Consider the following 54802-nt stretch of genomic DNA (forward strand, 5'->3'; position numbering starts at 1 on the left):
GGCAAGCGCAAGGGCTTCCCCACCACGCCGATGGCGCCGCATAACCTGGGTTACACCCTGATGGGTGCCGCCATGCTGTGGGTCGGCTGGTTCGGCTTCAACGCCGGTTCCGCCGTCGCCGCCAACGGCACCGCCGGCATGGCCATGCTGGTGACTCAGATCGCTACCGCCGCCGCGGCGCTGGGCTGGATGTTCGCCGAGTGGATCACCCACGGCAAGCCAAGCGCACTGGGCATTGCCTCGGGCGTGGTGGCGGGTCTGGTCGCGATCACTCCGGCAGCCGGTACCGTGGGCCCGATGGGCGCCCTGGTCATCGGCCTGGCGGCAGGCGTGGTGTGCTTCTTCTGTGCAACCACCCTCAAGCGCAAGCTCGGCTACGACGACTCCCTGGATGCCTTCGGCGTGCATGGTATCGGCGGTATTCTCGGTGCGATCCTCACTGGCGTGTTCGCTGCGCCGGCCCTGGGCGGCTTCGGCACCGTCACCGATATCGGTGCGCAAGTGTGGATCCAGATCAAGGGCGTGGGTTTCACCGTGATCTACACCGCGATCGTCACCTTCATCATCCTCAAGGTTCTGGATGCGGTCATGGGGCTGCGTGTCTCCGAGGAAGAAGAGGCTGTCGGCCTGGATCTGGCCCAGCACAACGAGCGTGGCTACAACCTGTAAGCGCACGCAAAAAAATATGCCCGGCTTGCCGGGCATTTTTTTGTCTGGAATTTGTCATTGCTCAAGGAAGGGGCCGTTTTCCAGGCGCTTTTTGCCATGCAGGCGACAGGACTTTTCTACCGTCAAAGGCTTACATCGAAGGAGGAATATTAGGCTCTTTGTTTTTTCCCAGAGCGCGCTAGAATGCGCGCCGAACGTGCGGAGAACTGTATGTGGCAACAGACGCTGATTACCCTGCGGGCAAGGCCCCGGGGCTTTCACCTGGTGACGGACGAGTTGCTCGCCGGCCTGCCTGAACTCAGGGCGTGTCGTGTCGGTCTGTTGCATCTGTGGCTGCAGCACACCTCGGCCTCGTTGACCATCAACGAGAACGCCGATCCGGCGGTACGTCGAGACTTCGAACGATTTTTCAATCGGCTGATCCCACAAGGAAATGCCGACTATGAGCACAACGACGAAGGCCTGGACGACCTCCCGGCGCACTTCAAGGCCAGTGTGCTGGGATGTCAGCTCAGCCTGCCGGTAACGGACGGGCGACTGGCACTGGGCACCTGGCAAGGTGTTTATCTGGGCGAGCACCGTGATCATGGCGGTGCCCGTAAAGTCCTCGCCACCTTGTACGGTGAAGGGGCATGACCGCCGATTGCCGGTGGATGTTGAATTTTTTCTGGCAGCCTTCGACAGATGGCGAAGCTGGGCTATAACTAATCTGCTTTTCGCAAGTCATGAGGTAGAACATGAGCGACGATGATCTGGAAAACGACGACCTCGAAGTAGGTGACGAAGACGAGGCCGAAGACGGTCTGGAAGCGGCGGCTGAAGATGTGGCCGACGATGATGTTGCCGATGTCCCGGCGCCTGCCAAGGGCAAGGCCAAGGCAGCAGTATCGATCGACGAGTTGCCGAGCGTAGAGGCCAAGAACAAGGAACGTGATGCGCTCGCCAAGGCCATGGAAGAATTCCTGGCCAGGGGCGGAAAGGTGCAGGAAGTGGAGGCCAATGTGGTCGCCGATCCGCCCAAGAAGCCCGACAACAAGTACGGCAGCCGTCCTATCTGAGCTTCTGCTTCTTGCTTGCCGAAAAAGCCCGCCGTCGTCGCGGGCTTTTTCATGGGCGCTATTGTATTTCCCGAATCAGGCGCAGTTCCTGTGTAGCGAGCTGCTCACGATAGCGGTGGCTCTGCTGGCATTGATGTTGGCTATGCCACCGCCTTCGCGAGCCAGCTCGCTCCCACGGAGGGGGAGGGTTCTGGCGACTGTGAAGCAGCGTTCAGCGCTGGCTATGCCAGCCCGCCAGCAGGCTTGGCAGTTCGGTCAGGCTGCGGATTTCGGCGTCCGGCGCATGCTCTGCATCCCAGGTCTTGCCCGCCGGGTTGAACCACACTGCGCGCAGGCCAGCCTGTTGCGCGCCGGCGATATCGTCGCCCGGGTGGTCGCCGATGTGCACGGCGGTCTGCGCAGTGGCGCCACCGCGTTGCAGGGCCTCGTAAAAGAGCCGGGCGTCAGGCTTGGCGATGCCGATGTCTTCGGCGCACAGGGCGAACTTGAAGTAATCGGCCAGCCCAAGGCGGCGTACATCGGCGTTGCCGTTGGTGACCACGCCCAGGGCGAAGTGGTTGGCCAGGATCTCCAGGGTGGGTTGCACCTCGGGGAACACCTCCAGTTGATGGCGGGCGTGCAGGAAGGTCTCGAAGGCCTGGTCTGCCAGCTCGGAGGCTTGCCACTGGTCATAGCCGGCTTCTTGCAGCGCACGGAACAGCACGCGCCTGCGCAATGCACTGATGCGGTGTTTCAGGCCCGGTTCTTCGCGCAACACCTGTTCGCGGATCGTCCAGAGATGCTCCACCGGTACACCGCCCAGATTCGGTGCGTTATCGGCCAGCCATTGGCGTAAGACGGCTTCGGCGCTGGCGATCACCGGGGCGGTGTCCCACAGGGTGTCGTCCAGGTCGAAAGTGATCAGCTCGATGGTCATGATTCGTCGCCCTTGATGCGTTTGGCCCTGGGGTGGGCACTGTCATAGACCGTCGCCAGGTGCTGGAAGTCCAGGTGGGTGTAGATCTGGGTGGTCTTGATGTCCGAATGGCCTAGCAGCTCCTGGACAGCGCGAAGGTCCTGGGATGACTCCAGGACATGGCTGGCGAAGGAGTGCCTGAGCATGTGCGGATGCAGATTCTGCCCCAGTTCACGTTCGCCGGCGGCCTTGACCCGCAGCTGGATCGCCCTGGGGCCGAGGCGGCGGCCCTGCTGGCTGACGAAAACGGCATCATCGGCGGGGTTGGCCAGTGCCCGTAGCGGCAGCCACAGCTCCAGGGCTTCCCGGGCCTTGCGGCCGATGGGCAGCAGGCGAGTCTTGCTGCCCTTGCCCAGCACCTGGACCATGCCGTCGGCCAGGTCCAGTTGATCGAGGTTCAGCCCCGTCAGCTCCGATAGCCGCAGGCCGGAAGAATAGAACAGCTCGAGGATCGCCTGGTCCCGTCGTGCCAGGAAGTCATCCTCGACCGCCCCTTCGAGCAGTTGCAGGGCCCTGTCGGTGTCGAGGGTCTTGGGCAACCGGCGCTCGCCCTTGGGGGGCGCCAGGCCGGTGGCCGGGTCGTGATCGCACAGGCCTTCGCGATTGAGGTAGTGATACAGGCCGCGCACCGCCGACAGCAGGCGGGCCAGGCTGCGAGAGGATTGGCCCTGTTGGTGCAGGCGGGCGACCAGGCTGCGCAGGCGCTGGATGTCCAGTGCCGACCAACTGCCGACGTTGTGTTTCTGACACCAGCCCAGCACTTTTGCAAGGTCGCGACGGTAGGCTGCCAGCGTATGGGGCGACACCTGGCGCTCACTGCGCAGGTGCTCGCAGTAGGCGTCCAGCTGCCGCTCCATCATCAGCGTACCGAGCGCAGCGAGCCGGTGAACCGTGGCAGCAGCCGGCCGGTGACCTCGGCGATGTAGCTGAGGAACAGCGTGCCCACCGAGCTCTTGTAGTGCTGGGGATCGCGACTGGCGATGGCCAGAACGCCATGCACGCCCTGATGGGCAATGGCGACGACGGCGGTGGAGCCGATCTGCTTGCGCTGTTCTTCGCCGAACAGGAAGTCCAGCTCGTGTTCGCGCAGGCTGCCGCTGACGCTCTTGTTTTCAGTCAGCAAGCCACCGATGGCCGTCTGTGCGTCGGCGTGGGTCACCCAGCGACCCACCGGCATGGCGTTGTCGCTGAACAGGATGAGGCTGACAAAAGGCACCTGGAAGTCCTGGCGCAGGCTGTCTTCGACACTCATCACCAGGTCTTCGAGGGTGTTGGCGTCCATCAATGCCAGGATCAGGCGACGGGTCTTGTCGAAGAGCCGGTCGTTGTCCCGGGCGACGTCCATCAGGTGCGAGAGACGATGGCGCATCTCGATGTTGCGTTCGCGCAGGATCTTCATCTGGTGCTCCACCAGCGACACCGTATCGCCGCGTCGGTGGGGGATGCGCATCACTGAAAGCAAGTCTTCACGCTCGACGAAGTAGTCCGGGTGAGCCTCCAGATAAGCGGCCACTGCCGCGGCATCCGGAAGCTGGCCAGGGGATTCGTCGGGCTGCGAGGCTGGAACCTGTGGCTTGTCGGTCATGGGTTTGGCTCATTCAAAGACGAACTTGTCCTTCGTATACGCGAACTGCCGGGCCGGTCATCATCACCGGTTGGCCGGGGCCTGCCCATTCGATGGACAGGCGCCCGCCCGGCAGGTCGATCAGCAGGGGCGAATCCATCCATCCCTGGCTGATCGCGGCGACCGCGGCGGCGCAGGCGCCGGTTCCGCAGGCCTGGGTTTCCCCGGCACCCCGTTCCCAGACGCGCAGTTGGGCGCGGTGACGGTCGATGACTTGCAGGAAACCGACGTTCACGCGCGCTGGGAAGCGCGGGTGATGCTCGATCTTCGGCCCCAGCTCATGCACCGGCGCACTGTTGATGTCGGTGACCCGGAGTACGGCATGGGGGTTGCCCATGGACACCGCGGCCAGTTCCACCGTGGCGCCATCGACTTCCAGCGGGTAGCTCAGGGCCTGGGCCGGCGCTTCGAACGGAATCTCTGACGGCTTCAGGCGCGGGGCGCCCATGTTGACGCCGATCTGGCCATCGTTGCGCACGTCCAGCTCGATGATGCCGCTCTTGGTCTCGACGCGGATCCTGCGTTTGGCGGTCAGGCGCTTGTCCAGCACGAAGCGGGCGAAGCAGCGCGCACCGTTACCGCATTGCTCCACTTCCGAGCCGTCGGCGTTGAAGATCCGATAGCGGAAGTCCACATCCGGGTTGGTGGGCGCTTCGACGATCAGCAACTGGTCGAAACCGATGCCAGTGTGCCGGTCGCCCCATTGCTTGGCGTGCTTGGGCAGGATGTGCGCGTGCTGGCTGACCAGGTCGAGGACCATGAAATCGTTGCCCAGGCCGTGCATCTTGGTGAAACGCAGCAGCATGGTCTTACTCCGGCAGCAGGCTTTCGCCGGCGAACAGCTCGGCTATCGTCTCGCGGCGACGTACTTCGAATGCCTGATCACCGTCCACCAGCACCTCGGCGCAACGGCCCCGGGTGTTGTAGTTGGAACTCATGACAAACCCGTAGGCTCCGGCCGAATGCACGGCCAGCAGATCCCCTTCCTGCAATGCCAGTTCCCGGCCCTTGGCCAGGAAGTCGCCGGTTTCGCAGATCGGCCCGACGATATCGTAGCTGCGTGGGGCGGTATCGCGTGGGCGAACCGCGGACACGTCCATCCAGGCCTGGTACAGCGCCGGGCGGATCAGGTCGTTCATGGCCGCGTCGACGATGGCGAAGTCCTTGTGCTCGGTGTGCTTGAGGTATTCGACCTGGGTCAGCAGCACGCCGGCGTTGGCCACGATGTACCGGCCAGGCTCGAACATCAGTGCCAGGTCGCGGCCTTCGAGGCGCTCGCGCACGGCCTTGATGTAGTCGGCCACCAAGGGCGGCTCTTCGTCGCGGTAGCGCACGCCGACACCGCCGCCCAGGTCGATATGGCGCAGGTAGATGCCGCAGTCGCCGAGGCGGTCGACCAATGCCAGCAGGCGGTCGAGGGCATCGATGAAGGGCTCCAGGGTGGTCAGCTGCGAGCCGATGTGGCAGTCGACGCCCAGCACTTCCAGGTTCGGCAGTTGGGCGGCGCGCACGTACACGTCTTCGGCGTCGGCAATGGCGATGCCGAACTTGTTTTCCTTCAGGCCGGTGGAGATGTACGGGTGGGTGCCGGCGTCGACGTCCGGGTTCACGCGCAGGGAAATCGGCGCGCGCACACCCAGTTCGGCGGCGACAAGCTGCAAGCGTTCGAGCTCGTCGGTGGATTCGATGTTGAAGCAGTGCACGCCGACTTCCAGGGCGCGGCGCATGTCTTCGCGGGTCTTGCCGACGCCGGAGAACACGATCTTGTCGGCACTGCCGCCTGCGGCCAGGACGCGTTCGAGCTCGCCACCGGAGACGATGTCGAAGCCGGCGCCCAGGCGTGCCAGGACGTTGAGCACGCCCAGGTTGGAGTTGGCCTTGACGGCGAAGCACACCAGGTGCGGCATGCCGACGAGGGCGTCGGCGAAGGTCCGGTATTGCGCTTCTATGTGGGCACGGGAATAGACATAGGTCGGCGTGCCGAAACGTTCGGCGATCGCAGACAGGGCAACCCCTTCCGCGAACAGCTCCCCGCCACGGTAGTTAAAAGCGTCCATGGCAATCCCTTAGTAAGTGGTCTGGGTGTCGTGGGAGTGGGACCTGGATTGTGACGACTTGGCCTGCTCTTCGGGAGACTTGCTGTCGTCGGGCAGGTACAGCGGACCTTTTTGACCACAGGCTGTCACTAGGCAGGCAACCGCGACGAGCGCAGCAAGGGAAGAGATCAGGCGCTTCATGGCGAAATCCTTGAAAATGCGTTAATTGCGCCGGAGTATACCGGCCACCCGGCGGCTTGCCTATGCAACGGGCCTCCCGTCCGGCGGGGCTGGCGCCGTTATCGATTGCGGTGGCTGCGGTTGTCGTTGGTCGGTATATCCTTTGCAATCGTCGGGAAGCGCCCGTATCTTGCGGCGCTTGAGCATAAGCAGACATTTTCGAGGTTGCCGCAATGAGTTTGACTGAAGCCCGTTTCCACGATCTGGTCGATGCGACCCAGCAAACCCTGGAGGATGTATTCGAAGACAGCGAGCTGGATATCGACCTGGAAAGCTCCGCCGGCGTGCTGACTGTCAAGTTCGAAAACGGTACCCAATTGATTTTCAGTCGCCAGGAGCCACTGCGCCAGCTTTGGCTGGCGGCGGTCTCGGGTGGCTTCCACTTCGACTACGACGAGGAGAGCGGGCGCTGGCTGTGCGACAAGAGCGAAGAGCAACTGGGCGAGATGCTCGAACGCATCGTCAAGCAGCAGGCTGGTGTGGAATTCGACTTCGAAGGCCTGTGATCGCGTGAACCAGACTGCCCCGGTTCGGCCACCCAAGCCGCTCTACAGCAACGTCAGCCCCGCCGTGCCGTCGCCGTGCATCAGCCTTTGTCGACTTGACGAGCAAAAGGTCTGCCTCGGATGCTTTCGTCATGTGGAGGATATCCGCGAGTGGCGCTCGGCCGATGATGAGCGGCGGCGGGTCATCTGTGCCGAGGCGGCCAGGCGCAAACCTCAGGTGTAACCATCCGTGGCGAGGGTTTTTATCCCCGCTGGCTGCCAAGCAGCCCGAAAGACTAACGCAACCAGGCAGGTCGATCGGGCAGGCAAGCTCAGGGCTGCAACAGCCCAGCTGGGATAAATCCTCACGCGACAGTTGGGTGTGCCAGCTCCCCGACTTGTATATTTATTGAGCTGTGTTAGTGTCCGGCTATGCCTCACCTTGCCGAGGCCCGTAAAAACCCCGTCTTCCTGTGGCGGGGTTTTGCTTTTTTCGTGCAGAAGAAAGGAGTCTGCCTGGATCATGACCGCACCTTCCATCACCCTTACCCGCCTGGACGTTCAGCGTCTGGAGCGTCTGATCGACAGCCTGGACGAAACGCTCCCGGGCGTGATCGCGTTGCAGACCGAACTGGATCGCGCCGAGACCCTGGTGGGCCATGAAGACGTGCCCGCCGACGTCGTGACGATGAATTCGCGTGTGCATTGCCGCGAGGAAGGCAGCGGCAAGGACTATCGCCTGACGCTGGTCTATCCACAGGACGCGAATGCCGATGAAGGCAAGGTCTCGATCCTGGCGCCGGTAGGCAGCGCGCTGCTGGGCCTGAAGGTGGGCCAGCACATCGACTGGCCGGCGCCGGGCGGCAAGACCCTGAAGCTGACATTGCTGGCCGTGGAATACCAGCCCGAAGCGGGCGGCGATTTCCACCTCTGATTCAGACCAGGGTCAGCGCCTCGTTCAGGGCGCGTTCCAGGTCGGCCTTGTAGCGCAGGTACAGATTGCTCGAGCAGGCACCGTCACCCACCAGGCCCGAGAGGTCCAGGTCGGTGATGTAGCAGCGATAGCGTTCGGCCTCGCGGCGCTGGCCGACGATTTCCCCGGCAACTACGCGGAACAGCTGGTCGCCGTGTTCCAGTTCAGAGAACTCCTGCTGGTTGCAGTACAGGGTGACGTGCACCTGGCCATGGGCCGCTTTGCCGATGATGGCCTGTACGTCATAGAACGGTTTGTTCACCGGTGTCTGCGGAGCCTGGCGTGCCTCGATCCGCCGCGCCCGTCCGTTGCCCGAGGGCAGCAACTGGTAATACAGGGTTTCCAGGTTCAACGGCTGGGCGGCATCCATTGGCAGCAGGGCGTCGCGGCGGTACAGCACCGATTGCAGGAAGCGTTGCAGCGGCACCAGCAGGCTTTGCTCGTCGTGATAGGGCAGGCGCTGCTGCCACAGGGCGTTGAGTTCGTCGAGCACGTACAGGTCGGCGTCGTCCTCGTTGACCCGGTAGAACACCTGGATGCACTCGGGTTGGCCCATGGGCAGGACCAGTGCCAGGTCATGATCTTCCAGGGCCATCGAGTCCAGGTGCAGCGGACTGTAGGCGGCCAGCTCTTCACCCAGGTAATCCATCAGCGCCGAGAGGCTGGCCAGGGGAATGTGGTTGACCTGGCCGGGCACCAGTTCCAGCACATGGTAGTGCTGCTGGACCTGAAGCAGATAGCGATGGTTGAGGTTGCTGAGCAGCAGCGTCTGGGCCGTTTCGATGACTTCTTCGACCCTTCGCGCAATGAACTGCGCGCGGTTGTGGCAGAAGCAGCGGACCTGCAAGCGCGGCTGGCGCGGCCCGGAGGGCAGGTCGTTGAGGTAGTCACGCAGGCAGTCGAGCAGCGCGTGCTCGCCGTCGAAGCGGTTGACCAGCACTTCGTTCCAACTGTTGAGCGTGACCTGGTCGAGGGTCAGCACCAGGTTTTCCCGGACACCGGCATAGCTCAGCGAGTCGGTGCGTTCGGTGGTCATCAGGATGTTCAGGTCGCGGTGATGCTTGAGCGGGTCGATGCCGACGTTTACCAGGATCAGCACCTCGCTGGGCACGCTGGCATGCAGCAGCCGTTCTTCGTCGACCGTGGCCAGGGGCAGCGCGATGGCCTGTTGCAGGCTGCCCAGCAGGTTGAACAGCTCGAACTCGCTCAGGTCGCTCTCGCCGGGGTGCAGCGCCAGCCGCGTACTGCTGTCGATCACGCCGTTGCGATGGCACCAGGTCAGCAGCTCCAGCAATTCCCGGCTGCGCTTGATCGGCGCGAAATTCTCCCACTCCAGGGCATTGAGGCTGCCGTTATAAAGGCCCCACTGGTTTTGCCCGGGTTCTTTCTTGTTGGGTGACTGAACCAGCGTCAGGGTGTCTTCGGCCAGGTCCGGCGCGATGCCGGGATTGATGAACTCCACCTTGTCGGCCTTGCGTTCGAACGCCGCGTACAACCGTCGGCCAAGGACGTTGAGGTCACGCTTGTTGATCAGGCTGGCGGTTTTCTCGGTGCGGGCGAACTGGGTCAGGAAGCGGTAGCTGTAGGTCAGTTCATTGACCAGGGCCCGTCTTTCGTTGCTGACCTGGCGCACCTTCCACTGGCTGCGGCTGTCCAGCAGCGCCAGTTGGCGCTGATCCCAGCCCCATTCGCTGGCCAGGCGCTCGAGCAGCGTGCGTTGCCAGCCGCTGCTGCGCGCCGGGCCGGTGAGCTTGCGGTTGACCTTCAGGTAGAGCGCGCGCCGGATCAGTTCCAGACGCTCGGGCTCGCCGCGGGCCTTGAGGTATTCCTCGATGCGGCGATAGATCAGCATGTACGGGTCCAGTTCTTCCAGGTCCAGGCGATTGGCGAATACCGCCTGCTTGAAGCGCAGGCTCAGGCACCGGACGTCGGGGTGCTCGCTGGCATAGACCTCGGTCAGCAGCAGCTTGAGCACGGACTTGTAAGGGGACTCGATACCCTTGAACAACTGCCAGAGGCCGGCGCCAATGAACTCTCCCGGCGGGATGTAGGCCAGGTGTCCGAGGTCCAGTGTCTCGTCCGCTCGGATAAAGCGCTTGGAAATCAGCGTGTGGGTGTACTGCTCATAGTTGTCTTCTTCGTAGACCGGCACCAGCCACCAGATCGGCGTACGCCCCGCCAGCCAGATCGCGGTGCGGTAGAACTCGTCCAGCAGCAGGTAGTGCTGGGTCGTTCCGCAATCGTCGGAGCTGAGCTGGTTGTCCCTTTCGCCCCGTACGAACCGGGCCGGGTCGATGAGGAAGAAGTGGGCTTCGGCGCCCTGGGTCGCCGCCCAGGCCTCGAGCAACTGGCATTTCTTGCGCAGCTCGGCCAGTTCATCGTCGCTCAGGTCCGGTCCGTGACAGACCCATACGTCCATGTCGCTCTGATCCGCCTGGGCGAGCGTGCCCAGGCTGCCCATCAGGAACAGGCCGAGAATCGGCCTTGGTGGGTTGCTGCCGTGGCGCGGCTTGTAGGAGAAGGAGCGGGTCAGCCGCTGGGCCTCGGTGAGGACGCTGGCGTCGGGTTCGTAGTTCGACAGCCCTGCCGGAGTCGTGCTCGAGACGTAGCCGGGCAACAAGGGGTGATTGACGTGGAAAAACAGGGGCAGCAAGGTCAATACGCTTTGCTGGCGAGGCGAGAGGCCTTCCAGGGCACGTTCCATCCGGATGGTGTTGAGCTTGAGAAAACGTGCGCGCAACTGGCTCAAGACCTTGCGGTCGATTCCCTCATCCAGATCGGGGCGTATTTCGTGATTGCGGGTCATGTCGGCTCAAACCGCTCGCGGCGTCGAACGTGGGAGATCGAAGGTGATGGCAGTTTAGCGTCCGGGGCGTGGAATTCTTAAGCTGAAATATGATTTTTGACGCCGGAATTTCTACAGGGGGCGCAGTGCGCCTGCGGAAACCCCGGCGCAGGGATTTCCGTGGGCGACAGGAAGGTCAGGCGGCTTGCGATACGACGTTGAGAATGGTCAACAGGCCTTGCACGTGCTCGGCGGCATCCCGGCCCAGGCTGGTCAGGTAACCGCCGTCGGACTGGGTGATCAGGTCTTTTTCGTAAAGGCGTTTGGCGGCGGCGATGGCAGAAGGGGCAGCGGTCTGATGGATTTTCAGGCCTTCCTGGGAACTGTCCAGGTTGAAGAGTGCAAGGATTTCCAGTTCGGCAACCAGCTCAGGGGTAAGCGACATAAGGACTCCAGACTTTCTAGGAATTTGGACGACAGCGCCCTTAAGTTGAGCGCACTCTGGCGAACTGTCCAGTACCAGTGTCGTGCTTTTTGGTTTCGAGTGACGCAACACCGCTGTTCTGCCAGGCACAAGAGCCGTGCGCCTGGGGCTCATTGCTTTTCCGGTGGCAGCTCGGGCAGGGCACGCAACGCGGTTTCGTACCACTGGGCATCGAACGGGCGATCCTGTTCGAGCATGGCGTCGATCTCATGGGCCAGCACATGGGCCATGAGGTTCAGGATTTCCTCCCGTTCGTACCCGACCAGGGTCAGTTTGTTGAAGGTTGCCTTGGCGGCGGGCGGGTTGTCGCTTTCGATCTGGTTTTCGATGGCTTCGATCAGGGTCGTTTCGACGAACTCTTCTTCGTCGTTGTCGATGTCGGTTGGCTCGCTCATGGCAGGCTCCTTTGAGAAAGGCCGCCAGTCTACCCCTATTCGCCAGGCTGATGGGCCTGGCGGGAAGTGCCCCGACCGTCTATAACGCAAGGCTGCCAACCCCGCACGGCCTGGAGGCTTGCAATGCTTGAGCTTTATGGTTTCTCTGTCAGTAACTACTACAACATGGTGAAGCTGGCGCTGCTGGAGAAGGGCCTGCCCTTCGCAGAGGTGCCGTTCTATGGCAACCAGGCTCCCGAAACCCTGGCCATCAGCCCCCGGGGCAAAGTTCCTGTACTGAAGACCGACCAGGGCTTCATCAATGAAACCAGCGTGATCCTCGAGTACATCGAGCAAACCCAGCCAGGCAAGCCCCTGCTGCCCGAAGACCCGTACGCCCGTGCCCAGGTGCTGGCCCTGTGCAGGGAAATCGAGTTGTACATCGAGCTGCCGGGGCGGGCGTGTTACGCCGAGGCATTTTTCGGCATGACGTTGCCCGACGCCATCAAGGAAAAGACCAGGACCGAACTGCTGCTGGGGTTCGCCACGCTCGGCCGCCACGGCAAGTTCGCACCCTATGTGGCGGGTGACAGCATGAGCCTTGCCGATCTGTACTTTCTCTACAGTGTCTCGCTGGCGTTACAGGTGGGCAGGAAGCTGTTCGATATCGATCTGTTGGCCGACGTGCCGGCAGCCAAGGCGCTGATGGAGCATCTGGAGCAGAACCCGAACGTACAAAGGATTGCGGCAGACAAGGAAGCAGCGATGCCGACGTTTTTAGCGATGATCGCCGCCAAGAAGTGAGCTTTTCGGTGAGTTGAAGCCGGCTATCACGAGCAGGCTCGCTCCCGCGTTTGAATCTCTGGATGTTCACTAGGGGTGTTCACCAAAGATCCGTCGTGGGAGCGAGCTCGCGATGCTTCTGGCTTTCAGCGGCTGGCGAGCAACGCCTGGCCCCGCACAACCGCTGCCTTGACCTGGGCCGGCGCGGTGCCGCCGATGTGGTCACGGGCATTGACCGAGCCTTCGAGGGTCAGCACGGCAAACACGTCCTGCTCGATCTGGTCGCTGAACTGGCGCAGTTCATCCAGGCTCATTTCCGCCAGGTCCTTGCCGGTGTCCACGCCGTATTTCACGGCATGGCCGACAATCTCATGGCAATCACGGAACGGCAGGCCACGGCGCACCAGGTAGTCGGCCAGGTCGGTGGCGGTGGAGAAGCCGCGCAAGGCTGCTTCGCGCATCACTGCGTGCTTGGGCTTGATGGCCGGGATCATGTCGGCGAAGGCTCGCAGCGAGTCGCGCAAGGTGTCGGCGGCGTCGAACAGCGGCTCCTTGTCTTCCTGGTTGTCCTTGTTGTAGGCCAGCGGCTGACCCTTCATCAGGGTCAACAGGCCCATCAGTGCGCCGAATACCCGGCCGCTCTTGCCCCGTACCAGTTCCGGCACGTCGGGGTTTTTCTTTTGCGGCATGATCGAGCTGCCGGTGCAGAAGCGATCGGGCAGGTCGATGAACTGGAATTGCGCGCTGGTCCACAGCACCAGCTCTTCGGAGAACCGGGACAGGTGCATCATCGCGATGCTGGCTGCGGAACAGAATTCGATGGCGAAATCGCGGTCCGAGACGTTATCCAGCGAGTTGCCGCCCACGGCGTCGAAGCCCAGCAACTGCGCGGTGTATTCACGATCGATCGGGTAGGTGGTGCCGGCCAGCGCGGCGCTGCCCAGGGGCATGCGGTTGGTGCGCTTGCGGCAGTCCACCAGGCGCTCGTAGTCGCGGCTGAGCATTTCGAACCAGGCCAGCATGTGATGCCCAAACGTTACAGGTTGAGCGGTTTGCAGGTGCGTGAAGCCCGGCATGATGCTCTCGGCCTCGCGCTCGGCCTGTTCCAGCAGGCCTTTTTGCAGGCGCGTGATTTCGCCCAGGATCAGGTCGATTTCATCGCGCAGCCACAGGCGAATGTCGGTGGCAACCTGGTCGTTGCGGCTGCGGCCGGTGTGCAGCTTCTTGCCGGTCACGCCGATGCGGTCGGTCAGGCGTGCCTCGATGTTCATGTGCACGTCTTCGAGATCGACGCGCCAGTCGAACTGGCCGGCCTCGATCTCGCCCTGGATGGTCTTCAGGCCATCGATGATGCTGTCGCGCTCGGCATCGGTCAGTACGCCGACCTTGGCCAGCATGGTGGCGTGGGCGATCGAGCCCATGATGTCGTGGCGATACAGGCGCTGGTCGAAGTTGACGGAGGCGGTGAAGCGGGCGACGAAGGCGTCGACGGGTTCACTGAAGCGGCCGCCCCAGGACTGATTGGTCTTGTCAGTGCTCATGAATTCGCTCGTGATCGGCTGTGGAAAAAGTAGCGGTAAAGGCTGCGGCGGATGATAGCAGGGTTACCGGGGCTGGCGCTGGCACTGCCCGGCAGGTTTTTTCGGTGGCGGCCCCGGCTTTCGACGGAGGGTTTGCACAACGATATTTTCCGATTGAGCAATATCATCCCGGCAACCGTCTACAGTGGACGATAGGACGTCGGATTTTTAATCCATGGTGCATCGGACGAACCCAGACGCGGAGGTGCTCATATTGATCGGATCGAGTCTTGATAACCCTTACGGCGACGCCGTGCGACAACGGGCCCCGAGCATCGGTCGGCAAGCGCTGGTAAAGATAGGCAACCGCCTCGCGGCACTTTTTGGCCCTCGAACGAGTCTTAGCGTGGATCGCGGTGACGGATGTCACTTCCCCTGTCTACGCTATCCTTGTGCGAGACTCACGCAGGAATCCAGCGCAATATGAATGTCCTGATCGTTGATGACGAACCCCTGGCCCGCGAGCGCCTGAGCCGAATGGTTGGCGAGCTCGAGGGTTACAGTGTCCTGGAGCCGAGCGCCACCAATGGCGAAGAGGCGTTGGCCCTTATCGACAGCCACAAGCCGGATATCGTGCTGCTCGACATCCGCATGCCTGGCCTGGATGGCTTGCAGGTCGCGGCGAAGCTGTGCGAGCGAGAGTCGCCGCCCGCGGTGGTGTTCTGCACCACACGGGACGACTTTCCCCCCGATGTGTTGCAGGCCGGTGCCGTGGGCTACCTGGTCAAGCCAGTGGCCTCCGAGGCGTTGCTCGACGCCTTGCGCAAGGCCGAGCGGCCCAACCGGGCGCAACTGGCGGCATTGACCCGCCCGGCAGCCGAAAGCGGCAGCGGTCCGCGCAGTCACATCAGCGCGCGTACCCGCAAGGGTATCGAACTGATTCCGCTCAATCAGGTGGTCTATTTCATTGCCGACCATAAATACGTGACCTTGCGCCATGAGAGCGGCGAAGTCCTGCTGGACGAGCCACTCAAGGCCCTCGAAGACGAGTTCGGCGAGCGGTTCGTACGCATCCACCGCAACGCCCTCGTGGCACGCGAGCGTATCGAGCGTCTGCAACGGACCCCACTGGGGCATTTCCAACTGTTCCTCAAGGGCCTCAATGGCGATGCCCTGATCGTCAGCCGGCGGCACGTGGCTGGCGTGCGCAAGATGATGCAACAGCTTTAACCGTCACTGCGGAGCGTCCATGCGCTCCCTTTCCAGGATATTGACGGGCAGGGAGGCCCCGGGGTCGTGATTCAAGTCAAAGCGTATTTGGCTGAGCTGTTATTATTCGCCGTATCTTTTAAGTACGGATTGATCCATGTCCCCTCGCGAGATCCGCATCGCCACCCGTAAAAGCGCCCTGGCCCTCTGGCAGGCCGAATACGTCAAAGCCCGCCTGGAAGCGGCCCATCCCGGCCTGATCGTGACCCTGGTGCCCATGGTCAGCCGCGGTGACAAGCTGCTGGATTCGCCGCTATCGAAAATCGGCGGCAAAGGCCTGTTCGTCAAGGAACTGGAAACCGCGCTTTTGGACAACGAAGCCGACATCGCCGTGCATTCGATGAAAGACGTGCCCATGGATTTCCCGCAAGGCCTGGGTCTGTTCTGCATCTGCGAGCGCGAAGATCCGCGGGATGCGTTTGTCTCCAACACCTTCGCCAGCCTTGATGCCTTGCCTGCCGGGAGCGTGGTCGGCACCTCCAGCCTGCGTCGCCAGGCGCAGTTGCTGAGCCGTCGTCCGGACCTGCAGATCCGCTTCCTGCGCGGCAATGTCAATACGCGCTTGGCCAAGCTCGATGCCGGTGAGTATGACGCGATCATCCTGGCCGCCGCCGGCCTGATCCGCCTTGGCTTCGAAGACCGCATCACCTCGGCCATCAGCGTCGACGACAGTCTGCCCGCCGGCGGACAAGGCGCGGTGGGCATCGAGTGTCGCAGCGCCGACAGCGAAATCCATGCCTTGCTCGCGCCTCTGCACCACGACGACACCGCCACCCGGGTATTCGCCGAGCGTGCCCTCAACAAACACCTCAATGGTGGCTGCCAGGTTCCCATCGCCTGTTATGCCGTGCTCGAAGGCGAGCAGGTCTGGCTGCGCGGCCTGGTGGGCGATCCGAATGGCGGCCAACTGCTGGGCGCCGAAGGCCGCGCGCCGCGCGCCGACGCCGAAGCCCTGGGCGTGCGTGTGGCCGAAGACCTGCTGAGCCAGGGCGCCGACGACATCCTCAGGAAAGTCTACGGCGAGGCCGGCCACGCGTGACGGGCTGGCGGCTGCTGTTGACCCGGCCGGCGGATGAGTCGTCGGCCCTGGCGGCCGTACTGGCCGATGCCGGTATATTCACCAGCAGCCTGCCGCTGCTGGATATCGAGCCGCTTCCCATCGTCGATTCCGCACGGGCGATTCTCCAGCGCCTGGACCAGTACTGTGCCGTGATCGTGGTCAGCAAGCCCGCAGCCCGCTTGTGCGTGGAGCAATTGCGTCAGCACTGGCCCGAACCACCGGCGCTGCCGTGGTTCAGCGTGGGCGCCGCCACCGGGCAGATCCTCGCCGATGCCGGCCTGTGCGTGTTCTACCCGGACAATGGCGACGACAGCGAAGCCTTGCTTGAACTTCCCGCCTTGCGTCAGGCTCTCACCGGGCCCGAGCCACGAGTGTTGATCGTGCGTGGCGAGGGTGGACGCGGTTTGCTGGCTGAGCGTTTGCGTGAGCAAGGTGCTAGTGTCGACTATCTGGAGTTGTACCGGCGCACCCTGCCACGGTACCGCGAAGGTGAATTGCCGGCGAAGGTGCAAGCGGAACGCCTGAACGCGCTGATGGTCAGCAGTGGGCAGAGTTTCGAGCATCTGCACCGACTGGCCGGCTCAGCGTGGCCCGCCCTGGCGCGGCTGCCATTGTTTGTTCCAAGCCCAAGGGTTGCCGAGATGGCGCGTGCCGCCGGGGCCCGAACAGTTGTGGATTGCCGTGGCGCCAATGCCGCGGCTTTGCTGGCGGCGTTACGGGAACAAGCCGTGCCGTTTTCTAATGCAAAGGATGGACACGTGAGCGAAACAGCCTTGCCAAAAGAAGATCAAGACCGGCCTGCGATCGATGCGCCGGTTGAAACCCCGGCCCCAGCGGCGCCGCGTCGCGGCAACGGGTTGGCCATTGTTGCGTTGCTGCTGGGGGCCGCTGGCGTGGCCGTGGGTGGCTGGGGCGTCTGGCAGGTGCGGCACCTGCAGGCCAACAACCAACAGCAGGCCGCCCAGGTCCAGGCGCTGAATGACCAGGCGCAGAATCTCAAGCTCAACGAGCAGCGCCTCACTGATCGCCTCGCCCAGTTGCCCGCCGCCGAGGAGCTGGAGGAGCGGCGGCGCCTGGTCGCCCAGTTGCAAAGTGACCAGCAGCATCTGAACCAGCGCCTGGAGACGGTACTGGGCGCCAGCCGCAAGGATTGGCGTCTGGCCGAGGCCGAGCACCTGCTGCGCCTGGCCAGCCTGCGTCTTTCCGCCTTGCAGGACATCACCAGTGCCCAGGCGCTGGTCCAGGGCGCCGACGACATCCTGCGCGAGCAGAATGACCCGGGCTCGTTCGCTGCCCGGGAACAATTGGCCAAGACCCTCGCGGCGTTGCGCAGCACCGAACAGCCGGACCGGACCGGGCTGTTCCTGCAACTGGGCGCCCTGCGTGACCAGGTGCTGCAACTCTCGGAACTGGCACCTGAATACAAGGATCGCGGCGAGTCGCTGCTGGGCCTGACCGCCGATGGCGATGGCGCCAGCCGCTGGGCCCAGTGGTGGGATCAGATCTCGCGCTATATCCGCATCGATTTCAATGCCGACGAGAACGTCCGTCCGCTCCTGGCGGGGCAGAGCCTGATGCAGGTGCGCCTGGCCTTGAGCCTCGCCCTGGAACAGGCGCAGTGGGCCGCCCTCAATGGCCAGGCACCGGTCTACACCCAGGCGCTGACCGAGGCCCGCGATGTACTCAAGAACAACTTCAACCAGGACAACCCGCAAAGCAGGATCATGCTCGAGCGCGTGGTTGAGCTGGCCCGGCAACCGGTCACGGTGGTCACACCGGACCTGACGAGTGCCCTGAGCAGCGTCCAGGCTTACCTGGAGCGTCGCAACCTGAGCGCCGAAGAGTCGGTCAAGCCGCTGGCCAAGCCTGGCGAGCAGGGGGCCACGCCATGAAACGTCTCTACGTGATTCTGTTCGTGGTCATCGCTGTCGCCGCCTTGCTGGGCGTCGCGATCAGCGAGCATTCGGGTTACGTGCTGGTGGCGTACAAGAACTTCCGGTACGAGGCTGGCCTGTGGGTCACCCTGGCATTGGTGGTGTTGCTCTGGCTGCTCTGGTGGGGCCTGAGGGCCTTGCTCGGATTGGTGACCACGTCCGGCGGGGTGGTCAATCCCTGGTCGCGGCGCAATCGCAGTCGTCGCGTGCAAGTGGCGATCGAGCATGGCCAACTGGATCTGGCCGAAGGTCGCTGGGCCAGCGCCCAGCGGCATCTGCATCGTGCCGCCGAAGCCGAACGTCAACCCTTGCTCTACTACCTCGGCGCGGCTCGCGCGGCCAATGAACAAGGTCTTTACGAGCAGAGCGACAGCCTGCTGGAGCGGGCCCTGGAGCGACAGCCCCAGGCGGAGCTGGCCATTGCATTGACTCACGCCCAGTTGCAGATGGACCGGGGCGATACCGACGGAGCCTTGGTCACCCTGCAAGCCATGCACGATCGCCATCCTCATAACGCCCAGACCCTGCGCCAGTTGCAGCGCCTGCATCAACAGCGCGGGGATTGGTCGGCGGTGGTTCGCCTGTTGCCGGAACTGCGCAAGGACAAGGTCCTGCCGCCGGCGGAATTGGCGGAGCTGGAGCGTCGGGCCTGGGGGGAAAACCTGTCCCTGGCGGCCCACCGTGACGAAGACGGTAGCGTCGGCCTGCAATCGCTCAACCGTGCCTGGCAGCAACTGACCGCCGCACAGCGCCAGGAGTCGGCGCTGGTATTGGCCTACGCCGAACAACTGCGCCAACTGGGTGCCCAGGGCGAGGCCGAGGAGGTGTTGCGCACGGCGCTCAAGCGTCACTACGACAGCCACCTGGCACGCCTGTACGGGCTGGTCCGTGGGAACGATCCGATCCGGCAATTGCAGGCGGCCGAAGGCTGGCTCAAGGATCATCCGGCTGACTCCAGCCTGCTGCTGACATTGGGACGCCTGTGTCTGCAGAACAGCTTGTGGGGCAAGGCAAGGGATTACCTCGAAAGCAGCCTGCGGATCCAGCGCAACCCGGAAGCCTGTGCCGAACTGGCGCGCCTGCTGGCGCAACTGGGGGATGCCGAGCGCAGCAACCAGCTGTTCCAGGAAGGCCTGGGCTTGCTGGACGAGCGTCTGCTCGCCGCGCCGCTTCCGGCGTCCCAGGCCTTGCCTGGCTGATGCCGCGATCAACAGTGTCGGCGGTTCGTCTTGGCATCGCCAATGATTCGACCGCCGATAATGGTCCGGTTCAAGGCTCGGATGATGTCCTGGGGAAAGTCCTACAGGGGATCGCGCTGAATCCTCGAGTGTCTGTCGGGAATTCCCTACACCCCTGGTGAAGTGTCTGCGCGGGCCCGCCTTGAAAGGCCCGAGGGCTTTCCTCTACCGTAACTACCTGTCTCTTCTGTTACGGAACCGCCATGTCTTTGGCCTGCTCACGCTTCTTGTTTTTCATGGCTTCCATCGCTGCGGCCCTGGCCCTGGGCATCGCCAGCTACCTGGAATATGCGGTCGGCCTGACACCGTGCAGCCTGTGTGTCCTGCAGCGGTTGTGCCTGCTGCTGTTCCTGGGGAACTGCCTGGCGGCCTGTGTGCACGGCCCGGGCCACAAGGGCAGCATCGTCTACGGGGGCGTGGGGCTGATCCTGGTGTCGGGAGCGATGACATTGGCCTGGCGCCAGGTCCTGGTACAAAGTCATTCGGTCGAGCCGTTGCCCGATTGCTTCACCCGCATGGAGGGAGCGGGCTCATGGTGGAGCGCTGTGCATCGCGTCATCGACGGCGCGGTCGATTGCGCGAGCGTCACCTGGACGTTGTTCGATTTGAGCGTTCCCGAATGGAGCCTGCTGTTTTTTCTCGCCGTGTCCATCGCCATGACCTACCTGCTGCTTCGCCTTGTCTGGAACGCGCTGATCCGACCACTGGGCGGCAAGACGTCGCAGTTGGTCCGTGCTGTGGATTAAACACTTGTATGAACTTTATCTCCTGCGTACCTTGAAGCAGCTGTCGTGCGGGCATAATCTGGCCCGCACGTATCATTGGAATTATGCCGCTCGATCAAGTTGTGTCCGGCTTGCCATGAATCATCAGGCGTATGCAGGCTGCGAGGGGCATGACTCACAAGGGAAGAAATCGCCATGCTCGAAAGTTGTCAGAATGCTCAGGAACGCTGGGGTGGAGTGCATCTGCTGATCGACCGCTGGTTGCAGGAGCGTCACGAACTGGTTCGGGCCTATGATGCTCTCGGCGACAAGCCTGAAGCGCTGGGAGAGAGCCGCAAGCCGTTGCAGGAATTCTGCGGTGTGCTGGTCGACTACGTCTCTGCCGGTCATTTCGAGATCTACGAGCAATTGACGAGCGAAGCCAAGGCCTTCAACGACAAGCGTGGCCTGGAACTCGCCGAACAGATCTATCCACGTATCGATGTCATCACCGAAAAGCTGCTGGCCTTCAACGACCTCTGTGATGAAGGCAAGTGCGTGGCGGAAAAATTCAAGGAACTGGGTGGCTTGTTGCATGAGCGTTTCGAGCTGGAGGACTGCCTGATCGAAGTGCTGCACAACGCCCACAAGGAAGAGGCCGCGGTCCAGGCTTGAAGGATTTGAGGCAATAAAAAACGGTGCGCATTGCGCACCGTTTTTTATTGCCGGGCTTCAGGTCGTTGCGCCCAGCAGTTCGATCTCGAACACCAGCGGCGTGAAGGGGGGGATCACATCCCCGGCACCTTCGGCGCCGTAGGCCTGTGTCGAAGGAATCACCAATCGCCACTTCGCGCCCACCGGCATCTGCGGCAACGCGCTGCGCCAGCCATCGATCACGCTGTCGAGGCTGAACCATTGCGCCTGGCGGTTGGAGTCGAAGACGGTGCCGTCAGGCAGTCGACCCGTATACAACACCTGGACCTTGCCGTGGGGGCCGGCTTTCGTGCCATGGCCTGGCTTGAGTTCGGTCAGCAGGATGCCGTCCGCCAACTGCTGCACGCCAGGGCGGCTCCTTTCTTCAGCGAGAAATTTCTGTTCCGTCTTCAGCGCCACTTCGACCTGCGGTGTCGTCGACTGCGCGGTCAGTCGCGCCTGGTGTTCGGCCAGGAGCTGTTCGATACGCTCGTCACTGAGGGCCAGGGGCTTGCCCTGGTAGGCCTGTTTCAAACCTTCCACCAGCGCCTGGATCTGCAGATCCGGTACGTCCTGGCGCAATCGTTCTCCCAGGCTCGCGCCCAGGCTGTAGGCCAGGTCGCGGTCATCGTTCGTGCCGGCTTTCTCGGTGGCCTGGACCATGGAGCAAACCATGCACAGACATAAAAACAGGTGACGCCACATGTGTACTTTCTCCGGCCTCGAATCGAGGAATTATGCCAGCGCTGGTATCGATGGACATGGGTGGCTCTGGCAATGACACAGAAGATTTTTCGTCCCTTGCAACGCAACGTCCCGTGTACTGTCAACATGCCCTAGCGGCGGTTGCAGCAGAGGTCTAGTATGAGCCGCACTCACGTCAGTCAGGAGGTAAACCATGTCGGCCCCCAAGAAGCCAGTAAACACTCCGTTGCACTTGCTCCAACAACTGTCGGGCAGCCTGCTCGAGCATTTGGAAAATGCCTGCTCCCAAGCCCTGGCTGATGCTGAAAAACTGCTCGCCAAACTGGAAAAACAACGCGGCAAGGCTCAGGAAAAACTGCACAAGTCACGCACCAAGTTGCAAGAGGCGGCAACCGCCGGCAAGGCCAAGGCTCAAGCCAAGGCGAAAGACGCAGTGAAAGAACTCGAGAGCCTGCTCGATGCCTTGAAGGATCGTCAGTCCGAAACCCGCGCCTACATCCTGCAACTCAAACGCGATGCCCAGGAAAGCCTGAAGCTGGCTCAAGGCGTTGGTCGTGTACAGGAAGCCGCCGGCAAAGCGCTGACGCTTCGCGCCGCCAAGCCTGTCGCTGTATCGGCCAAGAAGCCTGCCGCTAAACCTGCCGCAGCAAAAACACCGGCCAAAGTGGCAGCCAAACCTGCCGTGAAGGCGCCTGCCAAAGCGGCGAGCAAACCGGCTGCCAAGCCTGCGGCGACCAAGCCGGTCGCTGCCAGCGCAGCCAAGCCCGCAGCGAAGAAACCAGCCGTCAAGGCTGCCGCCAAGCCGGTCGCGAAAGCGCCTGCTGCCAAACCTGCAGCAGCCAAACCGTCCGCTGCCAAGCCTGTCGCCAAACCCGCTGCCGCCAAACCTGCAACATCGAAGACCGCCGCGGCCAAGCCTGCTGCAAAAGTCGCTGCGAAACCAGTCGCCGCGAAAACGGCAGCCAAGCCAGCGGCAACCAAAACAGCAGCTGCAAAACCTGCTTCGGCCAAGCCGGCCGCTGCCAAGGCGCCTGCCAAGACCGCAGCCAAACCTGCTGCTGCCAAGCCCGCCGCGACCAAGACCGTCGCCAAGCCTGCTGCTGCCAAGCCGGCCGCAGCCAAGCCTGCTGCCAAGCCCGCAGCCAAGCCTGCGGCGAAATCGGCTGTGAAAAAGCCAGCCGCCGCCAAACCGGCGACGCCTACCGCAGCCAAGCCAGCGACAGCCGCTCCAGCTCCATCCTCGACACCCGCACCAACCGCCAGCACGCCGGCTCCGGCGCTGAACCCGAGCGTCACCACGACGTCGGGCACCAGCACCCCAACCAGCGCCTCCTAACGGCCGGATGCCGCGACGCGCAGCTGATGCAGCGCGTCGCGGTTCGGTTGGGCGATACTCGCCACTATTTCTTGCAGCCACAGCGCTGAATCTAAGGGGGGCCCTCCAGGCCATTCCCCGGTCGCGACTTGCAATCGCTCCAGCAACTTTCGCTCGGCCTCGAGTTCCAGCTGCTTGACCTGCTCGCGCAATTCATCGAGCGCAGTGTCATCAAGCGCGCGGACTTTCCATTGGGTGCGAAGGGTGCGTAACGGCTGGACGACCTCCATGTCCCAGGTTTCGGTCAATTGCCGAAGCTGCTCCAGCCTTCGTTCATCGCAGGTCACGCCGCGTTCTGCCAGCCACAGGCCGCAAAGCAGCAGGCAGACATTGGCGCCGCTGTCTTGCAGCGTCAGGCAAGCCTGCTCTACGCCGGGCCTGGCGTACAGGTCGAGGGAAAAACTCCACAGGTCAGGGGACATCGTGCTACTCGCGCCAGTTGCGAGCGAAGCTGGTAGACTCCGCCGCCATTATGATCCGACTTCAGAACCTGACTTTACAGCGTGGCCCGCAACGTCTGCTAGAAGACGCCGAGCTGACCCTGCACGCCGGCCACAAAGCCGGCCTTATCGGCGCCAACGGTGCCGGCAAATCCAGCCTGTTCGCCCTGCTGCGCGGTGAGTTGCATCCGGACTCCGGTGATTGCTCGCTGCCCGCCGACTGGCGTATCGCCCATATGCGCCAGGAGGTCGACACCCTCGAACGCCTGGCGGTGGACTATGTGCTCGACGGCGACGTGCGCCTTCGTCAGGTCCAGCGGGATCTGGCAGCCGCCGAAGCGGCTCACGATGGTGCCGCGCTGGCTCGCCTGCATTCGGAGCTCGACACCGCCGACGGCTATACCGCCGACGCCCGTGCGCGTAAATTGCTGGCAGGCCTGGGCTTCACCAACGAACAGATGGACCGCCAGGTCGGCGATTTCTCCGGTGGCTGGCGGATGCGCCTGAACCTGGCCCAGGCCTTGATGTGCCCCTCGGATCTTTTGCTGCTCGATGAACCGACCAACCACCTGGACCTCGACGCCATCATCTGGCTCGAAGACTGGCTCAAGAGTTATCCGGGCACGCTGCTGCTGATTTCCCACGACCGTGATTTCCTCGATGCCGTGGTGGATCACGTGGCCCATGTCGACCAGCGCAAGCTTGTGCTGTATCGCGGCGGCTACACCGCTTTCGAGCGCGCCCGTGCCGAGCGCCTGGCCCAGCAACAGCAGGCCTACGAGAAACAACAGGCGCAACGTGCGCACATGGAAAGCTACATCGCACGCTTCAAGGCACAGGCCACCAAGGCCCGGCAGGCCCAGAGCCGGATCAAGGCACTGGAGCGGATGGAAGAGCTGTCCGCGGCCCACGTCGATTCGCCGTTCGACTTCGTCTTTCGCGAGTCGACCAAGATTTCCAGCCCACTGATCGACCTGTCGGATGCTCGACTGGGTTACGGCGACAAGACCGTGCTGGAGAAGGTCAAGCTGCAGTTGACCCCCGGTGCGCGCATCGGCCTGCTGGGCCCCAACGGTGCCGGTAAATCGACCCTGATCAAGAACCTCTCCGGTGAGCTCGAGCCCCTGGCCGGACGCCTGACCCGTGGCGAGAACACCGTGGTGGGCTACTTCGCCCAGCATCAGTTGGATTCCCTCGACGCCAAGGCCAGCCCGTTGCTGCATTTGCAGCGTCTGGCGCCGACCGAGCGCGAGCAGACGTTGCGCGACTTCCTCGGCGGCTTCGACTTCCGCGGTGCTCGCATCGACGAACCGGTACTCAATTTCTCCGGTGGCGAAAAGGCCCGCCTGGCATTGGCCTTGATCGCCTGGGGACGGCCGAACCTGCTGTTGCTCGACGAACCGACCAACCACCTGGACCTGGAGATGCGCCTGGCCCTGACCATGGCGTTGCAGGAATTCAGCGGGGCTGTGTTGGTGGTGTCCCACGATCGGCATCTGCTCAAGAGCACCACGGACAATTTCTTCCTGGTGGCCGACGGCAAGGTCGAGGAATTCGACGGCGACCTGGAAGACTACGCGCGCTGGCTGGTGGAATACCGCCAGCGCAACGCGCCGGTCAGCACCACGCCGGTGAACCCGGACAAGACAGACAAGAAAGCCCAGCGCCAGGCCGCGGCGGCGCTGCGTCAACAGTTGGCGCCCCATAAGCGCGAGGCCGATAAGCTGGAGGCCGAGCTGGGCAAGGTGCACGAAAAACTGCAGAAGATCGAAACCAGCCTGGGCGACAGTGGTCTCTACGAAGCGGCGCGCAAGGATGAGTTGCGCGATCTGTTGGCCGAACAGGCCCGGTTGAAGATTCGTGAAGCGGAACTTGAGGAGGCGTGGATGCAAGCCCTGGAGTTGCTGGAAACCCTGCAGGCGGAGCTGGAGGCACTGTCCTGATGGAAGCGTTGACCGTGCCCATCCCCGTGATGTGGATCGAGCCGATCTGGCTCGGTGTACAGGTGCTGCTGATCCTGCTGGCCGGCTACATCGCACAGCGTTTCGTGGCGCGAGCCCTCACCGGCCTTGGCGAGCGCTACCCCATTCCACCGCAACTGGTGATCATCCTGCGCGGCGTGCTGCGCTGGTTGATCATGGGCAGCGCGATGCTCGTGGTGCTCGAACGCCTGGGTGTCTCCGCCACGGTGCTGTGGACAGCGTTGTCGGGGTTTGTCGCCGTGGCGGCGGTGGCGTTCTTCGCCATCTGGAGCGTGCTGTCCAACCTGCTGTGCGCCGTCTTGATCTACACCGTCGGTCCGTTTCGCCTGGGGGATGTGGTCGAGCTGGTGGAAGCCACCGACAAGCCCGGTATCAAGGGCCGGGTGGTGGCGATCAACCTGCTTTACACCACTCTGATCGAGCCCGAGGAGCTCGGCACCGGCAGTTCCATGATCCAGGTGCCGAACAGCCTGTTCTTCCAGCGCTCGGTCCGTCGCTGGCGCGGTAGCGAGGCGTTTCCGGTGGGTGGCCTGATCGAGTGACCCACCCCTGGCGGGGCGCCGGTCTTGAAAAATAACGGTGGTCAAGCGCGCGGCGGAGCATTAGCTTATTCGTTTCGACGAATCTTGGCCGAGGTGTGCAATGCTGCTGGAAACATGGCTGGCGTTTTTCGCCGCTTGCTGGGTGATCAGCCTGTCGCCGGGCGCCGGTGCCATCGCATCGATGTCCAGCGGCCTGCAATATGGTTTCTGGCGCGGTTACTGGAATGCCCTGGGCCTGCAACTGGGCCTGGCGCTGCAGATCGTGATCGTCGCCGCGGGTGTCGGCGCGATCCTCACCGCGTCGGCCACGGCGTTCTATGCCATCAAATGGTTTGGCGTCGCCTACCTGGTTTACCTGGGCGTCAAGCAGTGGCGCGCCATTCCTGGCGATATCAGTGACGATGCGGCCGTACGGCCTATCGGCAAGCCCATGGCGCTGGTGTTCCGCGGTTTGCTGGTCAACATCAGCAACCCCAAGGCCCTGGTGTTCATGCTGGCGGTACTGCCGCAGTTCATCGACCCCCACGCACCCCTGGTCAAGCAGTACCTGATCCTGGGCGTGACCATGATCTGTGTCGACCTTGTCGTCATGGCCGGCTACACCGGGCTGGCGTCGAAGGTCTTGCGCCTGTTGCGTACGCCCAAGCAGCAACGGCGGATGAACCGGACCTTTGCCGGGTTGTTCATCGGCGCGGCGGGCTTGCTGGCGACGATTCGCAAGGCTGCGGTGTAAAGCGAACGAAACCTGTGGCGAGGGGATAAATACCCTCGCCACAGGGGATCGCTGAACCTTCAGCGCAGGATCACCGGCGCGCTATCCCGGGGCAGGTTATTGCGCTGCACCGGCTCGCCGGGTTGCTGGTAGCTCGGGCCACCGAGCTGTTCGCTCATCTGCCGCGCCACATCTTCGCCCAGCGCCTTGGACACCTCGCGCACGACCCGTGGGCGATTCAGGCTGATGCGCACGTCCCGGTGGTTCAACAGCTTGGTGTCCTGGCCTTCACCCATGGCGGTGAACGCCGAGGTGATCTCGAAGGTCCTGGTGTTGATCAGGCTGAAGTCGGCCACCAGGGTCAGGGCGAGCACCGCCGAGTAGCTGTCGGTGTTGGCCAGTTCGTTGACGTCGCGGGTGAAGTCGATGTCCGACACGGTGCCGAAGAGCACGTAGTCGGCGCCCTTGAAATGGCCGGCCTTGATGCGCTTGATCACGTCATAGACATCGCCTTTGGACGACGCGGTGTAGGGCGTGCCCTGCACCAGCTGGAACATCCCGCTGCGCAGGATCTCGCCCTTGATGTCACCGGTGAATTTGCGCAGTTCGCCCTGCTCGATGTAGCTGCTGGTGGCTTCCATCTCGTCGTAGCTCGACGATGCGCTGGCGCTGTAGGCGCCCGCCTGGAAGTTGCTCTGGGCCGACACCGTATGGATGTATTCCTCCACCCGCTCCTGGTACGCCAGGTCGGTGACGGCGACTTTCGGGGCCGCCTGCGCGCCGAACGCACAGGCCAGGGCCATGATGCCTATCCATGTGCGCATGGCTTAGCGCTCCGTGGTCTTGCGGATTTCTTTTTCGTCCATCCACTCGGCCAGACCGCTTTCGACGTCGATCAGTTGCAGGCTGAATTTGTAGAAGACGTCCTTGTAGTCGCTGCTGCGCTTGACGATGGAGCTGATGGAACCTTCGAGACGGTACTTGGCGGCGATCATGTTGCCGGTCTTGGCCACGGTGCTCTTCTTGTACAGGCCGCTCTGGTTCTGCAGCTTGAGCTGGTCGACCTGGCTGTCCATGGCGTTGTTGTCGCTGGCGAAACGCGCCGCGCCGGTCTTCATCAGCTGGGTCTTGATGCTGGTGGTGATTTCGCGGGTGTCGATGTACTCGCTGGTCTTGTTCTTCACGTCATAGACCTGGACCACAGGGCGACCCTGCAGGACTCCGGACTGGGCCAGGGAGCGGGTCATGGACTCGGCGATCATCTGCAGGTCGGTGGAGCCGAACTCGTTGGTCACGGTTTCCACGGCCTTGGTGTCACCGTAGGTGATGTTCTTGTTGCCCAGCACCGGGGAGTTATTGGCGCAGCCGCTGACCAGCAGGGCGGCGAGGGCGAGGGATGAAATGCGTACGAACATGTAGGGCTCTCGAAAGCTGAAAAAGGGATAACGCGTCACTCGGGCGTTTTTTGTGGGAGCGTCTTTAAGGGGTATTGATTTCCAACCGGAAATCCACGGCCTTTGGTGTCGGAGCGATGGCCGGCAGGAAGCTGGTCTGTTCGCCATAGAGCGTCAGGCTTTTCCAGGTTTCTTCCTCGGCGATAGGGAAACCCTCAGGTCCCAGCCAGGCGAAGCGGTAGTACATCGTCTTGTTGTTGTAGCTGGTATTGCTCAGTTGCACATTGACGGTCATGTAGCCGTTTTCCCGTGCCACGCGCATGGCACCCACCACGATGTTCTTGGTTTTGCCCATGGCCACGACCTTGCTGGCAGCGCTGCCCGGCTCCGGTGGCGGCGGGGTGGCGCAACCGGCCAGCAAGGCCAGGGCGCCGACGGCGATCAGTTTTAAACGCATGTGAGCAAGACTCCGTTCTTAAGGTTGCTTGAGGCTGGCGATGGCGGTCGGGTTGGCGCTCGGGATCACCCGGGCGGCCAGGCCACCGGCGAAGACCTGATTGCCCACGGCCCGCAGGCTGACCACTTGGTAACGCTGGTCGACCATCACCTTGACCACCGAGCCGCCTGTGGCGTTGGGCAGGGTGACTTCGTGCTCGCCTTTCTTGAGGCGCAGGCGTACCACTTGGGTGTAGTCCGGCAGGGTGCGCCAGGTCCGGGTGTCTGCGCCTTCGAGCACGGCCGAGGTGAGGCCTACGGCCAGGCCGGCCAGTGGGTTGGTTTCGTTGATCTGTTTCTGCGCTACGCCACGGGTGATGGCGCGCACGGTGGTGCGCAGGATGATGCCCGGCATGTCATCGCGCAGGGCGCGGCGGGACATGGCGGTGGTGCTGTTGAGTTGGGTCAGGTCCAACTGGCGGCCATCGACGCCGATCTGGGCGAAGGTGGCGGTGGAGGTGTCGGGCTTGATCACCGGGAACGACAATGGCGTGATGACGACATTGCCGCTGATGGGCAGGGGCAGGGGGATGCGGATCGAATCACGGGCCGGCGCCAGGCCGCTCTGCACCACGATCAGGACGTCGCTGTCATCGTTCTTTGCGGCAGGCTTGTCGAGGTTGAGCAGTGCCTGTTCCAGCAGCGGGGTATTGGGACGCAGCTCGGCGGCCTTGCGATAACCCGGTGCGGCCAGGTTTTTCTCGCCCAGGGCCTCATAGACGAAACCGGCCAGATAATGGCTGAATGCGCTCTGATAACTGTTCTTGAGGCCGACCACTTCCGGCGCGTCGAGGCTGGCCACCGGATAGCCCTGCAGGTCCTTGTACTCGGTCCTGACCCCTTGCTGCTCGGCCTCTTCTTCGCGCTTGAGGTACTGCTTGTCCCGCAGGTCGGCGATCACCGCTTCGCGTTCGTGGGTTTTCTTGATCTGGGTCCGGGCGCCATCGAAGTCGTTCACGGCGAGCAGGTTCAGGGCCATCTGCGTGGTCAGCATGACCTTTTCGTAGTCATAACCCTCATAGCGCCGGACCTTGTCGTTGACCAGGAAGCTGGCGAACTGGGCGGCATACCTGGCGGTGTCCAGCTTGACCGCGTCTTCCCACTGGCCGACCTGCTGGTCCGCGCTGGTCCAGGCCGTCTGGCTGCCGGACAGATCGCCCTTGGCCCGCAGCAGCTCCCCTTTTTCGAAGTAGTACAGCAGGTCCTTGTCCTTGCTGTTGTTCTTTTCCAGCAGGGTCAGGGCCGCATCGACGTTGCCGGAGGCGAGCTGTTGGTTGGTCTGGGCCAGTTCGCTGTCGTAATTACGGAAAACCGAACAGCCGGACAGCAAGGTGATCGCACCGAGAGCGACCGAGAAAACGGCACGGGAGGCCATGAACATTCTTCCCTGAGGTATCAGCCAGGTGTGCGGGTCGGGCTGGGGCGATCCACGGACATGCGTCGGAACGCTGTCGGTTCCTCGCATTCGGAGGAGCTTTTTTTGCCTCGGACATCGAGAAGGCGGCGGGATTATAAACATGGCCGTTGGCTATGTAATGGCTTTTCAATTCCTAAATGCCGTTTTTGTGACATCACTTCCAAAGCATGAAGATCCGATGAAAAAGCACCTGCGGAGCATATCGGCGCTTGAGTCGAAGGCTGTGGACGTGAACAATGTGTTACTTCTTATTTCCAACTGAGAATTGTTGATGATTGCCCCGCTTCGTTTTCTGGGCTGGCTTGCGCTACCGTTGCTGGCCCTGTGTAGCCCCCATTTGCTGGCCGATACCCTTGAAGGCGCCCCACAGGCGCTGCATCTGCTGGATTACATCGGTGCGGATTACCCGGCGACAGTGGAGGCGGGGAAGGTCATCGACGAGTCCGAATACCGCGAACAACTGGAATTCATCCAGGTGCTGGAGGGGCTGGTCGTTGCGCTGCCGGCCAAGCCGGAAAAGGCCGAGCTGACACAGGGCATCGGCGCCCTGCGTAACGCGATCAGCCAACGCCAGGATGGCGCCGAGGTGGCCCGAATGGCCCGCCAGATGGGGGCCCGGCTGGCGGTGGCCTATGAGGTCAGCCAGGCACCGGTCATCACCCCGGACCCTGCTCGCGGGGCATCGCTGTACGCTCAGAACTGCTCGGTTTGCCATGGCGACAGCGGCGCTGGCGATGGCCCTGCCGGTGTCGGCCTGGAGCCGCCGCCCGCCAACCTGCGCGACAGCAAACGACTGGACAACCTTAGCCTCTATGCCATCTACAGCACCCTCGGCCTGGGCGTCGAAGGCACCGACATGCCGGCATTCGCCGACCAGCTCGACGACCGTCAGCGCTGGGACCTGGCGACCTACATCGCCAGCTTCAGTGCCGATCCTGCCGCCGCGAAGGGCGAGCAGACCTTCAATCTCGCCGACCTGGCTCGCCAGACGCCGGCCGAAGTCCTGGCGACGCAAGGCCCGGCCGCTGCGGCCACCTTCCGCGCCCAGCGTGCCCAGCCGCCTCAGGTCCAGCGCGGCCCGGCGCAATTGCTCGATTACACTGCCGCCACCCTGGATAAAAGCATCGCGGCGTACCGTGCCGGTGAGCATGACCAGGCTTACGATCTGTCGGTAGCCGCCTATCTGGAAGGTTTCGAGCTGGTGGAGAGCTCGCTGGATAACGTGGATGCAAACGTGCGCAAGGATACGGAAAAAGCCTTGATGGCCTACCGTCAGTCCTTGCAGGACGGCCTGCCGGTGGAGCAGGCCGAGCAGCGCCTGGCGGCGGCGAAGGCCAAGCTGGAGGAATCCGCGGGCTTGCTGGGCGGCGATGGCCTGAGCTGGTCGCTGAGCTACATTTCCGGCCTGCTGATCCTGTTGCGCGAGGGGTTGGAAGCGATCCTGGTGCTGGCGGCGATCCTGGCGTTCCTGCGCAATACCGGCCAGCAATCGGCGGTTCGCAGCGTCAACGTCGGTTGGGGGCTGGCGCTGCTGGCCGGCCTGGCGACCTGGGGCCTGGCTGCCTATGTGATCGACGTCAGCGGCGCCCAGCGTGAGCTGCTCGAGGGCGCAACGGCCCTGTTCGCCAGCGTGATGGTGCTGTGGCTGGGTGTGTGGATGCACGACCGGCGTCACGCCGCGGCCTGGCAGGACTACATCAAGAGCAGCCTGGTCGGCGGTGGTGGCCGTTTCGGCTTTGCCATCCTGGCGTTTTTCTCGGTTTATCGCGAGCTGTTCGAAGTGATCCTGTTCTACGAGACCCTGTGGCTGCAGGCTGGCCCTGCCGGGCATGACGCCGTGCTGGCGGGTGGCGCGACGGCTCTGGTACTACTGGTGGGGCTGGCCTGGGTGATCCTGCGCGGTTCGGCGCGCTTGCCGCTGGCGCTGTTCTTCAGCATCAACGCGGCGTTGCTGTGCGCCTTGTCGGTGGTGTTCGCCGGCCATGGCGTGAAGGCCCTGCAGGAGGCCGGCATCTTCGGAACTCGTCCGGTGGCGTTCTTTGACTTCGACTGGCTGGGCATTCACGCCGATGCCTATTCGTTGGCGGCCCAGGTGATCGCGATCGTGGCGATTGTCGTGTTGTATGGACGCAGTTGGGTGGCGGAGAAGCGGCGGGTTCAGGCGTCCTGACGGACTGCCCGTTCGGTTCGCTGCGGGAGCGAGTCGGCTCGCCCCCGCGGCGGTTTCAGATGTCGTTCTCGTGGGTCAGTTCCAGCACGCGGTCCACCAGTTTATTGATGCCTGAGGCCGCTTCGCTGATGTTCTGCGCCAGCATGTAGGCCGGGGTACTCACCAGTTTGCGCGCAGTGTCTTCGACGATGTCGGTGACGGCGCAGTCTTCGTGGGAGCCCCCCATCTTGGTCACCGCCGCCGCTGTGTCGACATCCGTGCCGATGGTGCAGGTTACGCCGGGGCCGTAGATCTTCGCGGCCAGCGCCGGGGAAATGCAGATCAGTCCTACCGGCTTGCCGGCCTCGGCGAAGGCTTCGGTCAGCTCCAGGACTTGCGGTTGCACCGTGCAACCGGCCCCTTCGACGGCAAAGTTGGACAGGTTTTTCGCCGAGCCGAAGCCCCCGGGAATAATCAGGGCATCGAAGTCCTCGACCCTGGCTTCGCGCAGGTCCTTCACGTTGCCCCGGGCGATCCGGGCCGACTCCACCAGCACGTTGCGGCTTTCGGGCATTTCCTCGCCGGTCAGGTGATTGATCACATGCAACTGGGCGATATTGGGGGCGAAGCACTGCACTTGCGCGCCGCGCTGATCAAGGCGCAGCAAGGTGATCACGCTTTCGTGGATCTCGGCGCCGTCGTACACGCCACAGCCGGAAAGGATCACTGCAACTTTTTTGCTCATGGGCTTTTCTCCAGATTCATGGCGTTAAATGTCCACTAATTTGTCACTCGTTGCCATAGGGTTCTCGGGCGGCTACACCTAATCTGCCGACTATCTCCTTGCCTCGCGTGCCCGGGTCGCGTCATGAATTTCATTCTGTATGCCGTGCCGTTCTTCTTCGTCCTGATAGCCGTCGAGCTGCTGGCCGACCGTTGGCGTGGCGTGAGCCACTACCGGGTCGCCGACGCGATCAACAGCCTGAGCACCGGCGTGCTGTCCACCACTACCGGCCTGCTGACCAAGGGCGTGGGATTGGTGACCTATGCCTTCGCCCTGGAGCACCTGGCCATTGTGCGGTTGCCTGCCGACCAGACCTGGGTCTGGGTGCTGGCCTTCGTGTTCTACGATTTCTGCTACTACTGGCTGCACCGCATGGGGCATGAACGCAATATCCTCTGGGCCGCTCATTCTGTGCATCACCAGAGCGAGGACTACAACCTCTCCACCGCCTTGCGCCAGACCAGCACGGGCTTTGTGTTGAGTTGGATTTTCTACTTGCCGCTGGCGGTGCTGGGCGTGCCGCTGGTGGTGTTCGTCAGCGTCGCGGCGTTGAATCTGTTGTATCAGTTCTGGGTTCATACCCAGCACATTCCCAAGCTCGGTTGGCTGGAGTGGTGCTTCGTTACGCCGTCCAATCATCGTGCCCACCATGCGCAGAACCTTCTCTATATGGATCGCAACTACGGAGGGGTGTTCATTATTTGGGACCGTCTGTTCGGCACCTTCCAGGAAGAAGACGATAACGAGCCGGTGATCTTTGGCGTGACCACGCCGCTGGCGAGCTGGAATCCGCTGTGGGCCAACCTGCAGTTCTACGCACAATTGTGGACGGATGCCCGGCGGGCAGAGCATGGGTGGGACAAGCTGCGCATCTGGTTCATGCCCACAGGCTGGAGGCCGGCGGACGTCGCGGCCAGGTACCCGCTGAACAAGCCGGACCTGAGCCGTTTCCGCAAGTTCGACGTACCGCTGGACAGGCGCCAGCAGTGGTATGTGGCGCTGCAGTTCTGTGTCTACATAGCGCTGGGCAGTTATCTGATGAACCTGGAGAACAGCCTGCCGGTCGCCGCCCTGGTGCTGGGCTGGGGGACGGTTGCGTTCGGGATCTTCGTGTTGGGCGTGGCCCTGGAGGATCGGCCGTGGGCGCGGCGGCTGGAACTGTTGCGCCTGGCTTCGAACCTGCCCCTGGTGTGGCTGGCGCCCTTGGTCGGATTATGGCCAGCCAGCCCGGTGGCTTGGGTCGGCTTGCTCTGCTACAGCCTGCTCAGCTGCATCGGCCTTTACTGCTGCCGCCATCGCCTCACTCGTTGGGCGTCGTAGGTTCGCCTGGCCTGGCTTGCTCCAGCCGCTCGGCTTCGAGGGTCTTGCGAGCCAGGCGTGCATTCTTGATACGGCGTCGCAACCACAGGCACAGGCCCAGCACCAGCAGTGCGCCAAGTACCCACAGTTCATATTTCTTGATGCTGCCCAGCATGCCTTCGAGGACCGCGCCGAAGTGATAAGCGGCGGCGGCCAGCGCCGTGGCCCAGATGGCTGCGCCAATGCCATTGAGCAAGAGGTAGCGGCCCGGCGGATAGCCCGAGAGGCCGATGGCCACCGGCATGACCGTACGCAGCCCGTAGACGAAGCGGAAGCTCAGGACCCAGATGTCCGGATGCCGACGAATGTGCTCCAGGGCACGATCACCCATCAATTGCCAGCGGGGCTTGCGCGCCAATAGCTTGCGACCATGCTTGCGACCCAGGAAGTACCATAGCTGGTCGCCCGCGTAGCTGCCGCAGAACGCCACGACGACCACCAGGTTGATGTCCATGTAGCCACGGAACGCCAGGAAGCCTGCGAGCACCAGGATGGTTTCACCTTCGAAGAACGTGCCGATGAACAGGGCCAGGTAGCCGAAGTCATTGAGAAATTGTTGGAGCATTGTCTGGGTGCTGGCGAAATGAACGCGCAGCCTAACCCTTCAGACACATTCAGGAAAGTATCGAAATGTGTCTCGACGTGAACAATTCCTACAACGACAATAACTGCGACGACAGGTCACAGTTGCGCAAGTGCTGCTCCTGGGTCGCAATGTTCCTGCTGAGGCGATTGGATCCGGTTGCCAGGCAAGGTGCTGCGCCCGGTCATGGTCCGCCATGACGGGAGACGGCGACCGGCCTGCCCGCAAAGCCGCCGCAGCAGCCCTGTGGTTCAAATGCAACACTTCTGTAATGTGTTCGTCATAATGACCGCTTATAACTGTCACGCTCGCCCGTCTGCGCGGGCTCAGGAGTCTGCCGTGAGCTTTACCCCCGCCAACCGTCTGTTCCCTGCCACCCGCCTGCGTCGCAATCGCCGTGATGAATTCTCTCGTCGGTTGGTGCGTGAAAACGTTCTGACCACCAACGACCTGATCCTGCCGGTGTTCGTACTGGATGGGGAGAACCGCCGTGAGGAAGTGGCATCAATGCCCGGCGTGGAACGCCTGACCATCGACCTGCTGCTGGAAGAGGCCGCCAACTGGGTGGAGCTGGGCATTCCAGCGCTGGCGTTGTTTCCGGTGACGCCACCGGGGCTCAAGTCCCTGGATGCCGCCGAAGCCTGGAACCCGGAGGGTATCGCCCAGCGCGCGACCCGTGCCTTGCGCGAGCGTTTCCCTGAACTGGGGGTGATCACCGACGTGGCGCTGGACCCGTTCACCACCCACGGGCAGGACGGCATCCTCGATGAAGACGGTTACGTGCAGAACGATATCACCGTCGATGCGCTGGTCAGGCAGGCGCTGTCCCACGCCGAGGCGGGTGCCCAGGTGGTGGCGCCGTCTGACATGATGGACGGTCGCATCCAGGCGATCCGCGAAGCCCTCGAGGTGGCCGGTCACGTCAACGTGCGCATCATGGCCTATTCGGCCAAGTACGCCAGCGCCTATTACGGCCCGTTCCGCGATGCGGTCGGCTCGGCCCTGAACCTGGGCAAGGCGAACAAGGCCTCCTACCAGATGGACCCGGCCAACAGCCAGGAAGCCCTGCACGAAGTGGCCGCCGACCTGTCGGAAGGGGCCGACATGGTCATGGTCAAGCCAGGCATGCCTTACCTCGACATTCTTTGCCGGGTGAAAGACGAATTCAAAGTCCCGACCTTTGTCTACCAGGTCAGCGGCGAATACGCCATGCACATGGCCGCCATCCAGAACGGCTGGCTGAGTGAAGGGGTGATCCTCGAATCATTGACCGCTTTCAAGCGCGCAGGGGCTGATGGCATCCTGACTTACTTCGCCGTGCGCGCCGCCCAATTGCTACGAGAGCAGAAATAGCCTCCCAGGAACTTGCGATGAATACCGAAGGACTCACTGAAGTTGCCGTAAAAGACGCTCAACCCGTGGTCGAGCAGGTCGCCGAAACGCCGCCGGAGCTGGACCCCGTTCCTGCGGTCGCCGCCGAGCCGGCTCCGACCCCGGCCCCGGCGATTGCGATCCCCAACCTGGATGACAGCAGCCTGTACATCCATCGTGAGCTGTCGCAACTGCAGTTCAACATCCGCGTGCTGGAACAGGCGCTGGACGAGTCCTATCCCTTGCTGGAGCGGCTGAAATTCCTGCTGATCTTCTCCAGCAACCTGGACGAGTTCTTCGAAATCCGTGTGGCCGGCCTGAAGAAGCAGATCACTTTCGCCCGCGAGCAGGCCGGCGCTGACGGCCTGCAACCGCATCAGGCCCTGGCGCGCATCAGCGAGCTGGTCCACGGTCATGTCGACCGCCAGTACGCGATCCTCAACGACATCCTGTTGCCGGAGCTTGAAAAGCATCAGGTCCGCTTCATTCGTCGTCGCTACTGGACCACCAAACTCAAGACCTGGGTGCGCCGTTATTTCCGCGATGAGATCGCCCCGATCATCACGCCGATCGGCCTCGACCCGACGCACCCGTTCCCGTTGCTGGTCAACAAGAGCCTGAACTTCATCGTCGAGCTGGAGGGCATCGACGCCTTCGGTCGCGATTCCGGCCTGGCGATCATTCCCGCGCCGCGCCTGCTGCCGCGCATCATCCGCGTGCCGGAAGATGTCGGTGGTCCCGGCGACAATTATGTATTCCTGTCCTCGATGATCCATGCTCACGCCGATGACCTGTTCCAGGGCATGAAGGTCAAGGGCTGCTACCAGTTCCGCCTGACGCGTAACGCGGACCTGTCGGTGGACACCGAGGACGTCGAAGACCTGGCGCGCGCCCTGCGTGGCGAGTTGTTCTCCCGCCGCTATGGCGATGCAGTCCGCCTGGAAGTGGCCGACACCTGCCCCAAGCACCTGTCCGACTACCTGCTCAAACAGTTCAACCTGCACGAGACCGAGCTGTATCAGGTCAATGGCCCGGTCAACCTGACCCGGCTGTTCAGCATTACCGGCCTGGACAGCCATCCGGAGCTGCAGTACTCGCCCTTCACACCGCAGATTCCGAAGCTGTTGCAAAACAGCGAGAACATTTTCAGCGTGATCAGCAAGCAGGACATCCTGCTGCTGCACCCGTTCGAGTCGTTTACACCCGTGGTCGACCTGCTGCGCCAGGCCGCCAAGGACCCTCACGTCCTGGCGGTGCGCCAGACTCTGTACCGCAGCGGTGCCAACTCGGAAATCGTCGATGCCCTGGTGGATGCGGCGCGCAACGGCAAGGAAGTCACGGCGGTGATCGAATTGCGGGCGCGTTTCGATGAAGAGTCCAACCTGCAGCTGGCCAGCCGTCTGCAAGCGGCCGGTGCGGTGGTGATCTACGGCGTGGTGGGTTTCAAGACCCACGCCAAGATGATGCTTATCCTGCGCCGTGAGGCCGGTGAGATCGTGCGTTACGCCCACCTGGGTACCGGCAACTACCACGCGGCTAACGCCCGCCTGTATACCGACTACAGCCTGCTGACCTCCGACGATGCCTTGTGCGAAGACGTGGGCAAGCTGTTCAGCCAGTTGATCGGCATGGGCAAGACCCTGCGCATGAAGAAGCTGCTGCATGCGCCGTTCACCCTGAAGAAGGGCATGCTCGACATGATCGCCCGGGAGACCCAGTTCGCCCTGGACGGCAAGCCGGCGCATATCATCGCCAAGTTCAACTCGCTGACCGATCCGAAAATCATCCGTGCGCTGTACAAGGCCAGCCAGTCAGGCGTGCGCATCGACCTGGTGGTGCGTGGCATGTGCTGCCTGCGACCGGGTATTCCGGGGGTTTCCCATAACATCCATGTGCGTTCGATCATCGGCCGCTTCCTGGAACACACGCGGGTGTTCTACTTCCTCAACGGCGGCGAGGAACAGATGTTCCTGTCCAGCGCCGACTGGATGGAGCGCAACCTCGACAAGCGCGTCGAGACCTGCTTCCCGGTGGAAGGCAAGAAACTGATCCTGCGAGTGAAGAAAGAGCTGGAAAGCTATCTCACCGACAATACCCACAGCTGGATCCTGCAATCGGATGGCCGGTACATCCGCAACACGCCGACCGGCAACCAGAACCCACGCAGCGCCCAGGCGACATTGCTGGAGCGCTTGAGCAGCCCGGTGCTGGCGGTTCGTTAAGGTCGGGGTGATGCAGTTCTGATGGTTAAGGGGTATCTGTGGCGAAGGATTCAGCGAAACGTCGCACCACCCCGCTGGGCTGCGAAGCAGCCCTGAAACCTGCCAGCCCGTTGTGTCAGGTTGATTACCTTCCCACTCTCTGGGGCCGCTTCGCGGCCCGGCGGGGCGGTGCGACGTTTCGCTAAATCCCCTCGCCACAATGGATCTGTGTTGTGGCGGGGCTCAGTGAATGCTCAGCACGATCCCGACCCGGGTCAGCCACTCGGCTTCCTGGGCGAAGTCGGCCTGGGTCAGTTGGTTTTCTTCCAGCCAGCCGTCGGGGAACATCACATCCAGTTGATCGCCATCGGCGCGCAGGGCGACCTGGGGCATTTCCTGGGTGCCGCGGATGTGGTGGAACAGGATCGCGAAACGCAACAGCACGCACAGGCGAATCAGCTTGATGCCGTCGTCGCCGAATTCGGCGAACTTGTCCTTGGGGATATTGCGCCGATGGCCGCGCACCAGCAGGGCGAGCATCTGCTGGTCTTCCCGGGAAAAGCCCGACAGGTCGGAATGCTCGATCAGGTAGGCGCCGTGCTTGTGGTAATGGTAGTGCGCGATGTCCAGCCCCACTTCGTGGACCTTGGCGGCCCAGCTGAGCAGCTCGCGCCAGATGCCATCGCCCAGGTTCCAGTCGTCGGCCACCTGGTCGAAGGCGTGCAGTGCCTTGCGCTCGACCCGCACGGCCTGTTCCTGATCGACGTGGTAACGCTCCATGAGCGAGCCCAGGGTGCGCTCGCGGACGTCCTCGTGATGGTGGCGGCCCAGCAGGTCATAGAGCACGCCTTCGCGCAGGGCACCTTCACAGTGGTCCATGCGCTGCAATTCGAGGGCATCGAAGATCGCTTCGAGAATCGCCAGGCCCGCCGGGAAGATCGCTCGGCGGTCGGGCTTGATGCCCTCGAAGTCGATCTTGTCCGACTCGCCCAGCTTGAATAGCCTGCGCTTGAGCCAGGCCAGGCCCTCGGCGTTCACTTCACCGTTGCCATGGCCGCCGGCCTTGAGCGCCAGGCCGATGGCGCGGATGGTGCCCGAGGAGCCGATGGCTTCGTCCCAGGTCAGGCGGTGCAGGGCGTGTTCGATGCTCATGATTTCCAGGCGCGCCGCCGTGTAGGCCTGGGCGTAGCGGGCCGGGGTGATCTTGCCGTCACGGAAATAACGCTGGGTGTAGCTGACGCACCCCATCTGCAGGCTTTCGCGCAGCAGCGGCTCGAAGCGTTGGCCGATGATGAATTCGGTACTGCCGCCGCCAATGTCCGCCACCAGTCGCTTGCCAGGGGTGTCGGCCAGGGTATGGGACACGCCGAGGTAGATCAGGCGGGCTTCTTCACGTCCGGAAATGACTTCTACCGGATGGCCGAGGATCTCTTCGGCACGGCGGATGAACTCGCCGCGATTGCGCGCCTCGCGCAGGGCGTTGGTGCCCACGATCCGCACCGCGCCCAAGGGCATGCCGTTGATCAGTTGGGCAAACCGCTTGAGGCAATCGAGCCCGCGCTGGATGGATTCTTCGCTCAGCTTGCGTTCTTCGTCGATGCCGGCGGCCAGCTGGACCTTCTCGCCGAGCCGCTCAAGAATGCGGATTTCCCCGTTCTGGGCCTTGGCGACGACCATGTGGAAGCTGTTGGAGCCCAGGTCTATGGCGGCGATCAGGGACAGATTCTTGGCTTGGGATGGCGGCATGGTCAAAAGGTCTCGGTCGATAACCTTGCCATCCTGCCACGATCGCTCGCTTACGCCAACGCAAAGGCGACCGCTTCGCGGTCCGTCGCGAGCAGGCTCGCTCCCACACCTGTTTTGTCTCGCCTGCGCAATAGCCGGCAACCGCGAACCTGTGGGAGCGAGCCTGCTCGCGATGAGGCCAGAGCCGGCAGCGCAAATCTCAGGCCACAGGCTCGGCCGTTCCGATGAAATTGGCCAGCTCCGGTGTCTGCGGATTGGCGAACAGCACCTTGGGATCTCCCACCTCGTGCACTTTGCCCTGATGCATGAACACCAGCTTGTCCCCCACCTCGCGGGCGAAACGCATTTCGTGGGTGACCATGATCAGGGTCATGCCTTCCTTGGCCAGTTGCCGGACCACGCTGAGCACTTCGTTGACCAGTTCCGGGTCCAGGGCCGAGGTGATCTCGTCGCACAGCAACACCTTGGGAGACATCGCCAGGGCGCGGGCGATCGCGACCCGTTGCTGCTGGCCGCCGGAGAGGCGCTCAGGGAAGGCGTCGAATTTCTCGGCGAGCCCGACCCGATCCAGCATCTGTCGAGCCAGTTCGGTGGCCTTGGCCTTGGAGACTTTCTGTACCACCTGTGGGGCGAGCATCACGTTTTCGCCAACGGTCAGGTGCGGAAAAAGGTTGAACTGCTGGAACACCATCCCGACTTTCTGGCGCAGGCTGCGCAGGTCGGCACGGGCCGAGTCCAGGTACTCGCCGTCCACTTCGATGACGCCGTCGTTGATCGATTCCAGGCCATTGAGGGTGCGCAGCAAGGTGGATTTGCCCGAGCCACTGCGGCCGATGATCGCCACCACCTGGCCTTCCTCGACGCTCAGGTCGATGCCTTTGAGCACGTGATGATCGCCGTAGTATTTATGCAGGGCGGTAATTCTAAGCAGAGGCATGCAGTCTCCTTTCCAGGTAGCGCGCGCTGAGGGACAAGGGGTAGCAGAGCAGGAAGTATCCGAGAGCCACCAGGCCATACACCATGAAGGGCTCGAACGTGGCGTTGGCGAGCATGCCGCCGGTCTTGGTCAGTTCGGTGAAGCCAATGATCGAGGTGACCGCCGTGCCCTTGATCACTTGCACCGAGAAACCCACGGTCGGCGCCACGGCGATGCGCAGGGCCTGGGGCAGGATCACGTAGCGCAACTGCTCCAGCCGGTTCAGTGCCAGGCTCGAGGACGCTTCCCATTGACCGTTGGGGATGGCCTCGACACAGCCGCGCCAGATCTCTGCCAGATAAGCACTGGTGAACAGCGTCAGGGCAATGGCCGCGGCCATCCAGGGAGAAATCTCCACCCCGGCCAGGGCTACGCCGAAGAACACCAGGAACAGCTGCATCAGCAAGGGCGTGCCCTGGAACAGCTCGATGTAGGTACGGGCGACATGACGGGGCAGGGCGTTCCTGGAGATGCGCAGCACCATCACCAGCAAGCCGATCACGCCACCGCCCACGAACGCCACCAGTGACAACGCCACGGTCCACTGCAGGCCCGTGAGCAGATTGCGCACCACGTCCCAGAATGTGAAATCGCTCATTGGCTGCTCCCGGTGCCGTTCCTGTACAGGCAGCGCCGGCCCAGCCAGTTCAGTAGCTGGCGGATCAGCAGGGCCATGCACAAGTAGATCAGGGTGGTCAGTGCGTAAGTTTCAAAGGCGCGGAAGTTGCGCGACTGAATGAAGTTGGCGGCGAAACTCAACTCTTCGGTGGCGATCTGCGAGCACACCGCCGAGCCCAGCATCACGATGATGATCTGGCTGCTCAGGGCCGGCCAGACCTTGCCCAGCGCTGGTAGCAGCACCACGTGACGAAAGGCCTCGAAGCGGCTCATGGCCAGGGCCGCGGCAGCTTCCAGCTGGCCCCGCGCAATGGCCTGGATACCGGCACGGATGATCTCGGTGCAATAGGCACCCAGATTGATCACCATCGCCAGGACCGCCGCTTGCCATTCGGAAATCTGCAGGCCCAGGGACGGCAAGCCGAAAAAGATGAAGAACAGTTGCACCAGGAACGGCGTGTTGCGGATCAGCTCCACGTACACGCCGAAGATCGACGCGAACGGCCGGATGTTCCACGCCCGCACCACGGCGCCCACGATACCCAGGCCAACCCCGAACAATGCGCCGATGGCCGTCAGCTCCAGAGTGAACAACGCGCCGCGCACCAGCAGCTCAGTGTTTTGCACCACGGGCAGAAAGTCGAACTGATAAGCCATGCTCAGCCCCTCGAACGCCGGTCAGAGATCGGCCGGCAGCGGTTGCTTGAGCCAGGTCTGGGAATTCTTCTCCAGGCTGCCGTCGGTCTTGGCGGCGGCCAGGATCTGGTTCACCTTGGCCAGCAGCGCGGGTTCGTTCTTGTTCACGCCGACATATACCGGCGAATCCTTGAGTTTCACTTTCAGCGCCGGGACACGCTTGGGATTGCGTTCGCTGATGGCGACCATCACCACGTTGCCGCTGGCGATCAGGTCCACCTGGCCTGCCAGGTAGGCGGCGATGGTGGAATTGTTGTCTTCGAAGCGTTTGATGGTGGTGCCTTCAGGCGCGACCTTGGACAGCTCAATGTCTTCGATGGCGCCACGGGTGACGCTGACGGTCTTGCCCTTGAGGTCTTCCAGGCCATTGATGGCGGCTTCGGGCGGGCCGAACACAGCCAGGTAGAACGGCGCGTAGGCGCTGGAGAAGTCGATGACCTTTTCCCGTTCCGGGTTCTTGCCCAGGCTGGAGATCACCAGGTCGACCTTGCCGGTGGTCAGGAAAGGAATGCGGTTGGTGCTGTTGACCGGCGTCAGTTCGAGCTTGACCTTGAGCTGGTCGGCCAGCAGTTGCGCCGTATCGATGTCCAGGCCGCGGGGCTTCATGTCCGGACCTACCGAGCCGAATGGCGGAAAGTCCTGGGGAACCGCGACTTTGAGGGTGCCGCGCTTGACCACGTCTTCCAGGCCATCAGCGTGGGCGGGCAGCTGACAGAGCATCAGGCTGGCAAACAGGGCAGTGAGCAGGGCGCTGCAACGCTGGATCATGACGAGTCTCCGGAATCGATGAGGTGATTTCTGGGTTTCGACAGAGCACGGGCCGTGCCAAAGCGATTCATGAGGTGCCAAAGCCACGGTTTTACAGGCGGCGCGCGGTCTTACTGGTCTGAACAGTTGCGCCGGGTTTTGCACCGTTATCGAGCGTTGGTGTTGGCCGCCGAACCCCGGCGGGGCACGACTTGCCGGGCGCGACGAATAGTTTTACAACTAGCCGCTCATTGGCCCGGTTCGTCGAAAAAAACATGAATTCCATCTCTCGCGCCGTTCCTGAAGTGGCGTTGCAAGCCATCCGCAAACTGATTGCCGAACAGGGCATCGGGCCGGGCGATGCGCTGCCGTCGCAGCGCGACCTGGCCATGCAGCTGGGAGTGAGCCGGGCGTCGCTGCGCGAGGCACTTTCATCACTGAGCGCCCTGGGCATGATCAGCGTGCAACCGGGCAAAGGGGTGTTCGTGCAATCGCTGGTGGAGGTTTCGCGCAACGAGTCGACGCCGGGCTGGCCGTTCGCGGCCCAGGCTTCGCCCATGGATATCTTCCAGTTGCGTTATGCACTGGAAGGCTTCGCGGCCGGGATAGCGGCGGTGACGCTGACCCCTGGCGAGCTCGATGTGCTGGAGGACAATGTGGAGGCCATGCGCTGCGAATTGAAGTCCGGGCATTTCGACGCGGCGGCGCGGCTGGATTTCGAGTTCCATCGACGAATCCTGCTGGCCAGCGGCAACCAGGCGATGCTGAGCATCCTTACCGCCAGCGCCGAGATCTTCCTGGAGAGCCAGAAGCTACCGTTCATCCGGGCCGAGCGGGCGATGGAAACCTGGCAGGAGCATCGCAAGATCCTGCGCGCCCTGGCCCGCCGTGCATCGGGCCCCGCGCAAAAAGCCATGCAGGAACATGTACGTAACGCTGCGCTGCGCACTGGAATCGCCTTTGTGGCGCCCGCCGCTTCGTGAGCCGGGCGATACACGGTTGCATGCCTCGTCATAGCGAGACTCAATCAACTGCGGCTTCCTGAACCCGGGAAGGGCCGTTATGATGGGCCACGTTTTTTTGCTGATGACCCCGGAGATTTCCATGAGCAGCGATCTGATCAAACACGTTAGCGACGCTAGCTTCGAAGCTGATGTACTCAAGGCCGAAGGCGCAGTGCTGGTCGACTATTGGGCTGAGTGGTGCGGTCCGTGCAAGATGATCGCGCCGGTCCTGGACGAAATTGCCGAGACCTACAAGGACAAGCTGACCGTTGCCAAGCTGAACATCGATGAAAACCAGGAAACTCCCGCCAAGCACGGCGTGCGTGGTATCCCGACCCTGATGCTGTTCAAGAACGGCAACGTCGAGGCCACCAAGGTCGGCGCACTGTCGAAGTCGCAATTGGCGGCTTTCATCGACGCCAACCTCTAAGCGCTGAATGCCGTTGTAAAAGCCCCGCCAATCGCGGGGCTTTTTCGTTCCCCGGGGCTAGACGCTCGTAAATCCAGGTGTTACATTCGGCCCCGCACTGGTTTCTCCAGTGCCCCCTGCAAGCCGTCGCCGACGCTCTCCTTTCGAATAAGTACGCGATCCTGTCGCCTTCTCCGCGGCGCGGCCTCATTAAGCCAAAAGCTTAATTTCCCCTCCATAAATGATTACGTCATTCCTATATGAATCTGACTGAACTCAAGCAAAAGCCGATTACCGAACTGCTCGAATTGGCCGAACAGATGGGCATAGAAAATATGGCCCGTTCGCGCAAGCAGGACGTGATTTTCTCCCTGCTCAAGAAGCACGCGAAGAGCGGCGAGGAAATCTCCGGTGATGGCGTGCTGGAGATTCTCCAGGACGGCTTCGGCTTTCTCCGTTCCGCGGACGCTTCCTACCTTGCCGGCCCGGACGATATCTACGTCTCGCCGAGCCAGATCCGTCGCTTCAACTTGCGCACCGGTGACACCATCGTTGGCAAGATTCGCCCTCCCAAGGAAGGCGAGCGTTACTTCGCACTGCTCAAGGTCGACACGATCAACTTCGATCGTCCGGAAAACGCGAAGAACAAGATCCTGTTCGAAAACCTGACCCCGCTGTTCCCGACGGTGCGCATGAAGATGGAGGCCGGCAACGGCTCCACCGAAGACCTCACCGGTCGTGTCATCGACCTGTGCGCCCCTATCGGCAAGGGCCAGCGTGGCCTGATCGTGGCGCCGCCGAAAGCGGGCAAGACGATCATGCTGCAGAACATCGCGGCCAACATCGCCCGTAACAATCCTGAAGTTCATCTGATCGTGCTGCTGATCGACGAGCGTCCTGAAGAAGTGACCGAGATGCAGCGCACCGTGCGCGGCGAAGTGGTCGCCTCGACCTTCGACGAGCCGCCGACCCGCCACGTGCAGGTAGCCGAAATGGTGATCGAGAAGGCCAAGCGCCTGGTCGAACACAAGAAGGACGTGGTGATCCTGCTGGACTCCATCACCCGCCTGGCCCGTGCCTACAACACCGTGATCCCGAGCTCCGGCAAGGTGCTGACCGGTGGTGTCGATGCCCACGCCCTGGAAAAGCCCAAGCGCTTCTTCGGTGCCGCACGGAACATCGAGGAAGGCGGCTCGCTGACCATCATCGCCACCGCGCTGGTTGAAACCGGCTCGAAGATGGACGAAGTGATCTACGAGGAATTCAAGGGTACCGGCAACATGGAGCTGCCCCTGGACCGTCGTATCGCCGAGAAGCGTGTCTTCCCGGCCATCAACATCAACCGTTCCGGCACCCGTCGCGAAGAGTTGCTGACGGCCGACGACGAGCTGCAGCGCATGTGGATCCTGCGCAAGCTGCTGCATCCGATGGATGAAGTGGCAGCGATCGAGTTCCTGGTGGACAAGCTGAAAACCACCAAGACCAACGATGAGTTCTTCCTGTCGATGAAACGCAAGTAAATCGGGCAGGACAGGCAGTAGAAGCCGGGGAAACCCGGCTTTTTGCTATCTGTGCATTCACTATTCCGAACGGGCGGCGTTAAACTCGGGCCCCCGAACGCCACGGCCACCATGAGGCTTTTGCATGCAGTATCGCGATCTGCGCGACTTTATCAGCGGTCTGGAACAGCGCGGTGAACTCAAGCGCATCCAGGTGCCGGTGTCTCCCGTGCTCGAAATGACCGAGGTCTGCGACCGCACCCTGCGAGCCAAAGGCCCGGCGCTGTTGTTCGAAAACCCGACGGGCTTTGACATCCCGGTCCTGGGCAACCTGTTCGGCACACCGGAGCGAGTGGCCCTGGGCATGGGGGCCGAGGCCGTCAGCGAGTTGCGGGAAATCGGCAAGCTGCTGGCGTTTCTCAAGGAGCCCGAGCCGCCGAAGGGGCTGAAGGATGCCTGGTCCAAGCTGCCGATCTTCCGCAAGATCATTTCCATGGCACCGAAAGTCGTCAAGGACGCGATCTGTCAGGAAGTGATGATCGAGGGCGACGATGTCGACCTGGCCATGCTGCCGGTGCAGACCTGTTGGCCGGGCGACGTGGGCCCCTTGATCACCTGGGGCCTGACGGTTACCAAGGGGCCGAACAAGGAGCGCCAGAACCTGGGCATCTACCGCCAGCAGGTGATTGGTCGCAACAAGGTGATCATGCGCTGGCTGAGCCACCGCGGCGGTGCGCTGGACTATCGCGAGTGGTGCGAGAAACACCCCGGCCAGCCATTCCCGGTCTCGGTGGCCCTGGGGGCGGACCCGGCAACCATCCTCGGTGCTGTCACGCCCGTGCCGGACAGCCTCTCCGAATATGCCTTCGCCGGCCTGCTGCGGGGCAATCGTACCGAACTGGTGAAATGCCGCGGCAACGACCTGCAAGTCCCGGCCACCGCCGAGATCATCCTCGAAGGCGTGATCCACCCAGGCGAAATGGCGGACGAAGGACCATATGGCGATCACACCGGCTATTACAACGAAGTCGACAGCTTCCCGGTGTTCACCGTCGAGCGCATCACCCACCGGACCAAACCGATCTACCACAGCACCTACACGGGACGTCCACCGGATGAGCCGGCGATCCTCGGCGTGGCGCTGAACGAAGTGTTCGTGCCGATCCTGCAGAAGCAGTTTCCGGAAATCACCGACTTCTACCTGCCGCCGGAAGGTTGCTCGTATCGGATGGCCGTGGTGACCATGAAGAAGTCGTATCCAGGGCATGCCAAGCGGGTGATGCTGGGGGTATGGTCGTTTCTACGACAGTTCATGTACACCAAGTTCGTTATCGTCACTGACGACGATATCAATGCACGGGACTGGAACGACGTGATCTGGGCCATCACCACGCGCATGGATCCCAAGCGCGATACGGTGATGATCGACAACACGCCCATCGACTACCTCGACTTCGCCTCGCCAGTGTCCGGCCTGGGGTCGAAGATGGGGCTCGATGCCACGCATAAATGGCCCGGTGAAACCACTCGTGAGTGGGGCCGGGTTATCGTCAAGGATGAAGCCGTTACCCAACGGATCGATGCCATCTGGAATCAGTTAGGAATAGATTGATGCGTGTAACCCTGCAGCCTTCCGGCGCGATACTTGAGATACAGCCCGCCGAGCGGATTCTCGATGGTGCGCGGCGCCTGGGCTATGAATGCCCGCAAAGCTGCCGCAACGGCAATTGCCATGTCTGTGGTGCGCTGCTGGTGGAAGGCCGCGTCCAGCAGGCTGGCGAAGTGCGCGATCACGGTGAGATTTTCACCTGCATCGCCGAGCCCCTGGAAGATTGCGTGGTGCTATGGGATGGGGTGCTGGCGCCGGGGGAGTTGCCGGTGCGCAACCTGGCCTGCCAGGTGGTCGAGTGCGTCGAGGTGGGCGGCGATGTCTGGCGGGTCAACCTGCGTGCGCCAGCGGGCAAGCCGCCGCGTTATCACGCCGGGCAATACCTGATGATCGAACGGGAGAACGGTGAGAAGTCGGCTTTCTCCCTGGCTTCGGCGCCGCATTCCGGACGAGACCTGCAACTGCACGTGCTGGTGCGTGAAAACAGTGCGCGAATGCTGCTTGAGCAGTTGCGTCGCAACCCCAGCGTGCGCGTCGAAATGCCGTTTGGCGACACTCACTTGTCCGAATTGCCGGAGGGTCCGCTGGTGCTGATTGCCGCCGGGACCGGCATGGCGCAGATGCACAGCCTGATCGAGCATTGCCGCGCAGCAGGTTTCAACCACCCGGTCCATCTGTACTGGGGCGTGCGCCGTCCGGAGGATTTCTACGAAATCGAGCATTGGGACGAGTGGAAGAAGCTTGCGAATCTGTTCCTGCACAAAGTCGTCAGCGACGTGTGTGGCTGGGAAGGACGCTGTGGGATGCTCCACGAAGCGGTATGCCAGGACATTGACGATCTCTGCGGTGTGCATGTCTACGCCAGCGGTTCGCCGGCCATGATCTACGCCACTCTCGATGCACTGGTCGAAGCCGGAATGGACGCCCACCAAATGCGCGCCGATGTGTTCGCCTATGCGCCGCGGGCTTGAGTAGCACGCATTGATCCAGACCCAGGATTTGCTTTTGTGGTGAGGGGATTGATCCTGTTGCGAAGGGATTTATCCCCGTTGGGCTGCGCAGCAGCCCCCCTTACAAGACCCCCGCATTAAGCCGGCCTACCGGGTTGACTGCTTTCAGGAGCTGCTGCCTAGCCCGGCAGCCCCTCTCCAAAGATATATATCTGCACATATGCCCATTCGATATTTAGCTCATGAGCCAGATGCCGTTAAGGTATATGCCATCGCCCCATCATTCATGGCATTCAATTTGCGTCGCTTCGCTCAGACGTCAGCCCCCTGACGCGCGACGGTCCACTTCCAACCCGCGAGGAGCCAACCGCTACCGGCCATGACCGCTATCGAATCCGCCATCCCCTGTGTCCCGTACCCACCGCGGCTCGACCTGGGGCCACAGCTGACTGGCGAGCAATTGCTCGCTTCGATGCAATCGACCATGCGCCTGCACCAAGGTGGCCCGGTCTGGTTGTTCGCCTACGGTTCGTTGATCTGGCGGCCGGAGTGCACAGCGGTGGAGCGGGTGCGCGGGCGAGTCCATGGTTATCATCGCGGCCTGTATCTATGGTCCCATGAACACCGTGGCACGCCGGAGTTGCCGGGGCTGGTGTTCGGGCTGGACCGCGGCGGTTCGTGCAGCGGTTTCGCTTATCGGTTGCCGCAAGAGAACCTCGAGGACTCGCTGTTTGCCTTATGGCAGCGCGAGATGCCCTTCCCGTCGTATCGGCCCCACTGGCTCAGTTGCCGCCTCGAAAATGGCAACCGGGTGCAGGCGCTGGGATTCGTACTGGAGCGACACCTGCCCAGCTATGCCGGCAACGTGCCGGACCATGTGCTGAACCAGGTGTTCGAAAGTGCGTGTGGGCGTTATGGCACGACCCGCGATTACGTCGAGCAGACCATCCAGGCCCTGCGTAGCCACGCCATGCCAGACCGGAATCTGGAGGCGCGGCTCAAGCGCTGCGGGTCAGTGCGCGATCAGGCCGTCACTTCTCGGCTCTGACTGGCGACTTGCTTGTGCCCCAGGGTGGGCGCGAGGAAGGCCATTGCCAGCAGGCAGGCGCCCACCAGCAGGACAAAACCGCCGTTCCAGCCGAAATGGTCCACGGTATAGCCCATGGCGGCACTGGCCGCGACCGAGCCGCCCAAGTAGCCAAACAGACCGGTGAAGCCGGCAGCGGTGCCAGCGGCTTTCTTCGGTGCCAGCTCCAGCGCCTGCAGGCCGATCAGCATGACCGGGCCATAGATCAGGAAGCCAATGGATACCAGGGCGATCATGTCGACGGTCGGGTTGCCCGCCGGGTTCAGCCAGTACACCAGCGTCGCCACGGTCACCAGCGCCATGAACACCATGCCTGTCAGGCCACGGTTGCCACGGAAGATCTTGTCCGACATCCAGCCGCACAGCAGCGTGCCCGGAATACCTGCCCACTCGTAGAAGAAATACGCCCAGGAGCTCTTGTCCACCGTGAAACCCTTGGCTTCCTTGAGGTAGGTGGGCGCCCAGTCCAGCACACCGTAGCGCAGCAGGTAGACGAACACGTTGGCCAAGGCGATGTACCACAGCATCTTGTTGCGCAGCACGTACTTGACGAAGATTTCCTTGGTGCTGAATTCGTTCTCGTGGCTGGCGTCGTAACCTTCCGGGTAATCGTCCTTGTATTTCTCGATGGGCGGCAGGCCCACCGATTGCGGGGTGTCGCGCATGGTCGCGAAGGCGAACAGCGCAACCATCAGCGCCACGGCCGCCGGGACATAGAACGCAGCGTGCCAGTCATTGAACCAGCCCATTCCCAGCAGGAACAGTGGACCGATCAGGCCGCCGCCGACGTTATGCGCAACGTTCCACACCGACACCACGCCACCGCGTTCCTTCTGGGACCACCAGTGCACCATGGTCCGGCCACTGGGCGGCCACCCCATGCCCTGGGCCCAGCCGTTGATGAACAGCAGGATGAACATCATGGTCACGCTGGACGTCGCCCAAGGTGCGAAACCGAAAATAAACATCACCCCCGCAGAGACCAGCAGGCCGAATGGCAGGAAGTAGCGTGGGTTGGAACGGTCGGACACCAGGCCCATGAGGAACTTGGACAATCCATAGGCAATGGCGATGGCCGACATGGCCACGCCCAGCTGACCGCGGGTATAGCCTTCGTCGATCAGGTACGGCATGGCCAGGGAAAAGTTCTTGCGCAGCAGGTAGTAGCCGGCGTAGCCAATGAAGATGCCAGCGAAGATCTGCCAGCGAAGGCGTCGGTAGGTGCTGTCTATTTTTTCTTCAGGCAGAGGTGCCTGATGAGTGGCGGGACGAAAGAAAGCAAACATTCAAGGGCTCCAGATTCTTGTTATGACTGCGGATGCGAATGTTACAGTTTCGTTACCGAAAATAGCATTGCTTCTCATCGCTTAAATAGCAAAAACTTCCCGCAACGAATGTTCTTAAATGAACATGTCGCTCAGATATAAACAGATGGCGTTGTAGGAGATGTCGGCGCAGACCGTTTAGGCGTGATTCGATATCACGCCGCAAAGCTGCTTGAGGAAGGGGGGAGGGGAAAAAGCTCGTCCAGGGCGGCCTGCGCAAATCCGGCCAGGACCGCCCTGGTGCATTCAACGCACTTGCACGACCACCTTGCCAACGGCCTTTCGCTGGCCCAGGTCATTGATGGCCTGGGCGGCCTGGCTCAGGGGGTACACCTGGGAAACCAGCGGCTTGAGCTTGCCTTCGGCGAACCAGCCGAACAGCTGCTGGAAGTTGGCGGCGTTGTCCTGGGGCTGGCGCTGGGCGAAGGAGCCCCAGAACACCCCTACCACGGCGGCGCCCTTGAGCAACGCCAGGTTCACCGGCAACTCGGGGATGCGACCGCTGGCGAACCCCACCACCAGCAGCCGGCCATTCCAGGCGATGGCGCGAATGGCCTGGTCGAACAGGTCCCCACCCACCGGGTCGTAGATCACATCGGCGCCCTGGCCGTCGGTGAGGCGCTTGATTTCATCCTTCAGGCTCGTTTCGCTGTAGTCGATCAATTCGTCGGCACCCGCGGCCTTGGCCACGGCGAGTTTTTCCGCGCTGCTGGCGGCGGCAATCACCCGGGCGCCCATGGCCTTGCCGATCTCCACCGCGGCCAGGCCGACGCCGCCGGAGGCGCCCAGCACCAGCAGGGTTTCGCCGGGTTGCAGGTTGGCTCGCTGCTTGAGGGCATGCATCGAGGTGCCGTAGGTCATGCTGAATGCCGCGGCGGTGTTGAAGTCCATGGACGATGGAATGGGCAGGACGTTATAGCCCGGCACCGCGACCTGTTCGGCAAAGCTGCCCCAGCCGGTCAGCGCCATGACCCGGTCGCCGACTTTCAAGTGGCTGACCTTTTCGCCCACTTCACGGATGACTCCCGCCGCTTCGCCGCCGGGGGAGAAAGGGAAGGGAGGCTTGAACTGATACTTGCCCTCGATGATCAGCGTGTCAGGGAAATTCACCCCGGCGGCATGCACATCCAGCAACACTTCGTTCTTTTTCGCGACAGGGCTGGCGACTTCTTCCAGCACCAGCGATTCGGCGGGGCCGAATTCTTTGCACAGCACGGCTTTCATCAGGGCTATTCCTTTGGGAGTGTTGGCCGATAAGTGTAGGTGTGAGAGTCAATGGGTCAACGAGCATGCCCTGCCCTGATAGCCGGCCATAAGCTTGTGCTTGAGCGGCGGGGCGGTATGCTGGGCCGCAAACCGGATGAGGAGTCAAATGTGAAAGCGTGGATCATGTTGATGCTGGCCCTGTCGCTGCCTGTGATGGCGACGGCCGAAGAGGCCAAGGAGGCCAAGGAAGGCGAGGCGCCGAAGGTCAGTTACATCACCCTTAGCCCGCCTTTCGTGGGCAACTATGGCCTGGACGGTACGGCGAAGCTCAAGGTCTACAAGGCCGACGTGGCCCTGCGCGTCACGGGCGATGCCGCGGCGGCGGCGGTGAAGGCCAACGAGCCGCTGATCCGTAACCAGCTGGTTGCGCTGTTCGCCCAGCAGACCAGCGAGACGATGAACAACCTTGAAGCCAAGGAAAAGTTGCGTCAGGAAGCGTTGAAGCAGACCCAGCAGGTCATGAACGACGAGACAGGCAAGCCGATGGTGGATGACCTGCTCTTCAACAACCTGATCATCCAGTAGGTCGCTGCATCGCAGCCTCGAGGCACGCGCCGAGAATCGCGCGCGTGGCTCAAGGCCGCATCAAGAGGCCAGGCTCTTGCGGAACCGCCCCAGCGCGATCGCGAAGAACAGCAGCCCGATGGCCGCCAGCGCCAGCAGGTCCGGCCACACCACATCGACGCCAGCGTCACGGAACAGGATCGCCGCCCCCAGGCTGACGAAATGGGTGGATGGCGAGCCCTGCATCACCCACTGCAGCCATTGCGGCATGCTGTCCAGCGGCGTACTGCCGCCGGATAGCAGCAGCATCGGGATAATGACGGGAATCGACAGCAGCCCGAACTGTGGCGTGGAGCGAGCCAGGGTAGCCAGAAAAATACCCAGCGCGGTGCTGGCGAACAGGTAGAGGGCAGTCACTGCCAGGAAGAGTGGCAGGGAGCCGGCGAGGGGCACCCCCAGTGCGAACTTGACGACGACTTCCAGTGAGATCCAGGTACACAGGACCACCACCAGCATATTGCTGCAGATTTTCGCCAGCATGATCTCCAGCGCCGTCAATGGCAGCACCAGCAGGTGATCGAGGGTTCCGTGCTCGCGTTCGCGCAGCAGCGCAGTGCCCGTCAGGATGATGGCCAGGATCGTGATGTTATTGACGATCTGGATCACGGCCAGGAACCAGCCGCCTTCCAGGTTGGGGTTGAACAGTGACCGGGTGGCCAGCTTCACGGGCGTTCGCTCAGCCGCTTGCGCCTGGCCGCTGTAGCTCATCAATTCCTGCTGGAAAATCCGCCCGATGTAGCCGGCCCCCATGAAGGCCTGGCTCATGGCCGTGGCATCGACGTTCAGTTGCAGCGCCGGCTCGCGGCCGGCCAGCAGGTCGGTCTGGAAATTGGCGGGCACGTCGATGACAAACGTGTAGCGGCCACTGTCCATGACCTTGTCCAGCTCCCCATAGGGTAGCGCCACCGGTGTCTGGAACTCTGGTGGCTGCAGCGCCTGGGCCAGTTGGCGGGAGAGGTGGCTCTGGTCCTCATCCACCACCGCCACGCTGGCGTTGTGAACGCCGATGACTGAACCTGCGGCCGGCATGTAGATGGCCACGGTGAAGGCGTAGACCAGGAACAGCAGCAGGACCGAGTCATATCTCAGGCTGGTCAATTCCTTGAGTCCGAGGCGCCAGATGTGTGAAAGCGTATGCATCAGGCCTCCTGCTTCTTCAGCATGAGCAGGCTCAGCCCGGTGAATCCCAGGAAGAAGCCGCACAAGGCCAGGCATTGCGGCCACAGCTGGCGCAGGTCCAGGGCCTTGGTGAAGGTACCGACAGCAATGTCCAGGAAGTAGCCGGCGGGAAATAACTGGCCCATCAGCGCCGCGGAGCCTTCCAGGGACGAGCGCGGCACGATCAGCCCGGAGAACTGGATGGTCGGCAGGCTGGTGATGATCATGGTGCCGAGGATCGCCGCGATCTGGGTGCGGGTGAATGCCGAGATCAGCATCCCCATGCTGGTAGTCGCCAGCACGTAGAGCAGGCCGCCCAATGCCAGTGCCAGGCCACTGCCCTTGAACGGCACGCCGAACAACCAGCGATTCATCGCCGTCAGCAAGGCCAGGTTGATCAGGCTGACAACCAGATAGGGCGCCTGTTTGCCCAGGAGGAACTCCAGGCGGGTCAGTGGTGTGGCGTAGAAGTTGGTAATCGAACCGAGCTCCTTTTCCCGGACGATGCCCAGCGCTGTCAACATGGCCGGGATGAAGGCCAGGATCAGCGCCATGACCCCTGGGCCAATGGCATTCACGCTGACCACGTCCTGGTTGTAGCGAAACCGGGTCTGCAGCTTCGCCCCGGCCTGTGGGTTCAGCGCCGGGCTGCTCTGTTCGGCCAACTGCTCGAGATTGGCTTGATGCACGGCCTGGACGTAGTTACGGCTGGTTTCGGCGCGAAACGGCATGCCTCCGTCCAGCCAGGCGCCGAC

At 62.5% G+C, this 54802-nt stretch carries 55 protein-coding genes and 1 pseudogene (2 of these 56 running past the window's edge); 29 read left to right on the forward strand and 27 right to left on the reverse strand.

Annotated features, from left to right (window positions below; all coding sequences use genetic code 11):
- The 3 genes from BW992_RS08140 to sutA form a co-directional block, all read left to right on the forward strand.
- Nucleotides 1-669, forward strand: the 3' portion of a protein-coding gene (locus BW992_RS08140) for an ammonium transporter (RefSeq protein ID WP_072390623.1). It extends 666 nt beyond the left edge of the window; only the last 669 of its 1335 coding nucleotides appear in the window; the start codon falls outside the window, past its left edge; it ends in the stop codon at nt 667-669.
- A 210-nt stretch (nt 670-879) separates the two neighbouring features.
- The gene (locus BW992_RS08145; RefSeq protein WP_072390620.1) at nt 880-1305 is read left to right on the forward strand and encodes a secondary thiamine-phosphate synthase enzyme YjbQ; all 426 of its coding nucleotides are present in this window, start codon (nt 880-882) and stop codon (nt 1303-1305) included.
- A gap of 101 nt (nt 1306-1406) precedes the next feature.
- Entirely contained in the window at nt 1407-1727 is a 321-nt protein-coding gene (sutA, locus tag BW992_RS08150; protein ID WP_072390617.1) for a transcriptional regulator SutA, read from the forward strand.
- A gap of 211 nt (nt 1728-1938) precedes the next feature.
- Here the strand turns inward: sutA and BW992_RS08155 are convergent, their stop codons facing one another.
- The 6 genes from BW992_RS08155 to lptM are packed head-to-tail and all read right to left on the reverse strand — an operon-like array spanning nt 1939 to nt 6543.
- A complete protein-coding gene (locus BW992_RS08155; RefSeq protein WP_072390614.1) occupies nt 1939-2643 on the reverse strand; it encodes an HAD family hydrolase in 705 nt (234 codons plus the stop codon).
- Complete coding sequence (gene xerC / locus BW992_RS08160) at nt 2640-3539, reverse strand: tyrosine recombinase XerC (protein ID WP_076405975.1); 900 nt, start codon at nt 3537-3539, stop codon at nt 2640-2642. Before xerC ends, BW992_RS08155 begins: the two co-directional genes overlap by 4 nt.
- 2 nt (nt 3540-3541) lie before the next feature.
- Nucleotides 3542-4267, reverse strand: coding sequence for a DUF484 family protein (locus BW992_RS08165; RefSeq protein WP_072390609.1), 726 nt, complete (start codon nt 4265-4267; stop codon nt 3542-3544).
- Nucleotides 4268-4280: 13 nt separating this feature from the next.
- Nucleotides 4281-5111 (reverse strand): diaminopimelate epimerase, encoded by an 831-nt coding sequence (gene dapF / locus BW992_RS08170; protein ID WP_072390607.1) that lies wholly within the window; start codon nt 5109-5111, stop codon nt 4281-4283.
- A 4-nt stretch (nt 5112-5115) separates the two neighbouring features.
- Nucleotides 5116-6363 (reverse strand): diaminopimelate decarboxylase, encoded by a 1248-nt coding sequence (gene lysA / locus BW992_RS08175; RefSeq protein ID WP_072390604.1) that lies wholly within the window; start codon nt 6361-6363, stop codon nt 5116-5118.
- Between the two features lie 9 nt (nt 6364-6372).
- Nucleotides 6373-6543, reverse strand: a complete 171-nt coding sequence (gene lptM, locus BW992_RS08180) for an LPS translocon maturation chaperone LptM (protein ID WP_072390601.1) — start codon at nt 6541-6543, stop codon at nt 6373-6375.
- A gap of 212 nt (nt 6544-6755) precedes the next feature.
- Between lptM and cyaY the strand changes: the two genes are divergently transcribed.
- The 3 genes from cyaY (at nt 6756) to rnk (ending at nt 8001) form a co-directional block, all read left to right on the forward strand.
- On the forward strand, nt 6756-7088 hold the full coding sequence (gene cyaY / locus BW992_RS08185; protein ID WP_072390595.1) for an iron donor protein CyaY: 333 nt from the start codon (nt 6756-6758) through the stop codon (nt 7086-7088).
- 4 nt (nt 7089-7092) lie between these two features.
- Nucleotides 7093-7311: a DUF1289 domain-containing protein gene (locus tag BW992_RS08190; protein ID WP_072390592.1), complete on the forward strand. Its 219-nt coding sequence runs from the start codon at nt 7093-7095 to the stop codon at nt 7309-7311.
- A gap of 279 nt (nt 7312-7590) precedes the next feature.
- Nucleotides 7591-8001, forward strand: coding sequence for a nucleoside diphosphate kinase regulator (gene rnk / locus BW992_RS08200; RefSeq protein ID WP_072390586.1), 411 nt, complete (start codon nt 7591-7593; stop codon nt 7999-8001).
- Nucleotide 8002: 1 nt separating this feature from the next.
- Here rnk and BW992_RS08205 read toward each other — a convergent pair whose 3' ends face one another.
- The 3 genes from BW992_RS08205 to BW992_RS08215 form a co-directional block, all read right to left on the reverse strand.
- The gene (locus tag BW992_RS08205) at nt 8003-10846 is read right to left on the reverse strand and encodes a class I adenylate cyclase (RefSeq protein ID WP_076405979.1); all 2844 of its coding nucleotides are present in this window, start codon (nt 10844-10846) and stop codon (nt 8003-8005) included.
- Nucleotides 10847-11021: 175 nt separating this feature from the next.
- Nucleotides 11022-11270, reverse strand: a complete 249-nt coding sequence (locus tag BW992_RS08210) for a TIGR02647 family protein (protein WP_072390580.1) — start codon at nt 11268-11270, stop codon at nt 11022-11024.
- Between the two features lie 149 nt (nt 11271-11419).
- Nucleotides 11420-11704, reverse strand: a complete 285-nt coding sequence (locus tag BW992_RS08215) for a hypothetical protein (RefSeq protein ID WP_072390577.1) — start codon at nt 11702-11704, stop codon at nt 11420-11422.
- A gap of 123 nt (nt 11705-11827) precedes the next feature.
- On the opposite strand from BW992_RS08215, the gene BW992_RS08220 reads away from it, so the two are divergent.
- A complete protein-coding gene (locus BW992_RS08220) occupies nt 11828-12487 on the forward strand; it encodes a glutathione S-transferase family protein (RefSeq protein ID WP_072458538.1) in 660 nt (219 codons plus the stop codon).
- 125 nt (nt 12488-12612) lie between these two features.
- On the opposite strand, the gene argH is transcribed toward BW992_RS08220, so the two are convergent.
- Nucleotides 12613-14007: an argininosuccinate lyase gene (argH, locus tag BW992_RS08225; RefSeq protein ID WP_072390570.1), complete on the reverse strand. Its 1395-nt coding sequence runs from the start codon at nt 14005-14007 to the stop codon at nt 12613-12615.
- Nucleotides 14008-14469: 462 nt separating this feature from the next.
- Between argH and BW992_RS08235 the strand changes: the two genes are divergently transcribed.
- From BW992_RS08235 to BW992_RS08265, 7 genes and pseudogenes are all read left to right on the forward strand, one after another.
- Nucleotides 14470-15216, forward strand: a complete 747-nt coding sequence (locus tag BW992_RS08235) for a LytR/AlgR family response regulator transcription factor (RefSeq protein ID WP_072390564.1) — start codon at nt 14470-14472, stop codon at nt 15214-15216.
- Between the two features lie 136 nt (nt 15217-15352).
- Nucleotides 15353-16294 carry a hydroxymethylbilane synthase gene (gene hemC, locus BW992_RS08240; protein WP_072390561.1) on the forward strand — a complete coding sequence of 314 codons (942 nt, stop codon included), beginning with the start codon at nt 15353-15355 and terminating at the stop codon, nt 16292-16294.
- Nucleotides 16291-16989: pseudogene (locus BW992_RS27185) on the forward strand (uroporphyrinogen-III synthase); the annotation flags it as partial. The gene hemC and the pseudogene BW992_RS27185, both read left to right, overlap by 4 nt.
- 84 nt (nt 16990-17073) lie before the next feature.
- Complete coding sequence (locus BW992_RS27190) at nt 17074-18207, forward strand: uroporphyrinogen-III C-methyltransferase (RefSeq protein WP_231991123.1); 1134 nt, start codon at nt 17074-17076, stop codon at nt 18205-18207.
- On the forward strand, nt 18204-19448 hold the full coding sequence (locus BW992_RS08250; protein ID WP_072390555.1) for a heme biosynthesis HemY N-terminal domain-containing protein: 1245 nt from the start codon (nt 18204-18206) through the stop codon (nt 19446-19448). Before BW992_RS27190 ends, BW992_RS08250 begins: the two co-directional genes overlap by 4 nt.
- Nucleotides 19449-19690: 242 nt before the next feature.
- A complete protein-coding gene (locus tag BW992_RS08255; protein ID WP_072390552.1) occupies nt 19691-20233 on the forward strand; it encodes a disulfide bond formation protein B in 543 nt (180 codons plus the stop codon).
- 174 nt (nt 20234-20407) lie between these two features.
- On the forward strand, nt 20408-20866 hold the full coding sequence (locus BW992_RS08265; RefSeq protein WP_072390546.1) for an Rsd/AlgQ family anti-sigma factor: 459 nt from the start codon (nt 20408-20410) through the stop codon (nt 20864-20866).
- A gap of 57 nt (nt 20867-20923) precedes the next feature.
- On the opposite strand, the gene BW992_RS08270 is transcribed toward BW992_RS08265, so the two are convergent.
- Nucleotides 20924-21589, reverse strand: a complete 666-nt coding sequence (locus BW992_RS08270) for an FKBP-type peptidyl-prolyl cis-trans isomerase (protein ID WP_072390543.1) — start codon at nt 21587-21589, stop codon at nt 20924-20926.
- A 193-nt stretch (nt 21590-21782) separates the two neighbouring features.
- Here BW992_RS08270 and BW992_RS08280 point away from each other — a divergent pair, with 193 nt between their 5' ends.
- Nucleotides 21783-22925, forward strand: a complete 1143-nt coding sequence (locus BW992_RS08280; protein ID WP_076405983.1) for an AlgP family protein — start codon at nt 21783-21785, stop codon at nt 22923-22925.
- On the opposite strand, the gene BW992_RS08285 is transcribed toward BW992_RS08280, so the two are convergent.
- Nucleotides 22922-23386, reverse strand: coding sequence for a TIGR02444 family protein (locus BW992_RS08285; protein ID WP_072430937.1), 465 nt, complete (start codon nt 23384-23386; stop codon nt 22922-22924). The two genes, BW992_RS08280 and BW992_RS08285, sit on opposite strands and share 4 nt — an antisense overlap.
- A 50-nt stretch (nt 23387-23436) precedes the next feature.
- Here BW992_RS08285 and BW992_RS08290 point away from each other — a divergent pair, with 50 nt between their 5' ends.
- From BW992_RS08290 to rhtB, 3 genes are all read left to right on the forward strand, one after another.
- Nucleotides 23437-25347 carry an ATP-binding cassette domain-containing protein gene (locus BW992_RS08290; RefSeq protein WP_076405985.1) on the forward strand — a complete coding sequence of 637 codons (1911 nt, stop codon included), beginning with the start codon at nt 23437-23439 and terminating at the stop codon, nt 25345-25347.
- Nucleotides 25347-25928: a mechanosensitive ion channel family protein gene (locus BW992_RS08295; protein WP_072390531.1), complete on the forward strand. Its 582-nt coding sequence runs from the start codon at nt 25347-25349 to the stop codon at nt 25926-25928. Before BW992_RS08290 ends, BW992_RS08295 begins: the two co-directional genes overlap by 1 nt.
- Before the next feature lie 100 nt (nt 25929-26028).
- Entirely contained in the window at nt 26029-26661 is a 633-nt protein-coding gene (rhtB, locus tag BW992_RS08300; protein ID WP_072390528.1) for a homoserine/homoserine lactone efflux protein, read from the forward strand.
- A gap of 59 nt (nt 26662-26720) precedes the next feature.
- Here the strand turns inward: rhtB and BW992_RS08305 are convergent, their stop codons facing one another.
- From BW992_RS08305 to BW992_RS08320, 4 genes are all read right to left on the reverse strand, one after another.
- A complete protein-coding gene (locus BW992_RS08305; RefSeq protein WP_053148498.1) occupies nt 26721-27464 on the reverse strand; it encodes a hypothetical protein in 744 nt (247 codons plus the stop codon).
- A 3-nt stretch (nt 27465-27467) separates the two neighbouring features.
- Nucleotides 27468-28055, reverse strand: coding sequence for a penicillin-binding protein activator LpoB (gene lpoB / locus BW992_RS08310; RefSeq protein WP_072430935.1), 588 nt, complete (start codon nt 28053-28055; stop codon nt 27468-27470).
- Nucleotides 28056-28119: 64 nt separating this feature from the next.
- Nucleotides 28120-28491 (reverse strand): YcfL family protein, encoded by a 372-nt coding sequence (locus BW992_RS08315; protein ID WP_003206754.1) that lies wholly within the window; start codon nt 28489-28491, stop codon nt 28120-28122.
- 18 nt (nt 28492-28509) lie between these two features.
- Nucleotides 28510-29904, reverse strand: coding sequence for a COG3014 family protein (locus tag BW992_RS08320; RefSeq protein WP_076405988.1), 1395 nt, complete (start codon nt 29902-29904; stop codon nt 28510-28512).
- Nucleotides 29905-30217: 313 nt separating this feature from the next.
- Between BW992_RS08320 and BW992_RS08325 the strand changes: the two genes are divergently transcribed.
- Nucleotides 30218-32116, forward strand: coding sequence for a cytochrome c/FTR1 family iron permease (locus tag BW992_RS08325; RefSeq protein ID WP_076405990.1), 1899 nt, complete (start codon nt 30218-30220; stop codon nt 32114-32116).
- A 55-nt stretch (nt 32117-32171) separates the two neighbouring features.
- On the opposite strand, the gene elbB is transcribed toward BW992_RS08325, so the two are convergent.
- Nucleotides 32172-32840 (reverse strand): isoprenoid biosynthesis glyoxalase ElbB, encoded by a 669-nt coding sequence (gene elbB / locus BW992_RS08330; protein WP_072390514.1) that lies wholly within the window; start codon nt 32838-32840, stop codon nt 32172-32174.
- A gap of 123 nt (nt 32841-32963) precedes the next feature.
- On the opposite strand from elbB, the gene BW992_RS08335 reads away from it, so the two are divergent.
- Nucleotides 32964-34199 (forward strand): sterol desaturase family protein, encoded by a 1236-nt coding sequence (locus BW992_RS08335; protein WP_072458544.1) that lies wholly within the window; start codon nt 32964-32966, stop codon nt 34197-34199.
- On the opposite strand, the gene BW992_RS08340 is transcribed toward BW992_RS08335, so the two are convergent.
- Nucleotides 34180-34803 (reverse strand): DedA family protein, encoded by a 624-nt coding sequence (locus BW992_RS08340; RefSeq protein ID WP_072390509.1) that lies wholly within the window; start codon nt 34801-34803, stop codon nt 34180-34182. The two genes, BW992_RS08335 and BW992_RS08340, sit on opposite strands and share 20 nt — an antisense overlap.
- A gap of 357 nt (nt 34804-35160) precedes the next feature.
- Between BW992_RS08340 and hemB the strand changes: the two genes are divergently transcribed.
- Together hemB and ppk1 are read left to right on the forward strand one after the other, a co-directional pair.
- A complete protein-coding gene (gene hemB, locus BW992_RS08345; protein WP_072390506.1) occupies nt 35161-36174 on the forward strand; it encodes a porphobilinogen synthase in 1014 nt (337 codons plus the stop codon).
- A gap of 17 nt (nt 36175-36191) precedes the next feature.
- On the forward strand, nt 36192-38414 hold the full coding sequence (gene ppk1 / locus BW992_RS08350; RefSeq protein ID WP_072390503.1) for a polyphosphate kinase 1: 2223 nt from the start codon (nt 36192-36194) through the stop codon (nt 38412-38414).
- A 222-nt stretch (nt 38415-38636) separates the two neighbouring features.
- Here the strand turns inward: ppk1 and ppx are convergent, their stop codons facing one another.
- The 5 genes from ppx to BW992_RS08375 form a co-directional block, all read right to left on the reverse strand.
- Nucleotides 38637-40139, reverse strand: coding sequence for an exopolyphosphatase (gene ppx / locus BW992_RS08355; protein WP_076405992.1), 1503 nt, complete (start codon nt 40137-40139; stop codon nt 38637-38639).
- A 199-nt stretch (nt 40140-40338) separates the two neighbouring features.
- Complete coding sequence (locus tag BW992_RS08360) at nt 40339-41076, reverse strand: amino acid ABC transporter ATP-binding protein (RefSeq protein ID WP_072430932.1); 738 nt, start codon at nt 41074-41076, stop codon at nt 40339-40341.
- Nucleotides 41063-41713 carry an amino acid ABC transporter permease gene (locus tag BW992_RS08365; protein ID WP_076405993.1) on the reverse strand — a complete coding sequence of 217 codons (651 nt, stop codon included), beginning with the start codon at nt 41711-41713 and terminating at the stop codon, nt 41063-41065. Before BW992_RS08365 ends, BW992_RS08360 begins: the two co-directional genes overlap by 14 nt.
- Nucleotides 41710-42390, reverse strand: coding sequence for an amino acid ABC transporter permease (locus BW992_RS08370; RefSeq protein ID WP_076405995.1), 681 nt, complete (start codon nt 42388-42390; stop codon nt 41710-41712). The genes BW992_RS08365 and BW992_RS08370 overlap by 4 nt, the downstream gene beginning before the upstream one ends.
- Before the next feature lie 21 nt (nt 42391-42411).
- On the reverse strand, nt 42412-43197 hold the full coding sequence (locus BW992_RS08375) for a transporter substrate-binding domain-containing protein (RefSeq protein ID WP_076405997.1): 786 nt from the start codon (nt 43195-43197) through the stop codon (nt 42412-42414).
- Between the two features lie 254 nt (nt 43198-43451).
- On the opposite strand from BW992_RS08375, the gene BW992_RS08380 reads away from it, so the two are divergent.
- The 6 genes from BW992_RS08380 to BW992_RS08405 all read left to right on the forward strand — a co-directional run bounded on the left by BW992_RS08380 (nt 43452) and on the right by BW992_RS08405 (nt 49695).
- Nucleotides 43452-44159, forward strand: a complete 708-nt coding sequence (locus tag BW992_RS08380) for a FadR/GntR family transcriptional regulator (protein ID WP_076406000.1) — start codon at nt 43452-43454, stop codon at nt 44157-44159.
- Nucleotides 44160-44280: 121 nt separating this feature from the next.
- Nucleotides 44281-44610 carry a thioredoxin TrxA gene (trxA, locus tag BW992_RS08385; RefSeq protein ID WP_072390882.1) on the forward strand — a complete coding sequence of 110 codons (330 nt, stop codon included), beginning with the start codon at nt 44281-44283 and terminating at the stop codon, nt 44608-44610.
- Nucleotides 44611-44849: 239 nt separating this feature from the next.
- Nucleotides 44850-46109, forward strand: coding sequence for a transcription termination factor Rho (gene rho, locus BW992_RS08390; RefSeq protein WP_003206716.1), 1260 nt, complete (start codon nt 44850-44852; stop codon nt 46107-46109).
- 124 nt (nt 46110-46233) lie between these two features.
- Nucleotides 46234-47700 carry a 4-hydroxy-3-polyprenylbenzoate decarboxylase gene (ubiD, locus tag BW992_RS08395; RefSeq protein ID WP_072458546.1) on the forward strand — a complete coding sequence of 489 codons (1467 nt, stop codon included), beginning with the start codon at nt 46234-46236 and terminating at the stop codon, nt 47698-47700.
- Nucleotides 47700-48668, forward strand: coding sequence for a CDP-6-deoxy-delta-3,4-glucoseen reductase (locus tag BW992_RS08400; protein WP_072390479.1), 969 nt, complete (start codon nt 47700-47702; stop codon nt 48666-48668). Before ubiD ends, BW992_RS08400 begins: the two co-directional genes overlap by 1 nt.
- 358 nt (nt 48669-49026) lie before the next feature.
- Nucleotides 49027-49695 (forward strand): gamma-glutamylcyclotransferase, encoded by a 669-nt coding sequence (locus BW992_RS08405; protein ID WP_072430928.1) that lies wholly within the window; start codon nt 49027-49029, stop codon nt 49693-49695.
- On the opposite strand, the gene glpT is transcribed toward BW992_RS08405, so the two are convergent.
- Both glpT and BW992_RS08415 read right to left on the reverse strand, forming a co-directional pair.
- Complete coding sequence (gene glpT, locus BW992_RS08410) at nt 49671-51020, reverse strand: glycerol-3-phosphate transporter (RefSeq protein WP_072390475.1); 1350 nt, start codon at nt 51018-51020, stop codon at nt 49671-49673. The two genes, BW992_RS08405 and glpT, sit on opposite strands and share 25 nt — an antisense overlap.
- Before the next feature lie 285 nt (nt 51021-51305).
- Nucleotides 51306-52283: an NADPH:quinone oxidoreductase family protein gene (locus tag BW992_RS08415; protein WP_076406002.1), complete on the reverse strand. Its 978-nt coding sequence runs from the start codon at nt 52281-52283 to the stop codon at nt 51306-51308.
- A gap of 150 nt (nt 52284-52433) precedes the next feature.
- On the opposite strand from BW992_RS08415, the gene BW992_RS08420 reads away from it, so the two are divergent.
- The gene (locus tag BW992_RS08420) at nt 52434-52850 is read left to right on the forward strand and encodes a flagellar basal body-associated protein FliL (protein ID WP_072390879.1); all 417 of its coding nucleotides are present in this window, start codon (nt 52434-52436) and stop codon (nt 52848-52850) included.
- 60 nt (nt 52851-52910) lie between these two features.
- Here the strand turns inward: BW992_RS08420 and BW992_RS08425 are convergent, their stop codons facing one another.
- Nucleotides 52911-54029, reverse strand: a complete 1119-nt coding sequence (locus BW992_RS08425; RefSeq protein ID WP_072390469.1) for an ABC transporter permease — start codon at nt 54027-54029, stop codon at nt 52911-52913.
- Nucleotides 54029-54802, reverse strand: partial view of a ribosome-associated ATPase/putative transporter RbbA gene (gene rbbA / locus BW992_RS08430; RefSeq protein WP_076406004.1) — the 3' end only. 1953 nt of this gene lie beyond the right edge of the window; only the last 774 of its 2727 coding nucleotides appear in the window; its start codon lies off the right edge, out of view; its stop codon occupies nt 54029-54031. Before rbbA ends, BW992_RS08425 begins: the two co-directional genes overlap by 1 nt.

The organism is Pseudomonas sp. 7SR1 (assembly GCF_900156465.1).
Taxonomy (GTDB): Bacteria; Pseudomonadota; Gammaproteobacteria; order Pseudomonadales; family Pseudomonadaceae; genus Aquipseudomonas.

Excerpts from the sequence above, each read along its gene's own strand:
- BW992_RS08315 (WP_003206754.1), bottom strand. The coding sequence starts at position 28,491 with ATGCGTTTAAAACTGATCGCCGTCGGCGCCCTGGCCTTGCTGGCCGGT.
- BW992_RS08380 (WP_076406000.1), top strand. The coding sequence starts at position 43,452 with ATGAATTCCATCTCTCGCGCCGTTCCTGAAGTGGCGTTGCAAGCCATC.
- rnk (WP_072390586.1), top strand. The coding sequence starts at position 7,591 with ATGACCGCACCTTCCATCACCCTTACCCGCCTGGACGTTCAGCGTCTG.
- lpoB (WP_072430935.1), bottom strand. The coding sequence starts at position 28,055 with ATGTTCGTACGCATTTCATCCCTCGCCCTCGCCGCCCTGCTGGTCAGC.
- cyaY (WP_072390595.1), top strand. The coding sequence starts at position 6,756 with ATGAGTTTGACTGAAGCCCGTTTCCACGATCTGGTCGATGCGACCCAG.
- BW992_RS08215 (WP_072390577.1), bottom strand. The coding sequence starts at position 11,704 with ATGAGCGAGCCAACCGACATCGACAACGACGAAGAAGAGTTCGTCGAA.
- rhtB (WP_072390528.1), top strand. The coding sequence starts at position 26,029 with ATGCTGCTGGAAACATGGCTGGCGTTTTTCGCCGCTTGCTGGGTGATC.
- BW992_RS08325 (WP_076405990.1), top strand. The coding sequence starts at position 30,218 with ATGATTGCCCCGCTTCGTTTTCTGGGCTGGCTTGCGCTACCGTTGCTG.
- ppx (WP_076405992.1), bottom strand. The coding sequence starts at position 40,139 with ATGCCGCCATCCCAAGCCAAGAATCTGTCCCTGATCGCCGCCATAGAC.
- BW992_RS08360 (WP_072430932.1), bottom strand. The coding sequence starts at position 41,076 with ATGCCTCTGCTTAGAATTACCGCCCTGCATAAATACTACGGCGATCAT.
- BW992_RS08235 (WP_072390564.1), top strand. The coding sequence starts at position 14,470 with ATGAATGTCCTGATCGTTGATGACGAACCCCTGGCCCGCGAGCGCCTG.
- BW992_RS08165 (WP_072390609.1), bottom strand. The coding sequence starts at position 4,267 with ATGACCGACAAGCCACAGGTTCCAGCCTCGCAGCCCGACGAATCCCCT.
- BW992_RS08205 (WP_076405979.1), bottom strand. The coding sequence starts at position 10,846 with ATGACCCGCAATCACGAAATACGCCCCGATCTGGATGAGGGAATCGAC.
- ubiD (WP_072458546.1), top strand. The coding sequence starts at position 46,234 with ATGCAGTATCGCGATCTGCGCGACTTTATCAGCGGTCTGGAACAGCGC.
- BW992_RS08295 (WP_072390531.1), top strand. The coding sequence starts at position 25,347 with ATGGAAGCGTTGACCGTGCCCATCCCCGTGATGTGGATCGAGCCGATC.
- BW992_RS08305 (WP_053148498.1), bottom strand. The coding sequence starts at position 27,464 with ATGCGCACATGGATAGGCATCATGGCCCTGGCCTGTGCGTTCGGCGCG.
- BW992_RS08220 (WP_072458538.1), top strand. The coding sequence starts at position 11,828 with ATGCTTGAGCTTTATGGTTTCTCTGTCAGTAACTACTACAACATGGTG.
- BW992_RS08285 (WP_072430937.1), bottom strand. The coding sequence starts at position 23,386 with ATGTCCCCTGACCTGTGGAGTTTTTCCCTCGACCTGTACGCCAGGCCC.
- BW992_RS08335 (WP_072458544.1), top strand. The coding sequence starts at position 32,964 with ATGAATTTCATTCTGTATGCCGTGCCGTTCTTCTTCGTCCTGATAGCC.
- BW992_RS08250 (WP_072390555.1), top strand. The coding sequence starts at position 18,204 with ATGAAACGTCTCTACGTGATTCTGTTCGTGGTCATCGCTGTCGCCGCC.
- BW992_RS08400 (WP_072390479.1), top strand. The coding sequence starts at position 47,700 with ATGCGTGTAACCCTGCAGCCTTCCGGCGCGATACTTGAGATACAGCCC.
- BW992_RS08375 (WP_076405997.1), bottom strand. The coding sequence starts at position 43,197 with ATGATCCAGCGTTGCAGCGCCCTGCTCACTGCCCTGTTTGCCAGCCTG.
- dapF (WP_072390607.1), bottom strand. The coding sequence starts at position 5,111 with ATGCTGCTGCGTTTCACCAAGATGCACGGCCTGGGCAACGATTTCATG.
- trxA (WP_072390882.1), top strand. The coding sequence starts at position 44,281 with ATGAGCAGCGATCTGATCAAACACGTTAGCGACGCTAGCTTCGAAGCT.
- BW992_RS08365 (WP_076405993.1), bottom strand. The coding sequence starts at position 41,713 with ATGAGCGATTTCACATTCTGGGACGTGGTGCGCAATCTGCTCACGGGC.
- sutA (WP_072390617.1), top strand. The coding sequence starts at position 1,407 with ATGAGCGACGATGATCTGGAAAACGACGACCTCGAAGTAGGTGACGAA.
- ppk1 (WP_072390503.1), top strand. The coding sequence starts at position 36,192 with ATGAATACCGAAGGACTCACTGAAGTTGCCGTAAAAGACGCTCAACCC.
- BW992_RS08270 (WP_072390543.1), bottom strand. The coding sequence starts at position 21,589 with ATGTGGCGTCACCTGTTTTTATGTCTGTGCATGGTTTGCTCCATGGTC.
- BW992_RS08210 (WP_072390580.1), bottom strand. The coding sequence starts at position 11,270 with ATGTCGCTTACCCCTGAGCTGGTTGCCGAACTGGAAATCCTTGCACTC.
- BW992_RS08145 (WP_072390620.1), top strand. The coding sequence starts at position 880 with ATGTGGCAACAGACGCTGATTACCCTGCGGGCAAGGCCCCGGGGCTTT.
- elbB (WP_072390514.1), bottom strand. The coding sequence starts at position 32,840 with ATGAGCAAAAAAGTTGCAGTGATCCTTTCCGGCTGTGGCGTGTACGAC.
- lptM (WP_072390601.1), bottom strand. The coding sequence starts at position 6,543 with ATGAAGCGCCTGATCTCTTCCCTTGCTGCGCTCGTCGCGGTTGCCTGC.
- BW992_RS08265 (WP_072390546.1), top strand. The coding sequence starts at position 20,408 with ATGCTCGAAAGTTGTCAGAATGCTCAGGAACGCTGGGGTGGAGTGCAT.
- BW992_RS08290 (WP_076405985.1), top strand. The coding sequence starts at position 23,437 with ATGATCCGACTTCAGAACCTGACTTTACAGCGTGGCCCGCAACGTCTG.
- rho (WP_003206716.1), top strand. The coding sequence starts at position 44,850 with ATGAATCTGACTGAACTCAAGCAAAAGCCGATTACCGAACTGCTCGAA.
- BW992_RS08340 (WP_072390509.1), bottom strand. The coding sequence starts at position 34,803 with ATGCTCCAACAATTTCTCAATGACTTCGGCTACCTGGCCCTGTTCATC.
- lysA (WP_072390604.1), bottom strand. The coding sequence starts at position 6,363 with ATGGACGCTTTTAACTACCGTGGCGGGGAGCTGTTCGCGGAAGGGGTT.
- BW992_RS08370 (WP_076405995.1), bottom strand. The coding sequence starts at position 42,390 with ATGGCTTATCAGTTCGACTTTCTGCCCGTGGTGCAAAACACTGAGCTG.
- BW992_RS08415 (WP_076406002.1), bottom strand. The coding sequence starts at position 52,283 with ATGAAAGCCGTGCTGTGCAAAGAATTCGGCCCCGCCGAATCGCTGGTG.
- BW992_RS08155 (WP_072390614.1), bottom strand. The coding sequence starts at position 2,643 with ATGACCATCGAGCTGATCACTTTCGACCTGGACGACACCCTGTGGGAC.
- BW992_RS08405 (WP_072430928.1), top strand. The coding sequence starts at position 49,027 with ATGACCGCTATCGAATCCGCCATCCCCTGTGTCCCGTACCCACCGCGG.
- xerC (WP_076405975.1), bottom strand. The coding sequence starts at position 3,539 with ATGGAGCGGCAGCTGGACGCCTACTGCGAGCACCTGCGCAGTGAGCGC.
- hemC (WP_072390561.1), top strand. The coding sequence starts at position 15,353 with ATGTCCCCTCGCGAGATCCGCATCGCCACCCGTAAAAGCGCCCTGGCC.
- BW992_RS08255 (WP_072390552.1), top strand. The coding sequence starts at position 19,691 with ATGTCTTTGGCCTGCTCACGCTTCTTGTTTTTCATGGCTTCCATCGCT.
- BW992_RS08425 (WP_072390469.1), bottom strand. The coding sequence starts at position 54,029 with ATGCATACGCTTTCACACATCTGGCGCCTCGGACTCAAGGAATTGACC.
- argH (WP_072390570.1), bottom strand. The coding sequence starts at position 14,007 with ATGAGCACTGACAAGACCAATCAGTCCTGGGGCGGCCGCTTCAGTGAA.
- BW992_RS08320 (WP_076405988.1), bottom strand. The coding sequence starts at position 29,904 with ATGGCCTCCCGTGCCGTTTTCTCGGTCGCTCTCGGTGCGATCACCTTG.
- BW992_RS08280 (WP_076405983.1), top strand. The coding sequence starts at position 21,783 with ATGTCGGCCCCCAAGAAGCCAGTAAACACTCCGTTGCACTTGCTCCAA.
- glpT (WP_072390475.1), bottom strand. The coding sequence starts at position 51,020 with ATGTTTGCTTTCTTTCGTCCCGCCACTCATCAGGCACCTCTGCCTGAA.